The organism is Maricaulis sp. (assembly GCF_048270095.1).
GTDB lineage: Bacteria > Pseudomonadota > Alphaproteobacteria > Caulobacterales > Maricaulaceae > Maricaulis.
Genome location: NZ_JBLWTL010000020.1, coordinates 1 through 53,988, shown reverse-complemented (window position 1 = coordinate 53,988; position 53,988 = coordinate 1). Strand labels below are relative to the sequence as shown.

Sequence of the window (53,988 nt, the reverse complement as noted above, 5' to 3'; positions counted from 1 at the left end):
GGGCGATGCCCAGGCCGAGCGGGTGTGGATGCGCCTGCAGGCCGGCGCAGGGTGGCGCGGCTGTGCCAGCATGGCCGAGCGGGTCGCCTCGCCGGTCTGGCCCGAGGGCCGGGGCGTCGAGATCCTGCGCCCCCTGCTCGATGTCCGGCGAGCCGAATTGCGGGACTATCTGACCATTGCCGGAGAGCGCTGGATTGACGATCCCTCGAACCAGGACATCCACTATACGCGCATTCGAATCCGGCAACGGCTCGATGCGCTGGAAGCCGCGGGCTTCGTTCCGGAGCGCTTGAGCGGGTTGGTCCGGGATCTGGGCGCGATCGAGCGAAGCGAACGCCTGGCGGTCGCGACTGCCGCCAGGGATGTTGTCAGGTTTTGCCCCTGGGGCGGGGCGCAGCTGGATGTCGAGCGCTTGATGAAGGCGGCGCCGGTGATCCGCCGGCGCCTTGTCGAAACGCTTGCCCTGGCGATCTCCGGCCGCGGTATCGCGGCGCGTCAGTCAGGGCTTGATCGCCTGGTGGAGCGTGTGCTGACGGGTGTTTCCGGCAACGCTGCGGGTGTGCAATCGATCCGCTGGCGCGGTGGCAGCTGGATGTTCCGGGACCCCGGCGCTGTCCTCGGGCGGGTCGATCTCCCTGGGGGTAAGTCACTGGAAGTGCAGCCAGACACTGCGCAGGTCTGGGACGGTCGTTACGAGATTGAAACCTCCGTCGTGAATATCATCGCCGAACCCTTGGGCAAGGGGTATAAGGGGATTGAGGCGCGGCGCGACCTGGACGCGATCCCGGGCCCGGCGCGAACCGGTCTGCTGACGCTGCGCCGCCAGGGCGAGGTCTTGGCAATTGCCGGTGTGCGGCACCATCCGGACGTGCGGATAGTGCCATTGATGGAGCAGCGATTTGATAGCCGGTTGCAGTGTGATCCGGCCCTCGGGCCAGGACTGGATCGACCCGCTCCGGCCTGACAGGGCTCGCGGGCTGCGCCTGTGACTCGCACTTGGGGCAAGGAATGCCCATATCTGGTCCAAGATGACCGCTAGATTGAACGGATGATCCGCATGCAAATGAGAAATATCCTGATTTGGGCCGTGGTGTTCGTGCTGCTTCTCGCACTCGTGCAGCTTGTCAGCCGTTCCGGCGAAACCGTCGCCCCGACCAGCCAGGTGACCTATTCGGAATTTCTCGGCCGGGTCGAGCGCAATGAGATCTCCTCGGCAACGATCCAGGGCGATATTATCCGCGCCCAGGGCGGGACCGGTCAGGTGATCGAGGCCATGATGCCGCCCCAGGACAACCAGACGGTTGAGATCCTGCGCGAGGCTGGTGTCAATATCGATGTCGAGCCCGTTGATACCGATGGCAATTTCTTCCTCAACATGTTGATGAGCTACTTCCCCTTCCTGCTGCTGATCGGGGTGTGGATATTCTTCATGCGCCAGATGCAGGGCGGCGGGCGTGGCGGCGCGATGGGCTTTGGAAAGTCCAAGGCACGCCTGCTGACCGAGACCCATGGCCGCAAGACTTTCGACGATGTTGCCGGTGTCGATGAAGCCAAGGAAGAGCTGCAGGAAGTCGTCGAATTCCTCAAGGATCCGAGCAAATTCCAGCGCCTCGGCGGCAAGATCCCCAAAGGCGTGCTGCTCGTTGGCCCTCCGGGTACCGGCAAGACGCTGCTGGCCCGTGCGGTCGCCGGCGAAGCCAATGTGCCCTTCTTCACGATTTCCGGTTCCGACTTCGTTGAAATGTTCGTCGGCGTGGGCGCCTCTCGCGTCCGCGACATGTTCGAACAGGCCAAGAAGAATGCGCCCTGCATCATCTTCATCGACGAAATCGATGCCGTCGGCCGCTCGCGCGGCGCCGGTATTGGCGGCGGCAATGATGAGCGCGAACAGACGCTGAACCAGCTCCTGGTGGAGATGGACGGGTTCGAGGCCAATGAAGGCGTCATCCTGATCGCCGCGACCAACCGTCCTGACGTGCTTGATCCGGCGCTGATGCGTCCGGGCCGTTTCGACCGCGAAGTCGTGGTCGGCAATCCTGACATTATTGGCCGCGAAAAAATCCTCAAGGTCCACATGCGCGATGTGCCATTGTCGAGCGATGTCGACCCGCGCGTGATTGCGCGGGGCACGCCGGGCTTCTCCGGTGCCGATCTGGCCAATCTGGTCAATGAGGCCGCCCTGCTGGCCGCGCGCCGCAATAAACGCGTCGTCTCGATGGCCGAATTCGAGGATGCCAAGGACAAGGTCATGATGGGGCCCGAGCGGCGTTCCATGGTGATGACCGATGCCGAGAAAAACCTGACCGCCTATCACGAAGCCGGTCACGCCATTGTCGGTCTGAACATGCCGCAGCATGACCCGTTGCACAAAGTGACGATCATCCCGCGCGGCCGCGCCCTCGGCGTCACGTTCAGCCTGCCGGAATCCGACCGGCTGAGCTATTCGCGTCAGTACTGCATCTCCAACCTGGCCTCCCTGTTTGGTGGCCGCGAAGCGGAAATCATTGCGCTGGGACCGGAGAATGTCACCAATGGTGCGACCAGTGATATCCAGCAGGCGACCCGTATGGCGCGTGCGATGGTGATGGAATGGGGCATGTCCGAGAAACTCGGCCGCGTGCGCTATCAGAACCAGTCCTACGAGGCGCCGAACATTTCGCCCGACACGGCCGAGCTGATCGACAAGGAGGTCCGGGCCCTGATTGAGGAAGCCGAGACCACGGCGCGCCGAATCCTGACCGAAAACCGGAAGGACCTCGATGTGCTGGCCGCCGGCCTGCTGGAATTCGAGATCCTGAGTGGCCAGGAAGTGCGTGACCTGCTCGAAGGTAAGCGTCCAAGCCGACCTGACGAGCCGGATCTTCCCAGCTCGCCGCCGCCAAGCAGCGCTGTGCCGACAACAGATGATGGCCCGGCGATTGATCCGGAGCCGCAAGGCGCCTGATCAAGGCCTGAAACGGATAGATGACAAACCCCCGGTGCCGCGCGCCGGGGGTTTTTCTTTGCCTTTGTGCCATGCGACAAATCAGTCGCAAGTTGCAGCCGGTACCGGTTGGCGGCCAGGAGGCCGGTGACGCCCGGGCGGGCTTCACACTCAATCTACGGGCATCGCCGCTCCCCTAGCGTCGCAGCTTGCCAATCCCGGGCGGGCAGACTAGCAGGGGTGGATGCGCAAGACTCGATCCCGCCGCCAGCCCGGCATCCCCTTCATCATGGGCGTTCTCAACGTCACGCCGGACAGTTTTTCCGATGGTGGTGATTTCATCGACCAGGAAGCTGCGGTCGCGCGCGGGCTGGAAATGCTCGGCAATGGTGCCGATGTCATCGATATCGGTGGCGAGTCGACGCGGCCGGGTGCGGCGCCTGTCGATACCGCCGAGGAGATGCGCCGCGTCATCCCGGTCATCAAGGCCCTGCGCGAGCAGACGGCGGCGCGAATCTCGATCGACACCTGCAAACCGGAAGTCGCCCGCGCCGCGATCGGGGCGGGCGCTGATATCTGGAATGACGTCATGGCGCTGCGTGCCGAAGGCGCTATCGCGACCGCAGCCGAACTCGGTGTCCCGGTCATTCTCATGCATATGGCGGGCACACCCACGACGATGCAGGCCGCACCGCGCTATGAGGATGTCGTCAGCGAAGTGTGCGATTTCCTCACCGAGCGCGCTGATATTGCCATGGCGGGCGGTGTCGATGCCGGCAGTATCTGGCTTGATCCGGGCATTGGTTTCGGCAAGTCGCTCGATCATAATCTGGCTTTGATGCATGATCTCGACCAGGTCATTGCGCTGGGCTATCCGGTCCTGTTCGGGGCTTCGCGCAAACGCTTCATTGCGGCCATTGATGAGGGGGCAGCCGAGACCGAGCGGCTTGGCGGCTCGCTCGCCGCCGCCCTGCGCGCCGCCCAGGCGGGCGCGTCCATGGTGCGGGTCCACGATATCCGCATGACGCTGCAGGCCCTCAAGCTCCAGGCCGCCATTCGCGAGGGCAAGGCATGAGCTATACGCTCTACGGCCAGCAGGGCTTCGGCTCGACCTGTGTCGAGGCGGCGCTTGAACTGCATGGCATCCCTTACGACTTCGAGGAGGCCGACCCGCTTGATGGTGCCGCCGGGCTCGCCCGGGTGAAATCGGTCAATCCGGCGGGCCAGGTCCCGGCATTGATCCTGCCCAATGATGACGTCATGACCGAGAGCGCAGCGATCCTGATCTGGCTCGGTGATCTCGACGGCCAGTATCGCTGGGCGCCGCGCCCCGATGCCCCCGAACGCGCCGAATATCTGCGCTGGATGATTTTCATGTCATCGAGCTTCTATTCGACCCTCGCGATCACTGACGGGCCGGCCCGTTTCCATCCCGATCCTGCGACCCACAAGGTTTTGCTGCAGCAGGCGGTCGAGCGGCGCAAACAGATGTGGCGGATCATCGACATGGCCTTCAAGGGTGCAACGCGTCCCTATTTGCTCGGCGAGACGATGAGCCTGCTCGATGTCTATGTCGCGATGATGAGCCATTGGTCGCCCCGCGGTGGCTGGTTCCTCGAGCATTGCCCCAACCTGGCTGGCGCGGTGCGGGCGACCGAGAAACATCCGGTCATCCGCGAAGTCTGGCGCCGTAATTTTGATCTTGAGGTACAGGCATGATGGCGTTTCTGACGGGGCCCTGGTCGCTGCTCGTGATGGGCGGGATTTTCGAAATGGCCTGGGCGCTCGGCTTCAAATATGTCGACCGCCAGGCCCCGCTCTGGCAGCACGCCGCCGTGCTCGCCGCCCTGGCCGCCTCGATGGTGCTGCTATTTGCGGCGATGAAGCATCTGCCCGCCGGCACCGCCTATGCGGTGTGGACCGGGATCGGCACGCTCGGCGTCGCCACGATCGGCATTCTGGTGTTCAAGGAGCCGGTGACGATTGCCCGCATCCTCTTCCTCACCCTGATCATGGTCGGAATTCTCGGCCTTCGCCTCAGCGGCGACAGTTCATACTAGCCGAACGGATCCTCGATCGATTTCGAGGGCTGGGTGAACCAGCGCGGGCCATTGGCGGTCATGTAGAAATGGTCCTCGAGCCGGATGCCGAATTCGCCCGGCACACAGATCATCGGTTCATTGGAAAAACACATCCCCGTTTCGAGCGGGGTTTCATCGCCGCCGACCAGATAGGGCGCCTCGTGGATGTCGAGCCCGATGCCGTGTCCGGTGCGGTGCGGGATGCCGGGCAGTTGATAGCCTGGCCCGAAACCGCGGGCTTCAGCCTCGGCGCGCGCTGCGGCATCGACGCTGGCGCAGCTATGGCCCAGCCGGGCCGCTTCGAAAGCGGCAAGCTGGCACGCCTTTTCCGCATCCCAGACTTCGCGCTGACGCGCTGTGGGTTCGCCGAACACATAGGTGCGGGTGATGTCGGACTGATAGCCATGCATCGCGCAGCCGGTATCGATCAGCACGACATCGCCCTCATCGAGCGTCTTGGGCCGGGCGACGCCATGTGGGAAAGCGGTATCGGGGCCGAACAGGACGATACAGAAAGTCGAGCCGCCGGGCGCGCCAATCTTCTTGTGGGCGGCATGGATGAATTCGGTGACTTCGCCGGTTGAAATGCCGGGCCGCAGGATGGCACCGGCCGCCTTGTGTACTTCGATCGTCGCAGTCTTGGTTGCCTGCATAAGCGCCAGCTCGGCGGGTGATTTGCGGGCGCGGCCGGACAGGACGACATCGCCGGCATTGCGGGCGACGCCATCCAGGGCTTCGCTCAGACCCGTGACGGTGAAATAGGGTGCCGCCGGATCAATCCCCAGCGCGGCACCAGAGGGCAGCAGGGACGCGACACAGGCATAGGGGCTCTCATGCTCTTCCCAGCCGCGAAGCGGCGCCTCGATGCCCATATAGAGCTTGAGTGTGCCCTCCTCGAAGGCAGGGCCGACATAGGTGACGCCGCCGTCCGCGCCGATCAGGGCGCCGACCAGCCGCTCGGAGGCGCGCCATTTCATACCGGTATAGTAGGTGAGATTGCTGCCGGCATCGAGCCAGACCGCATCGAGCCCGGCCTTGGCCATGCGCTGCGCCAGGCCGGCCAGCCTCGCCCTGTGCTCGTCATGGCTGATCGGCTGGCAGTCGCTCAACATCGGCTTGAGGCGCGCGAGTTCCTTCTCGGCGGTCGAGCCGCCCACACCCTTGGTCATCATGGCAGTCATGGTCCGTCTCCTCAGTATGGGAGTTGCTCGAGCACGCTTTCGAGCTGTTTCATATCGTCGGGCAATTCGCTCTCGAAGCGCAGATCAACCCCGGTCACCGGGTGTTTGAAACCCAGCACGGCGGCATGCAATGCCTGGCGCCGGAAATCGCGCAGGAAGGGGTCGCAAATCTCCGAGCCGAGCAGGCGGCCGCGCTTGGAGCCATAGACCGGATCTCCGAGCATGTGGCAGCCGATATGAGCCATGTGGACGCGGATCTGGTGGGTGCGCCCGGTCTCGAGACGGCATTCCACCTTGGCTGCCAGCCCGGCGCCGACCGAGGCGTGCGGATCCTGGCCATAGCGCGCCAGGGTGACGTAATTGGTGATGGCATGCTTGCCGGCCGTGCTGTTGGGGTCGTGGGGCACTTCGAATTTCGTCCGGTCGCGTGAAGAACGCATCAATTGCGTCTCGATGCGGCCATCCTTCGGATTGGGCGAATGCCGGGTAAAGGCGATATAGGCGCGCTCGACCGTGTGGCGGGAGAACTGGATCGTCATCCCCTTGTGCGCGGCGTCGGATTTGGCGGCCACCATCACGCCTGATGTGTCCTTGTCGAGCCGGTGGACAATGCCCGGCCGCTCGACGCCGCCAATGCCCGACAGCGAGCCGGCGCAGTGATACAGCAAACCATGCACCAGCGTACCCGACCAATTGCCCGGCGCCGGGTGGACGGCGAGGCCGACCGGTTTGACCAGCACGACCAGGTCATCATCCTCATACAGGATGTCGAGATCCATCTTTTCAGGCACCGGATCGGCCGCAACCGGTGGCGGTACGGTCAGGGCATAGACCGCGCCCGGGATCACCTTGGCGGAGCAATCGGCCAGCACGGCGCCATTGCAGGTCAGCTGACCGCTATCGATCAGCGCCTTCAGGCGCGAACGCGAGAACTCCTCCAGCGCGTCGGTCAGCCAGCGATCAATGCGCTGATTGACCTGATCGTCGTCAGCGGTGAGGGTGCGGATATCGGGATTTTCAGTGCTCATTCACAAGCGAGTAGCCTTGCTGTCGCGAACACGCAACAATCGCACGCTATGGCGGATGCACAAGAGTGGCTTCGTTGATGCCGGTTTGGGCTTTGGGGAGAGCAAGATGAAGAAGATCAATCTGACACGGCGCGGGGCGCTCATGGGCGCTGCAGGCGCGTCACTGGCCGTTAGTGCCTGTGCGCCGCAGATCGAGGCCTTCCGCCCCGCCAGTGAAGACGGTCCCTTTCGGCACGGCGTCGCCTCCGGCGATCCGGACCAGACCAGTGTGATGTTGTGGACGGCCCTGACCAATGATGGTGGCGGTTATCGCGGTGTCGAGGTCGCAAGCGATGCAGCGTTCGAGAATACCGTGTTCGAGAGCGGCGAAGATATCCGCTACGTCACGATGCAGCCGCTGGGGACGCTGAAAATCCTCGCCACCGGGCTGGAGCCGGGTCGCGCCTATTTCTACCGCTTTCGCCTCGGGGAAACCTATTCACCCACCGGTGTAACCCGTACCCTGCCGGTCGGCGCGCTCGACAGTTATACCATCGGGATCATGTCGTGCTCAAACTTCCCGGCGGGGCATTTCAACGTCTACCGCGAGGCCGCGGAGAATGGCGGTCTCGACCTCGTCCTTCACCTCGGCGATTATCTCTATGAATATCCGATGGGCCAGTATGCGACCGGCAATGCCGAGGCGCTGAACCGGGTGCCCGACCCGGTGCATGAGATGGTCTCGGCAGCGGATTATGTCGCACGCCATGCCCAGTACAAAACCGATCCCGATCTGCAGGCGCTACACGCGGCTGCGCCCTGGATCATGAGCTGGGATGATCACGAGACCGCCAATGACAGCTATCGTGATGGCGCCGAAAACCATGATGCCGATGAAGGTCCATGGGAGGTCCGCCGCATCGCAGCCCTGCGCGCCTGGTATGACTGGACGCCGACGCGCGAACCGGAAGGTGATAACCGCCAGCGCTTCGGCAGTTACGAGATTGGCGACCTGGCGACCCTGGTCATGCTGGAATCGCGTCTGACCGACCGGGATCAACAAATTACGCTCGATAATTTCCCGGTTGCCTCTGATGCCGACGACACTGATCCCGAGGTGCTCGCCGCGGTCGCCGCCTGGCGGCGTGATGTCGTGGGTGATGAGAGCCGGACCTTGATCGGGGACACGCAGATCGCCGGAATTCGCGATGCCTGCGCCGCCTCGATCGCGGCGGGCAAGCCCTGGCGCATTCTTGGCAATCAGGTGATCATGGCGCGGGTCAACTTCCCCAATTTCGCCACCGAAATGCCGGCCTGGCTGCGCTGGTTTGTGACCCGCAACAGCGAGTTGGCGCGCTCGATCATCATGCGCACCCGGTTCGGCATCCCGTTCAATCTCGATATGTGGGATGGTTATCCTGCCGAGCGCGACCGGCTCTATGCCGCCCTGCGCGAAGTGGGTGCCGATGTCATCACGGTGACCGGGGACGTCCATTCCTTCTGGGCCAATGACCTGCTCGACAAGGATGGCCACCGTATTGGCACCGAGCTGGTCGGCGCGTCGGTCACCAGTCCCTCGCCCTTCTCCGGCTTTACGGCACCGGGCGTCGACTATGGCAAGATGATGCGCGAGGCCAATAGCGAGGTCGCCCAGTGCAATATGGTCGATCACGGCTATATCCGCCTGACCCTGACCCCCGAGGAAGCCCTGGCCGATTACGTCACGGTCTCCACCCTTGATAGCCGCGACTACAGCGCCGGGCTCGACAGCCAGTGGCGCATCGCCCGTGCCGAGGGTGGTGAGGTGCCAATGGCCGAACGGGTCGGCTAGGACGTCAGAAGCTGAGCCTGAATCCGGCCTGCGCCCGGGCGGCGAGGCTGTCCGGAACTGCGGCTGCTTTGGCGTGAGCGCCCCAATGTCCGGCGGCGGTGAGAATCTCGCCGAGCATGCGTTTCAGTTTCGCCGGCTTGATATCCGCATAGCGGCCGAACCGGAGCAGGTCCGCGAGGACGAAGTCCTGCGTCTTGCCGGCCAGCGACATCTGATGCTGGCTGGTCCACTGGCCGTCGGGATTGTGAGAATAGACGACATCAAACGCTGGTGAGAGCCGCCATTGGCCGGTCTTGTCCATCAGGTAGGCGATATTCTTGACGTGGTCGTCCTGGTTGCGGATCACGATGTTGAGCAGGGCGCGGCGCACCTGTTGTTCAATCGCGTCAGGACCGAGGCCGAGCAGGCGGATTGTTTCGATCGCCTGCTCATAGGAATAGGCGCGCGGCGCGTTGAAATCGAAATGGCGCATCGCGCAGAGCGATTGCATGTGCAGCTTTTCGCCGCTGGCGGTGCGGTCGAAGCGTCGGGTCATGAAATGGGCGCGGCCGCCTTCTTCGTGCAGCCGCGACGGGCTCATTTCGACCCCGGCTTCGCGTGCCAGCAGATAGCAAGCATATTCCAGCCGGCCATAGCCGAGCGGGTCGGCGACTTCCTTGTCCGCATTGCCACTGACTCCGTCGAATTTCATCAGCCAGGGGGTAAAGCCCGACCCGGCCTTGATCTGGCCAGAGTGGAAATCGCCAGTGGCCTCATTCCAGGCCAGCACCGCCTTGGCGCGGGCGCCACCGGCCGAGGTGCCGACGCGCAGGATATCGCGCAGGGCATCGCGATCATCATCGCCGTCCAGCGTGCCGCCCAGGCCGGCGCGTTCATGAATGACACGGGCAGCCAGTTCGACCAGGGGCGCGATATCGATCGCGCGTCCAGCCTGGCCCGGCGCGGCGCGTGCGGGTTCGAATTCGAGTGCGCCCATGCCGCGTGTGCCGGTATAGCAAAGCCGTTCCACCGGGTTGAAGCTGCCGGGCGTGCGCCCCTGTTCGGCCAGCCAGCGATCGATCAGCAGATTGCCGAACTTGTCCGGCAGGCTGTCGGCGAGCAGGCCGGGCAGGCCCCTGAATGTCTCACGCGGCAGGGCAGGGAAATCAAAAACGCCGCGCCGCAGCGGCATTGTCAACGGCGCGACCTCGATCCGCGAGCCGACGAATTCCGGCGTGTATTCGAACACGGCGACATCGCGCTCGCTATCCCAGACCGCGGCGCCGATCATGCGGCCCCAGAGATTGATTTTGGCGCGGGTATTGGGGGTGTCGCTCATTTCCCGGGCTCATCATCCCAGCTCCAGGGCGCATCATCGCTTTTGCGGTCGCGCACCCGCATGCGGCGCTGACCGGTCTCGCTCATCGGGTCGAGCGGTTTCAGGGCGGCGTCGGGGATGAGGTCGGTCAGGCGGTCGGTGAGATCCAGCGCCCGCAGCACCCGGATCAGCGTGTCGATCGTGCCGCCCTTGCCAGCCTCAAGCCGCATCAGGGTCGAGCGTGAAATCCCGGCGCTGGCGGCGAGATCGGCCTGTTTGATGCCGCGCGAGATCCGGTAGGCCTCAAGCCGGATGCCGAGGTTTTCGATGATGCGGGAAATGGGTTCCAGATCCGGATTCGAATGTTCCATAATTGCTACATTAAGCCAGTTTTGACCCATAATGTAGCAAATTTAGATCATTATCGCAAGTGAGGTAATGAGTGATATTTGACGCATTATGGCGCAATATGCCGATAATGCGTCAAATATCGGTCTTTATGATCGGATCGGGGCTCAGGCCTTCTCGGCCAGACGCATGAAGCGGTCACGCAGATTGGCGTCGGTCTTGAATTCGCCGGTAAAGGTCGAGGTTATGGTCGACACATTCGGGTGATGCACGCCGCGCGTTGTCATGCACTGGTGCTTGGCATCGATCAGGATCGCGACGCCGCGCGGATTCATAGCATCCATCAGCGCATCAGCGATCTGGGCGGTCATTGTTTCCTGCGTCTGCATGCGCTTGCAGAAGATCTCGACGACGCGGGCGATCTTCGAAATCCCGACGACGGCGGCCGATGGCAGATAGGCGACGTGCGCCACGCCCATGATTGGCGCGAGATGGTGTTCGCAATGGCTCTCGACATCGATATTGGTCAGCATGACCATGTCGTCATAGCCCTGCACATCCTCGAAGGTCTTGCCGAGGGCTGCGGCCGGGTCGGCGCCATAGCCGGAGAACCATTCCTCATACGCTTTCGCAACGCGCTTGGGGGTGTCGAGCAGGCCTTCGCGGGCCGGATCATCGCCGGCCCAGGCGATCAGTGTGCGCACGGCCTCCTCGGCTTCATGGCGGGAAGGGCGGGCCGGCTTGGTTTCGCTCAGGCGGGCTGCATCTGAAGTCATAGCGTCCATCTCCATGGATCCTTTCGTTGTCGGGTCGGCTCTGCCATCAGGGCAGATTCCGTAGTGCCGGTTTCCGGATCGGGGATGGACAGTTCGGCGATTTCTCCGCCAATTCCGTATACCCACCGTGTCCACGCTTGCGCGTCGGGAAGCATTTAGGCCTTCCCTGCGGCAATTCCAATGATATGACCGCATCCGAATGATACATTTTTCAGCACCGACCTATTGAGCGAACGGAAATTTCCCATGGCATCCCTCACCCTTTTCGACACGATGGCGCGTCATAAACGGCCGTTCGAACCGATCGATCCGGACCGGGTGACGATGTATGTCTGTGGTCCAACTGTTTATAATTACGCACATATAGGAAACGCCCGGCCTGTGGTCGTGTTTGATGTTCTCTATCGTATTCTACGTCGGGAATTCGGTGTGGATCACGTCACCTATGCGCGCAACATCACCGATGTCGACGACAAGATTATCGCCGCGGCGCGCGAGCTCGGCGAGCCAATGTCCGAGATCACGGAGAAATTCGCAGCGATCTACAAGGCCGACATGGCTGCGCTCGGCGCCCTGCCGCCGACCATCACGCCGAAGGCGACCGAGCATATCGGTCAGATGATCGGCATGATCCAGTCGCTGGTCTATGGTGGTCACGCCTATGAGGCCGAGGGCCATGTCCTGTTCGATGTCGATTCCTTCGAGAAGTACGGCAGGCTCTCCAATCGCGATCTCGAGGACATGATTGCCGGCGCCCGCGTCGAAGTGGCCAGCTACAAGCGCAATCCGGCCGATTTCGTGCTGTGGAAACCGGCCGGTGATGACGAGCCGGGCTGGGACAGCCAGTGGGGCCGCGGCCGTCCGGGCTGGCATCTGGAATGCTCGGCCATGACGGCGGCGCATCTCGGCGACACGATCGACATCCATGGCGGCGGCGTGGATCTGGTCTTCCCGCACCATGAAAACGAGATCGCCCAGTCGGTCTGCGCCCATGACGGTGCGCCAATGGCGAATTACTGGCTCCATAATGGCTTCCTCACCATGGGCAGTGACAAGATGTCGAAATCGCTGGGCAATGTTCAGCTCGTGCATGATCTCACGGAACATTATTCCGGCGAGGTGCTGCGCTATGCCCTGCTGACGGCGCATTATCGCGCGCCGTTGACCTGGACGACGGACCTGCTCACCAAGACCCGCCGTGCGCTCGACCGCATCTATGGCGTGCTGCGCCGGCTCGGTGCTGTCGAGGCTGCCGAAACCGAGGCACCCGAGGCCTTCCTCGAAGCCCTGTACGATGACCTCAACACCCCGAAGGCCCTGTCGGAATTGTTCCAGATCGCCGGCGCCGCCAACAAGGCGGAAACCCCTGGGGAACAGGCCCGCGCCAAGGGTGAGTTGCTGGCCGCCGGTGCCTTGCTCGGGATCGGCCAGGGTGATCCGGACGAATGGTTCGGCCTCAATGCACTCGATGCCACCGAGCGCGCCGCCATCGATGATCTGATCGTCAAGCGCCAGATTGCGCGCGAGACCAAGGACTGGGCCGCCGCCGACGCGGTACGCGCGGAACTGACTGCGCTCAATGTCCAGGTCGATGATGGCCCGGAAGGTTCGACCTGGCGCAAGCTGGAGCAGGGCTGATGGCGCTCACCGGTTTCAATGTCCTGGTCCAGGTCGAGGATGCCGTGGGCGAGGGCTTCGTCACTTATGGTGTCGTCGCCGCCGACAAGGACCAGGCCTGCAAGCTGGCCGCCGGTGCGGCACAGGCGGAAGGCTTCTGGAATGTCGAGATTGACGAGGCCTGGTGCCCCGAGGGCGTCGATCCGGCCGATCTGGGCGATATCCCCGAAGTGCTGGGCCGCACGGAGCCGACCTATCTCGATGAGGATGAACTCGACGAGGCCGATGAACTGGACCCGGATGATGACGAGGAATAGCCGGACCGGCTGAGCGGTATTGCCGCATCTGGCGCTGGCACGCAAAAACGCATACATTCATCGCGATATGACAGACGATCTTTATTCCAACGCCGTTCTGCGGCTCGCCGCGGACATCCCGCGCATCGGACGCCTGGCGCGGCCGCAAGCCTCCGTGCGCAAGGTTTCGCGTCTGTGCGGTTCGGAAATCGAGCTCGACATCACCGTTCAGTCCGGCCATGTCGCTGATCTCGCCTTGCGGGTCAAAGCCTGCGCGCTGGGGCAGGCTTCGGCCGCGATCCTGGGACGCGCGGCGATCGGGGCTTCGCTGCGCGAGCTCGAGCTGGCCCGCGATGGTCTCAAGGCGATGTTGAAGCAAAATGGCCCGGCCCCGCGCGGCCGTTTCGCCGAATTGCAATTGCTGCAAAGCGCCCGCGCCTATCCGGCGCGCCACCAGTCGATCCTGCTGGCCTTCGATGCCGCCGTCGAGGCGGTCAGCCAGGCCAGCGCGACCCGACTTGCCACCCCGCTGACCGGCTAGGGTTGTCCGCTCCTGCCCAGCCGGCAGGATGGCGCGGACAGCCCGTAAAACGAAGCAAACCCAATCCGAATTTCATGCGGCCGGCTCCGCCCGTCTCATCTCCATGGTGGACAGGGCGCAGTGCGGCGTTAAAAGGCTTGAATCCAAATGCGTTCGAGCGACGGGATAAATCAGGCCAGGGGGCCGATGGGATGGCTGATGGTGGGCGCGATCCGCGTCTATCAATACAGCCTGTCACCGGTTTTCTATGCCTTTGGCGTGCGGTGCCGCCATGAGCCGACCTGTTCGGCCTATGGTATCGAGGCGATCCGCGCCCAGGGTGGCTGGCGCGGCTTCTGGCTGACTTTTGGTCGGCTGGGACGTTGCCGTCCGGGTGGGAGCCATGGCTTCGACCCGGCCCCGACCGTTCGCACGCAAGTGCCCTGGTGGGCGGTCTGGCGTTTCAGATCCCGCCCCATCCTCGACGCTTCGGAACAGCTTCCGCCGGCAGGCCGCGCCGACGACAAGGACGAAGACCAATGATCAATATTACGCTTCCCGATGGTTCCATCCGCGAATTGCCCGATGGCGCCACGCCGATGGATCTGGCCGAGAATATCTCGAAATCCCTCGCCAAGGTGGCGATGATCGCCAAGGTGAATGGCGATGACTGGGATCTGATGCGCCCGCTTCCCGGCGATTCTTCCGTTGCCCTGGTGACGCGCAAGGATGACGAGGCCCTCGAGGTCATCCGCCACGATACGGCGCACATTCTCGCCCAGGCGGTGCAGGAGCTTTTCCCCGGCACGCAGGTCACGATCGGCCCCTCGATCGAGGACGGTTTCTATTATGATTTCGCCCGCGACGAGCCGTTCTCGACGGATGATTTCGCCGCGATAGAAAAGCGCATGGCCGAGATCGTCGATGCCGACCTGCCCTTCCAGCGCGAGGAAATGGACCGTGACGCGGCCATCGCCATGTTCGAGAAAATGGGCGAGACCTACAAGGCCGAGCTGATCCGCGATCTGCCCGAGGGCGAGACGATCACGATCTATCGCCAGGGCGAATGGTTCGATCTGTGCCGCGGGCCGCACCTGCCCTCGACGGGCAAGATCGGCAAGGCGTTCAAACTGATGAAGGTGGCCGGTGCCTATTGGCGCGGCGATCATCGCAATGCCATGCTGCAGCGGATCTACGGCACGGCCTGGGCCGATGACAAACAGCTCAAGGCGCACCTCTTCCGCCTGGAAGAAGCCGAGAAACGCGACCACCGCCGTCTCGGCCGCCAGATGGAATTGTTCCATTTCCAGGAAGAAGCCCAGGGCCAGGTCTTCTGGCACCCGGCCGGCTGGCGCCTCTATCGCACGGTGACGAGCTATATGCGCCGCCGTCTGGAAGCGAATGGCTATCAGGAAATCCGCACGCCACAGCTGATGGACCGCAAATTCTGGGAAGCCTCGGGCCATTGGGACAAGTATCGCGAGAACATGTTCATCTCCTCGATCGACCAGGAAGAGAAAATCCTGGCCGTGAAGCCGATGAATTGCCCCTGCCATGTCCAGGTCTTCAACCAGGGCCAGAAATCCTATCGCGACCTGCCGCTGCGACTGGCCGAGTTCGGCTCCTGCCACCGCTATGAGCCGTCAGGCTCCCTGCATGGCCTGATGCGCGTGCGCGGCTTCGTTCAGGATGACGCCCACATCTTCTGCACGGTCGAGCAGATCGTCGATGAGGTGAAGGCCTTCTGCGAATTGCTGAAATCGGTCTATGCCGATTTCGGCTTCGAGGAACCGCGGGTCAAATTCGCCGACCGTCCGGACCAGCGTGTCGGTTCCGACGAGGTCTGGGACAAGGCCGAGGCAGCCCTGCGTACGGCGGCCGAGGCTTCCGGTCTCGACTTCGAATACAATCCCGGCGACGGCGCCTTCTACGGTCCCAAGCTCGATTTCGTCGTCAAGGATGCGATCGGACGCGAATGGCAGACGGGCACGATCCAGTGCGATTTCAACCTGCCTGAACGCCTCGATGCCCATTATATCGGCGACGATAATGACAAGCATCGCCCGGTCATGCTTCATCGCGCCATCCTCGGCTCGCTGGAACGTTTCCTCGGCGTGCTGCTGGAAAACTATTCCGGCAAGCTGCCCTTCTGGCTGGCACCGCGCCAGGTCGTGATCGCCACGATCACCTCCGATGCCGATCCCTATGCCGAACAGGTGCTGGCCGCCATGAAGGCGGCCGGGCTGAATGCCGAGACCGATCTTCGCAATGAGAAGATCAACTACAAGGTCCGCGAACATTCGGTCGGCAAGATCCCGGTGATTGCCGTGATCGGGCGCAAGGAAGCGGAGGAGGGCACGCTCGCCCTTCGCTTCCTTGGCGAAGAAGGCAATAAGCAGGAAGTCCTGCCGCTGGCCGAGGCGATCGCACGCCTGTGCGATGACGCCCGGGCACCTGATCTGAAACGCGGCTGATCTGAAGCGGGCGGCACTGACGATGGCACAGGGGCAGGACAGGGTCGGATGGGTTGGCGTCACAACCTTTGCCTTTGCCTTGCCCTGGTGCATCGCCGGTGCCGGCCTGCTGCCGCCGATGGCGGTGCTGATGTCGCTGGCCGCCTTTCCCGTCGATGCGCGTTTCTGGCGGCCGCGCGGATTTTCGCTGCCGCTGGCACTGGGTGGCCTCTTCCTGGCGTGGGTCGGGATCAGCTATCTGTGGTCGCCCTATGACAATCCGGAACAATTGCCCAAAACGCTGATCGGCGTGCCGCTCTACCTACTGCTGGCTCTTCGGGTCGGTGGGCTGGACGGACGCTGGCGGACGCGCTGTGAGGCGGCAATGATTTTCCTCGTCGTGGCGCTGGGCCTGTATCTGTTGGCCGAGACGCTGACGGGCGGCGCGATGACCCATGCGTTCAAGATTGCTGTCGAGGGCTATGACACGGTGCCCGAGGCGGATGTGATGACCTACGTCAATCGCAATCTGGGACATGCGGCTGTGCCGCTCATTCTGCTGGCCGGTCCTGCGGCTTTGATCGCCTATCGCGCCGGAGGCCTGATCGTCGGTGCGGCCGTGATGGTGCTGGCAGCGATTGCGGCCTTCAGCTTTGGCACTGAAGTCAATGCGGTCGCCTTCACGCTGGGATTGGTCGCGGCGGTTTCAACGGCCGTCTGGCCGCGCCCGATGATTGCCGGCGTTTTTGGCATTGTCGCGGGCGGGGTGCTGGTCGTGCCGGTCGTTTTGCCGGGCCTGATCGCCATCATGCCGGAGGGGCTGCGCGACAGCCTGCCCCTGTCCTGGGTCTGGCGTCTGGAGATCTGGACCTATGTCAGCGAGCTGATCAAGGACAAGCCGCTCTTCGGCTATGGCCTGGATGCATCACGACCCTTGAATGATGAAATGGAACTGGCTGGCTACCAGATCGAAATGCTGCCGATGCACCCGCATAATGCCAGTTTGCAGATCTGGCTGGAAACCGGTCTGATCGGCGCGGCGCTGCTGAGCTGTACGCTGGTTTTCCTCGGCGGGCGGATCGCCAGCGCGTCGCGATTGACCCGGGATCAGGCCATGGCGACATCCTGGGTGCTGGTCAGTTATGTATCTCTGGTTTTGTTTTCCTATGGCGTCTGGCAAGAGTGGCATCAGGCCGCTGCGGCACTCGCGGTGACCGCTGTTCTATTCCTGGGCGCCCGAAAGCCGGCATGATGAGTGAAGTGCGTCTCAGCGTCGTAACCGTATCCTGGATGACCGGGCCGCACCTGATGGATGCGGTCGCTGCGGTGCTGGCCGCGCCCGGCGTCGATGAATTCGTCATGGTCAGTCATGAAAATCCGCCGGCGGCCGTTGCGGCATTGCGTGAACTGGCGGCCAGTCATGCCAATTTTGTCCTGATCGAGACCGACGCCAATCTCGGCTTCGCCAAAGGGTGTAATATCGGCGCGCTCGCCGCGAGTGGCGACCTGGTGCTCTTCCTCAATCCCGACGCCATTCTGGCCCCGGGGGCCGGAGAGCAGCTCAAAGCGTCCGCCCGGATGGCTCTGGCCCGCCCCTGGATCATTGGTGCGCGCATCCTCAACAGGAATGGCAGCGAACAGGCGGGCGGCCGACGCGGTGAATTGACGCCGCGCAGCGCGGCAATCAGCTTTCTGCGGCTCGACCGGTTGTTTCCGGGACTGCGCAGCCTGCATTGGGAAGCCGACGATCTCCCCGATGACATGACCGAGGTGCCCACTGTCTCGGGCGCGGCGATGATGATGCGCCGCGATGATTTTCTCGAGATTGGCGGGTTTGACGAGAGCTATTTCCTGCACGTCGAGGACATTGATATCTGCCGCAGCGTCCGCATGGCGGGCGGGCAGGTCTGGTTCGAACCGCGGGTGGAAATTCTGCATTTCGGCGGCACCAGCCAGTCCAGCCCGATGCGGGTCGAGACCCATAAGGCGGCGGGTTTCGTCAAATATTTCTGGAAATTCTATCCCGGTCCCCTGCAGCGCCTGGCGACTATCATGCTGATCGGGCCGATCTATGGCGCGATCTGGGCGCGTGTGGTCTGGCTGTGGCTGCGCGGGCGCTAGCCTGATCGCTCAGGCCTGGGATCCGGGAAAACCACCGGCGCGCTTGAGCGCCGACTCCACCGGATGTTTCAGCGCCACATCCTCAAGCCATTTCGCCGTCGCGATCATCCGGCCCAGATCAATCCCGGTCTCGAATCCGCCGCGTTCGAGCATGTAGATCACGTCTTCCGTTGCCACATTGCCGGTTGCATTGGGCGCAAACGGGCAGCCGCCAATTCCGCCGCACGAGGCATCGATCACATCGATCCCGGCATCCACCGCTGCCGCGATATTCGCCAGCGCCGTATTGCGCGTATTGTGAAAATGCATCCGCAGCCGCATATCGCCGCTCTGCGCGCGCACAATATCGAGCGCCTTGCGCACGCGCCACGGATCGGCCACGCCGATCGTGTCGCCGAGCGCGAACTCGCCCGCACCGGCCGCTTTGGCCCGCGCCGCCAGCATGCCAAGTATTTTCGGGTCCACTTCGCCGTCAAACGGGTCGCCAAACGCCACCGAGACCGTCACCGAGACCGGCACGCCCTCGTCATGGGCGAGGATGGCGATCTTGTCGAACAGGTCGGCGGTCTGCTCAGGCGTCGCATTCTGGTTTTTCAGCCCGAATCCGGGTGAGGCGACCATGACGTAATTGATCTCGTCACAGCCGGCCTCGAGCGCGCGGCGCAGACCGCGTTCATTCAGCGCCAGCCCGATATATTTCACCCCGTCCAGCCGCGGCGCCAGCGCCATTACCTCGGCACTGTCGGCCATCGCCGGCACCAGTTTGGGATGAACAAAACTCGCCGCCTCCATCCGGTTGACCCCGGCATCGATCAGACGCGAGATGAATTCGATCTTCATCTCGGTCGACAGCAGGACCGGGTCGTTCTGCAGCCCGTCACGCGGCCCGACTTCGACGATTTCAATCTTGCGGGTCATTGGGAAACTCCTGATCCAGCCATTCTTCAAATTCGGGGCCTGGCCTGAACGAGTGAGGCGTGCTCTCGTCGGGTGCCGCGCATTGGGTCCAGACGAGTGCCAGAACCGTTTCATCCCCGCGCGAATAGTTGGTGCCCGATGCCAATCCGAGATGACAAACATTGGCCCGATCTTCGAACGCGCTCCACGTATCGATGAAGTTTCGGGCAGCCTCGTCGCCTCGTACCACTTCGAACCAGGCGAGCATGCCGTGGCGCAAATCAGCATCCCGCGACAAATCCAGCACTACAAGGGTCGGCTCCTCGCGCCCCTCCGCAAACGCCATCACCTCTTCCGCCGTGCCCAGCAGCGTGTCGGTGCCGAGCGAAAAGACCAGGCTCGGCTCGGTGTAGCTGGATGCCGTGACGATATCCTCCGGCGCAATGCCGGCAATCGTCTGCGAATAGCTGCGTGCCGCGCGGACCTGATCGGCCAGCCTGACAGCATAGGCGTTGGGCGCCGCCGCGCCGCGTGCCATCACTTGCCAGCCGAGCCCGGCAGCGACCGCGAGGCACAGCACCAACACCGCAGAGCGCCCCCGCGCGGCCATCAATGCCGCACCGGTCAGGATCGCGAAGATTGCGGCGGTCAGGAAAACGATTGTCGCAACCGCCGGGTCCAGCCCGAGCTCGAAACCCCCTTCGAATCCCGCCAGTGACAGCCGCACGGCATCCCAGCTGGCATTATTGCCATAGACGACAAACAGCACCGGCATCAAAATCGCGAACACCAGACCGGCGACAGCGAACAGGGCCCAGCTGGTCCATTTCTGCCAGGCCGCAGCCTTGTTCAATTGCATCAGCCCCCAGCCGGCAATCAGGGCCAGGGCGGGATAGGCGGGCAGGACATAATGGGGAAGTTTGGTCGGCAGGAGCTCAAACACGATCCAGACCGGAATCGCCCAGGCGAGGAGAAAACGCGCCGCGTTGGCCGTTTTTTCGTCGGTTCGGCCACGCAGGGCTGACGTCACATAGGCCAGCCCGGGTATAACGGTAAGGGTGGCAGGGAATAACAATAAGGGAGCCAGTAGCAAGTGGTAGCCAAACAGACCACCATGCCGCTCGGCTGCGCCGGCCAGTTTCGGGGCCAGATCATCGCCGATCGCCTGGCGCAGAAAACCGCCATCGGTGGCGATCTGGATCGAGATCAGCCAGGGCAGAACCATCGCGATGGCTAGCAGTGGACCGGGCCAGAAACCCAGTGGTTTCAACCAGTTCGCCTTGCGCTCCCAGATCACCAGCACCAGCACGGCCAGGCCCGCAACCATCGGCGTCACCGGCCCCTTGATCAGTGCGCCCAGCCCGATCGCGAACCAGAAGAGCAGGGCGGTCTTCTTGCCCTTCCCGGCCCGCAACTGCGCCAGGGCCGCCATCGCCAATGTCGTGCAACCTACTAACATCGCGTCGGTTTTCGCGATGCCGCCTTCAATGCCGAGCAGGATCGTCACCGCAAACAGCGCCGCTCCGGCAAACGCCGCCTTGCGCCCGACCAGTCTTTGCCCACCCCAGAAACAGGCCAGCGCCGCCAGCATGGCCCCGAACATGGAGGGCAGGCGGTAGGCCCAGATTTCGCGCGCGTCAGCGCTCGAGAAAGCGGCGACGCTGACGGCCTGAAGCCAATGAATTCCTACAGGTTTTTTGTTACGGGCTTCGTCGAGGAAATTGATCGAGACGAAGTCGCCGGTCTCCAGCATTTGCGCCGTCGCCTGGGCAAAACGGCTCTCGTCGCGGTCAAGCGGGGGCAAGGTGAAAATCCCCGCGAGGGCTGCCAGAGCAGCCAGCAAGCCTATGATAATATAGGCGCGAATTCCCTTGGCTAGCTCGGCCATGAAAGTCTCCAATGGTCGCAGGGCTGTGAAACCCCTCGCGTCATGTGCTAGACGCGGTATGTAAAGCAGACCCCGTTTTCCGCAAGCGCAAGCAGAACCCCTTATGAGTCAGACCCCTGATATCTCCGTCGTTGTGCCCGCCTATAATGAGGCTGGCAATGTTGTGCCGCTGGCGCGCGAAATCGCTGCCGCACTCGATGGCCGCAATTTCGAAATCCTGTTCGTCGATGATTGCTCGACCGACGGCACCCGCGCCGAACTGATTGCCGCAAAAGACGAATTGCCGATGCTGCGCGTCATCGGGCATCGCAATAATGCTGGTCAGTCGCGCTCGGTGCGGACCGGTGTGATGCAGGCCCGCGGCGCCATTGTCGCGACGCTGGACGGCGACGGCCAGAACCCGCCGGACGGTCTGCCGATCGTGATCGAAGCCCTGATGCGCGTTGATGCACCGGAAAATCTCGGTCTGGTCGGCGGCGACCGCAGTCAGAACCGGCAGGATTCAGCCTGGAAGAAATTCGCCTCGCGTTTCGGCAATGGTATCCGCAAGCGCATGCTCAATGATAATTGCAATGATACAGGCTGCGGCCTCAAGGCCTTCAAACGACATGTTTATTTGCAGCTTCCCTTTTTCGATCATCAGCACCGCTTCCTGCCGGCGCTGATGAATCGCGAGGGATATTTGTGCGAATTCCGCCCCGTCAGCCACCGTCACCGCACCATTGGCGCGTCGAAATATACGAATTTTGGTCGTCTTTTCGCCTCTTTGACAGACATGATGGGAATGATGTGGTTAAATTCACGAGCGCGGAACCCGCGGGGTTCAGACGAGTTATAGTGAGGATCTGATTATGTCAGGTGGCGGGGATAATGGTGTAATGTTGGGTATGATGGCTGCCAATCGCGCACAGCGAGGCGGCCCTGCCAAGGGGAAGAGTTCAATGTTCAATGTATTTCCACTGATGATCATTCCGGTCATCATCTATGTCGTTATCGCCTTTGTTTTTGGCGGTGCCGACCAGGCTTCGATGGCACTGGCCCTTGACTGGACCGTGTTCCGGATTCCGATGGTCTCAGGCCCCTGGAGCTTGCCTCTGGGCGACTTTCTCGTGATCGTCGGGATGTTTTTCCTGTTCATCGAACAGATCAAGGCGGCCGGTTCCGGCACAGCGACGATCATCAATCACGGTCTGTCCATGGCCGTTTTCGTCGTCGCGATGGCGCTCTTCCTGCTGGTCGGGAAATTCGGCACATCGGCCTTCTTCCTGCTCACCCTGATGACGCTGATGGATACGGTTGGCGGCTTTGTTGTCACGGTCGTCGCAGCCCGTCGCGACCTCGCGGTTGGCGGCGAAGGCTAGAACAGTACGAAGACCAGGCCGGCGCCAAAGGCGGCGTCGCACCAGAAGCCAAGGCGGCGCAGGATTGCGTCGGTCACCATCAGGCGCGTCGCTCCCATTGCGGGGGCGGCGCGCTTTTTTGTGTCGCCTGATGATAGGCGCGGCGATAGCGGGCCTGCTCGCTGTTTTCGGCGCGTATGCCGCGGCGCGGCGTTCCGGCGATGATCTGGACAATAAGCTCAGCCGGGGCGACCTGCGCCCTCACAGACGACTGCGGCTGGGCCGGAGTGGAATGCGGGGTCGGGACAGGAGCATGGGCGCGGTCTTGCCGCGGCTGGCGATCATTCGACCCGCATGCCGAACCCGCTGGCTCAATACGCCGGCTGGTCAGGGTCGGGACAGGATATGGGCTGCGGATCGTGATCATATCAATACCCTCGCAAGGGGGATGCCAGACTTTAACGCCTCATTAACCATGATTCTGGTCGCAAAAGCGAACCGGACGGCGGTTTCCCGTCCGGATTGGGGTCATCTGGCCCGTGCGCTGATCTGAAATGATACGAAAGTCTTAACGCGACCCGGCGGCGGCCGGACTGTTTCCGGCGGGTGTGGCGTCAGGTGGAAGGCGCGCTTGCCTAGTCCTTGGCCTTGAGAATCTGGTCGAGCTTGGCGCGCATATCGTCGAGCTCGTCGCGCATCCGTGCGATATCGTCCTCGTCGTCCCGGGCCGCCGCCGGGGCATCAGCCTCATGCGCTTCCGGCCCCGTGGTCGGGACAAAGGGCGTGAACATGCGCATGGTCTTGCCGAAGGCTTCCATATTGCGCCGGGTCTGTTCCTCTATCAGCGCCATGGTGGCTTGCGGCGACATCATCGCCTCGCCGACCTTGGTGCGGTATTCTTCCTGTTGCTGCGTGAAATTATTCATCGACATCTGCAGATAGCCCGGCACGACGCTCTGCAGGCTGTCGCCATAAAACCCGATCAGCTGTCGCAGAAAGTCGACAGGCAGAAGATTGGCGCCGCGCGATTCTTCTTCGAAGATGATCTGGGCCAGCACGCCATGCGTCAGGTCTTCGCCGCTCTTCGCGTCGATCACCTGGAAATGGACGCCCTTCTTCACGAGGTCCCGCAAATGGTCGAGGGTCACGTATTGGCTGGTCGAGGTGTCATACAAGCGCCGGTTGGCGTATTTCTTGATGATGATTTCCGACTTGCTGCCTTTGGTTTTACTCACAGCGTTTCCCCTATTCGTGTAGAATGCGCGCTCCGTTCTCGATATTCGCTCGACACGGACGCGCACCTATTTCATTAGGGTTTACGCTCAGCAAGTGGTCTGCTGCAAGCGCGAAGACTTAATGCTCAACTCAAGAACAAGAATTTGGGGATTGAATATGACACGCACAGCGCTGGTTACAGGCGGAACCCGGGGTATCGGGGCGGCCATTTGTCTTGAGCTCAAGGCGGCAGGATATACGGTTGTTGCGAACTATGCCGGCAATGAAGAGGCAGCAAAATCCTTCACTGCGGAAACCGGAATCGGCGCCGTGAAATGGGATGTCGGCGACTACCAGTCCTGTGTTGACGGTATCGCTGCGGCCGAGGCCAAGGCCGGCGCCCCCTTTGACATTCTGGTCAATAATGCCGGCATCACGCGCGATGGCATGTTCCACAAGATGACGCCGGACGACTGGAATGACGTCATCCGGATCGATCTGAACTCGATGTTCAACATGACGCGACCAGTCATCGATGGCATGCGCGAGCGTGGTTTCGGACGCATTATCAATATTTCCTCGATCAACGGCCAGAAGGGCCAGATGGGCCAGGTCAATTACTCGGCCGCAAAGGCTGGCGTGATCGGGTTCACCAAGGCCCTTGCGCAGGAAACCGCTCGCAAGGGTATCACGGTCAATTGCATCGCCCCGGGCTATATCAATACCGAAATGGTCGCCGCGGTGCCGGCCAATGTCCTGCAATCGATCATCGCCGGTATTCCGGTCAACCGGCTCGGTGAAGCCGCGGAAATCGGTGGCCTGGTGACCTATCTGGCTTCCGACGCCGCCGGATTCATGACTGGATCGGTGCTGACGATTAACGGCGGGCAGTACATGGCATGACCATTGGCCGGGCGTCTGCCCAAAAATTGCCGTCTTGCCAGTGTCAATGCTGTCCTCGATGATCCGTTTTCTGATTGTAATCCTGACCGCGGCCTTGTGCGCGGGTGCCGCCATCGGGTTTCAAAACCCGTTGCGCGACCGCCTGCTTCGCAATGAGCGGGCCCAGGAAGTCGTGGGCTGGTATCAGCGCGCTGATACCGGCGAGTTCTTTCTGTTCGACCGGTCGAACACGGTTGCCCTGCTGAGCGAACGCGACGATCCGACGGGCGAGGTTCTGGTCCTGTTCGCCAATCGTGCGCCGGGCGGGGGAACGGCCTATGTGACCGATACCGGCCGCGAAGTTGTTCGTCTGACGGGGCTGGGTGGCGCGACCTATTTTCCGACCGATGCCCCCAATGGCGTGATCGCCGATTTCGCCAGCGAGGCTGGCGGGCTCGCCCCGGCGCCGCGCTCGACCGAAGAAGTGCGGTTGCGGGCGGAGGATCTGGCCAATGAGCTGACGGCCGAGCTGGACCGCAGTATTTCGGTTGGCTACGCCCCCGCACCGCGCGCCGGGCTGGGCGTCCAGCACGACAGCCTGCATATGGTGGCCCTGGCCTTTCGCTCGGTGCGCAATGAGCGCCGGCGTCTGCGCGGTATCGACCGGGTCGAAATCTCGATCGGTGAACAGCCCGCAGCCTATCGGCGCGGCGAAAGTCTTGTCGTCGTGATCGCTCCGGAATACGGCTTCGCTGGCCGTTCTTCTTCGGCTTTCATTGCCCGCGCCTTGCTGGCAGAAGACTGGCCGACCTGATCAGGACCGCGACTTGCCGGGTTGCCAGCCTGGTTCCGCCATTTCAAACCCCGAGAACTCGAAGCCTGGCGTGACTGTGCAACCGGCTAGGGTCCATGGGCCCAGTGAGTGCGCGCTCTGCCAGACATGCGGGCTCACCAGCGCCTGTGGCCGCTGACCCGTTTCAATTTCCGGCCCGAGTGTGACACCGGTCTGCTGCCGGCCATCCGCGCTGAGATCCAGCTGCAGCGCCGCTCCGGCATGCCAGTGCCAGATTTCGGTCGCATCGACGCGGTGCCAGTGTGAGCGATCACCGGCTTCCAGCAGATAGTAGATCGCCGTCCCGCGCGAGCGCCCGTCGGGGCCTTCTGCATCGCGCCAGGTTTCCACATACCAGCCACCCTCCGGATGCGGTTGCATGCCGAGGGCCTGGATGATGGCGCCGGCCGTGGCCATCAGAATGCATCCTTGCGGCGGCGGATTTCGGCAAATACCTCGGCATCGCTGGCATCGGCCCGGCCAAGCCGGCTGCGGATGGCGCGGTCAGCGGGCCGCAGGAAGGGATTGGCGGCCTTCTCGGCTGCGATCGTCGTCGGGATGGTCGCTTCGCCGCGCGCGCGCCGGGCATCGACATTGGCGGCATAGGCCCGCAGTGCGGGATTATCCGGATCGACGCTCAGCGCGAAGCGGGCATTGGCCTGGGTGTATTCATGGGCGCAATAGATGACCGTGTCGTCCGGCAGCGCCGACAGTCGCGACAGGCTTGTCCACATTTGCTCCGGCGTGCCCTCGAACAGACGACCGCAACCCAGCGCGAACAGGGTGTCGCCGACGAAGGCGACTCCTTCGTCCGGAAGGCTGTAGACAATATGCCCGCTGGTATGGCCGGGCGTGAAGATCACTTTCGCGTCGATCTTCCCGAGCCAGACGCTGTCCCCATCATGGACCGGCTGGTCGATGCCGGGGATGCGATCGGCTTCATAGCCGGGTGCCACGATGCGCGCGCCGGTCGCCGCCCTGATCGCGGCATTGCCGCCAGCATGATCGAAATGATGATGCGTGTTCCAGATCTGCGTAATTGTCCAGCCAGCCGCTTTCGCCTCGGCCAGGATTCGTTCCGGATCCGGCGTGTCGATCGTGGCGGTTTCACCGCTTGCCGCATCGTGGATGAGAAAGCCGTAATTGTCGGACAGGCAGGGAAATTGCCGGATGCTCAGTTCGCTCATTGTCGATTTCGCCGCTATGGTTAGTGTTGCGCTGGAAACCCCATGATCGGGGTAAAACCGTGGAGTGTGAAGGGTGCGTCGCGAAGCTCTTGAACTGGACCGTTTCTATCGCAGCCGCCAGGGCCTGGTGGCGCGCGAGATGATCGGCCGCCGTCTGGCTGCAATCTGGCCGGACGCCAAGGATCTCGATCTGCTCGGTCTCGGTTTCGCTACGCCCTATCTGGAACCTTATCGCGAAACCGCCCGGCGCAGTGTCTGCTTCATGCCAGCGTCCCAGGGCGCTGTAATTTCCGGCACGGCCTGTTCCGGTATTGCGATGGGTGACGAGACGCATCTCCCCTTTTCCGAGGCCGTGTTCGACCGCGTACTACTGGTTCACGCGTTGGAAGAGGCCGATTCGCTACAGGCGACGTTGCGGGAAATCTGGCGAGTGCTGGCGCCGGAAGGCCGCGTGGTGATTGTCACCGCTGCGAGATCTGGCATCTGGGCCTGGCTGGACTCAACGCCCTTCGGTCATGGTCGGCCTTTCTCCCGGGCCCAACTGTCACAATTGCTCAATGATGCACTCTTCGAGCCGACCGCCTGGTCGCGTGCCCTCTATGCGCCGCCCTGGAAGTGGAGCACCCATACGCGTATCGCGCGGATGTGGGAGGAGACGGGTGAAAGGGCCTGGCCGGCGCTCGGTGGTGTGGTGCTGGTCGAAGCCGTGAAGCGCACCATGGCACTGCGTCCACGCCCGGCAACTGCGCGCGTCCGCGCCAAACCCCTTGAAGCGCAAACCCGCCCCGCGTTATCCCGTCACGACAATCCTTCCGACCTTTCGGACAGCTGAGGAAATCCCATGGCCATCGAACCGCGCGCCGGCATTCTCGACATTCAGCCCTATAAGCCGGGCGCTGCTGATGCGCCGGGGGTGGCCAATCCAGCCAAGCTCTCCTCGAACGAGAATGCGCTCGGCTGTTCGCTCAAGGCCGTGAAGGCCTTCGAGACTGCCGCCTCACGCCTGCATCGCTATCCCGATGGTGGCGCGAGCCGTCTGCGCGATGCCATTGCCCGGGAAGAGGGGATTGATGCCGACCATATCGTCTGCGGCACGGGCTCCGATGAAATCCTGCAATTGCTCGGTCGCGCCTATCTCAATCCGGGCGACAAGGTCGTCCAGTCGCAATACGGCTTCCTGGTCTACCGCCTGGTCGCGATGCAGAGCTGTGCCCGCCTCGTCTCGGCTCCCGAGCGTGGCTATACGACCGACGTCGATGCCGTCATCGCCGCGGCCGGGGACGACACCCGGATCGTCTTCATCGCCAACCCCAATAACCCGACCGGCACCTATATCCCCGACGCCGAGATCCGCCGTCTGCGGGACGCGTTGCCGCCGACCACCCTGCTGGTGATCGACGCCGCCTACACCGAATTCGTCGACGCCGAGGATTATGATTCCGGCATGGCGCTGGCGCGCGAGCGTGATGATGTCATCGTGACGCGAACCTTCTCCAAGATCCATGGTCTGGCCGGTCTGCGCCTGGGCTGGGGTTATGGCTCCAAGGCCATTATCGACGTGCTCAACCGGGTGCGTGGGCCGTTCAATGTCAATCTGCCGGCGATCGAAGCCGGGGCCGCGGCGATTGCCGATCGCGATTTCATGCAGCGTTCGGCGCAGCACAATGCGAGCTGGGTTGATTTCCTGCGCCAGCAGATTGGCGGGCTCGGTCTGGAGGTGACGCCGAGCGTGTGTAATTTCGTGTTGGTGCATTTCCCGCAAACGGCCGGAAAAACGGCCGCGGATGCCGATGCCTTCCTGACCCGGAACGGGCTGATCGTCCGCGGAGTCGCGCCTTATGGCTTGCCCGATGCGTTGCGCATCACGGTCGGCAAGGAAGCGGAAAACCGGCGGCTGGTGGATGCGCTGACCGAGTTCATGGGGCATTGATCGCGACCGGCGGCCAGGCCGCCCGTCGTCAATTCTCCAGATCGCCGAGCCTGACAGGCCCGAGATAAACGCCGCCGTCGCGAATGCGGAAGGGCAGGGCGACGCCATCGGGGCCGCGCGGGGCCATCATCGCCGCCAGGCGCAGCGCCTGTTCGTTCTCGGCCGGAACCAGTCGGGCCTGAACCAGGGCGTCGGCGAGCGCGTCCGGGTCTGTGATGTGCAATGACAGACGGCCATCGGGCTCGGCGCTGGCGTCCAGGGTGAATTCGCCGACACCTGACAATTGCGCCGGACCCCATTCCAGAGCCGATTCGGCGATCAGTAATTGCCCACCGGCGCGGCTCCATGCGGCCGCATCAGCATCAATGGCGAGCGTCGCCCATCGGGTCACAGTCAGGTCCATCCGTGCCAGCTCGGCCGAACTGCCGAATGCGCGCTCGATTTCGGGCGAGATGACGGCGGCGCTGGCAGAGAGACCGGTGGCCTCAAGCCGGAGGCGCAATGTGTCATCCTCGGCGACGGCACCGGAAAACAACAGGCTTTCGATGGCTTCAAGGCCGGGGGCCTGGCCCGAGCGGGTTGCAATCCGCACATCGCTGAATTCGCCCCCGATCCGGATCGTCTCGCCGCGATCATTGCTGGCCAGGCTGACCAGCGCCAGTGACGCGTCAAGTTCCAGCAATGTCGGTGTTTCGGCATCGTATTCCAGCCAGAGCGGTCCATCGAACTCGATGATCCAGTGGCGGAAGTCGTAGAAGAGGGCATGTGCCTTGAGCATTTCCAGTCGCGCATTCCAGCCGCCATCGCTTTGCGGCGCCTGCATTCGCGGTGCCGTCAGTTCGACCTGGAAACGATAGGGGAAGCCGGTCACGCGGACCCGCTCCTGCTCGATGAGATAGCCGGCGCTTTCCTGGCGCGCGATCCAGACGCCGACTTCGCGCTCTATCGTGCTCTTGGCGTGCAGCCAGTAGGCCGTATAGAGGACCAGAACAACGAGAATACCGAGAACCGGAAACAAAAAACGCTTTGGAATACTCACGCAAGGCTCTCCCGGTCGGCAGTCTCGGCTGGCTGTTCGTCGAGCAGGGCATCGGCAGCCAGATTGATACGCTCATGCAGGGTTTGCATGAATTGGGCCTTGGGCAGGCCGGGGGCGATCGGTTCGAGGAATTCGACCACGATCAGGCCCGGTTTCTTCAGCCCGCAATAGGGCTGGAGATGGACGCCGGAATTAAGCGCCACAGGGACGCAGGGCAGGTTCATCGACTGATAGAGGCCGGCAATGCCGGGCTTGAAATCCGGGTGCTCGCCGGGCTCGACCCGCGTGCCTTCGGGGAAGATCAGCACCTGGCGGCCCTCGCTGCCGCGGGTCGCGGCATCGCGCAGCATTTTGCGCAGGGCTTTTGAGCCGGCCGTGCGCTCGACACTGATATTGCCCAGCTTGACGGCAAACCAGCCGAAGAAGGGCATATAGACGAGCGATTTCTTCAGAATGATCGCCGGATCATCGAGAATGCCCCAGAAGGCCAGCGTCTCCCACATGCTCTGATGCTTCGAGGCAATCAGCGCGCCGCCCTCGGGCAGGTGTTCGCGGCCGCGAACCTCGAAACGGACACCGCAGATCCAGCGCAGACCGAACCAGATGATGGCGAGGTAGAGCCTCAGATAATTACGCGCCCAGCGCCGCGGGCCGAGCAGAAGCGGTGTGCCCGCCAACCCCATGATCGCCATCAGCCCATACATATAGACCTGGAAAATGATTGATCGGATAGCGGTCATGACGGGGTGTCCTGTGCCGGCAGCAAGACGCGGCCAAGCCGGACCGTCGCGTATTTGGCGTATTCCTGGAGCCAGAGCCGGGCCGAGCGGGGATTGCGCCAGGGCGGGGTTGTGCGGACCGGATAGGCGATGAATTCAACGTCAGGCATGGCCATGTCCATCTCGATCAAACTGCGGGGCAGATGATAGTCTGAGGTCACGATGATCAAGCGGCGATAGCCGTTGCTGCGCACCCATTGTGCAGTTTCGCGGGCATTGCCAACCGTGTCGCCGGCCTGGCGCCCGAGCTCGACGCAGCAGGTGAATTGTTCGTTTGAGAGTGTGGTGTGGGCCCGCAATTGTTCGGTCGTCACCGAGGCGTGAACGCCTGAAATCAGCAAGTGCCGCGATCGCCCGTCTTGCAGCAATTGCGCACCGGCCGTCAGCCGACCCTGATCCCCGGTCAGGACAACAATGCCATCGGCGCTGAGATCGTCATCGGGCAGGGCATAGCTGGAAACGAGTCCGGCATAGGCTGCGAAGCCGATCAGGCCTGCGGCCAGGATCACAAAGGCCAAGGCCCGCAAGATACCAATGCCCTGTTTCATGCGTCTACCCGCTCTGGCGTGAGGGCATGAGGTGACAAGCCCGCCCCGTCGTAAATATCGACAGACCATTTATTGCTGCGATTGAGGCCGATTTTGGCCATTACCACCGCCCCCGCAAGTCCGAGGCAACAGCGAGACGGGCTGAAATAGCGGCTGTTGTTCCGGCCAGCACCGGTGCGAGCAGCAGCAGGGCGAGCTCAAACGGGTCCATCGCCCAGTGCGGCAGGAAGAATGCCATGTCGGCGGGACCCTGGCCGAAACTCGCCAGGACCGCGACCAGTCCGGCGCAGGCCGCCCCGGCGATGCCGGCCTTCAGTCCGAGCATGAAGAAGCGACGCTCAAACAGACCAGCCACGAACCGGTCTTCGGCGCCACAAATATGCAGGGCATCGATCACATTGATCCGGGCGGCCAGACTCGCTCGGGCGGCAAAGGCGACCACCGCTGCTGCTGCGCCGGCCAACAGGAACATCATGGCGAGGCCGAGCGTCTGTGCCGTTCGCGCGGCACGCCGGACCGCGCCGGCCCAGCGGCTGTTATCGTCCACTGTTGCGGTCAGGCCGGCCGCGTCCAGGGCCGCCTGAAGGGCGCCTCCCGGCGGCGGCAATTGCGGGTCCAGCTGGACCTCGACCATAAGCGGCAGGGGCAGGTCGTCGGGCAGGTTGCCCGCGCCCAGCCAGGGCGCCAGCAGCGCCTCGGCATGAGCCCGATCATGCGCTGTCGCGCCGAGAATCCCGGGCACGGTCAGGGCGATGCGGGCCGCCTCTTCAGCGTCGAGCTGGGCGTCGCGCAGCTCGATCGGCCGGATCTGGATGGTGATGCTGCTCTCCAGGTCCGAGGTCCAGTTTTGTGCCTGCAGCCAGGCGCCGCGTGCGCCCAGGGCCGCAATACAGGCGAGGAAGACCAGGATGGCCGCGACCACGAAGAGCGGTCGGTCTCGCCCGGAATCGGGTGGCAGCAAGGCGCCGGCGCCGCCGGCCGGCGGTGGTGGAACCCGGTTACTCATCGGGCGCCTCCGTGGCCGTGGTATCGGTTGCGGCCTCTTCCTGCTCGGCATTGGCCTGTGCCTGGCGCTGGCTGCGTGGCGCGCGGATATGCAGATGTCCGTTCGACAATGACATCACTGGCGCGTCGAGCATGCGCACCAGGGAGAGGTCATGCGTCGCGATGATGATGGTGGTGCCCAGCTTGTTCAGCTCGGCGAACAGCCGCAACAGCCGCATGCCCATTTCAGGGTCGACATTGCCGGTTGGTTCGTCCGCGATGAGGATTTCCGGCTGTCCGACGACCGCACGGGCGATGGCGACGCGCTGTTGTTCTCCGCCGGACAATGTGGCCGGCACGACATCCATTTTCTCGCCCAGGCCGACCCAGGCGAGTAGTTCGGCGACGTCTTCAGCATAGTCCTGCCGCCGCCGCCCGGCGATGCGCAAGGGCAGGGCGACATTGTCGAACACACTGAGATGATTGAGTAAACGGAATTCCTGAAAAACCACGCCAATGCGCCGGCGCAGGAGCGGCATCTCCTTGCGGGTCAGCTCCGCGGCGTCGCGTCCGAAATAGGAAATCTGCCCGCTCGACGGCTTGGCGGCGAGATAGATCAGCCGCAAGAGCGATGTCTTGCCGGCACCGGACGGTCCGGTGAGGAATTGGAAAGAACCACGTGGTAAATCAAATGAGAGATCACGCAGCACTTCGGGACCGTGCCCGTACCGCATTCCGACATTGTCGAAGCGGATCACCGGTTCTGCGGCGCTGTTTGGCGATTGTGCAAGGCTCGGGTCGATGGAATTTCTCCATGGGCGCGGATGAACCGGATAAGGCGTAAGCGACTCAGATGAGCATAGTACTCAGCTGCCCTTCATGTTCTACGCGGTATCGCGCCGATCCGCATGCGATTGGCCTGAATGGCCGCCGCGTGCGCTGCGCGTCCTGCGCCCATGTCTGGACCGCCGAAGCCGAGGATCCCTCGGATCTGCCGACACTGCAACCGGCACCCCCAGAAGCCGATTCCGCAGCCGAGAGCAAACCGCATACCGCTTTCCGTGAGCGCCAGGCCAAGAAACGCCGGACCATGTCGGCCGCCGTTGCAGGCGGTGCCTGGGGCGGGCTGGCCATTGCCTGTGCCTTGCTGCTCACCGCGTCCTGGATCTTCCGGGTTGATATTGTCACCCTGTGGCCACGGGCCAGCTCGGCCTATGCCGCGATGGGGGCCGAAGTGAATCCCTACGGCTTCACGGTTGGCGAGTTGACCGTCACCCGCGACAATGCCCATGGCGTGCCGCTGCTGGTCATCGAGGGCACGATCAGCAATCTCGACCGCCGCTCGCGGGCCCTGCCTGCCCTGCGTGCCATCCTGCGCGACGAAAACAGCGAGTCCCTGCTGGAATGGAGTGTCGGCCTGCAAGGTGCTGCGGTTCCAGCCGGTCAGGTTCGCGATTTCCGCACTGTCGTCAGCGATCCACCACCGGCCTCGGCTGAGGTCGAGGTTGTGTTGGTCGCGGATGCGACACCGGTCCACAGTGTGACCCCGGAGCCCGCACACACAGCTGAGCACGCACCGGAACAGGCCGTCGCCACTGACAGCCACACCGCTCCTGCCGCCGATCACGCGCCGCAACCCGACGCCGGACACCACTGATTTCACTGTGAACAGACGCGGTCGCCGCTAGAAGCGGTCGAGCAGGCGTTCGATATAGTCGAGCTCGTCTTGCGGGCGCCCGGCTTCGGCTGCTCGGCGGCGTAATTCCTCAAGGATGCTGCGCGCACGGGCCCGCGACATTTCCTCAGGGACTTCGACCCCACTGCCATCGGCAAAGGCGCCTTCCGAGGGACGGCCGAGTGGATCGCGTTCCTGCTCGCCTTCGCCGGCCTCGCCCTGGGCGTCCTGCATGCGCTCGAGCAATTCCTCGGCCAATTGTTCAGCGCCGGCACGCAAGTCTGCCAGCGCGTCATCCTGGGCTTCCAGAGCGGCTGCCGCGTCACCTTCGCCAAGCGCATCGGCTGCCGCGCGCATCGCATCGCCAGCCTGGGCGAGCGATTCGCTGCCGCCTCCGGGCAGCGCCTGCTGCGCCTCGGCGAGCTGCTGGGCGAGTGCGTCCTGCATGGCGCCTAGCGACTGCGCACCGGCACCGCCACCATTCTGGTTCTCTGCCAGGCTTTGCGGCATGTTTCCGTCCTGCTGGCCGGTCTGGCCACCCGATTGAGGCTGTGAGGCACCACCGGATTCCTGCTCCTGGTCGAGCCCGAACGTCTGGTCCTGCAGATCGCGCTGGCTGCCGATCACATCGCCAAGTTCTTCGAGTGCGTCCTGGATGGCTTCGGAGATCGGATCGCTTTGCTCGCCCTCGCCGGAACCCTGTCCCATCTGCATCTGCATATTGCGCAGCAATTCGCTCAATTGTTGCAGGGCCTGGCGGGCATCTGCGGTGTCGCCGAGCTCGGCAGCTTCACGCAGGGCATCGAGCATTTCCTGTAGCGCAGCGCCGTCGAGCGACTGGGCCTGGGCATCGGCCATCTCGCCGCTGCGTGCGGCCTCGGCGGCCATCGCGGCCATGTAATTGTCCATCGCCTCCTGGAAGGCGTCGAACAGGGCGGCCAGCTCGGTCTCGTCGGCACCGCGCGCGAGGGCTTCCATCAGCGCCCGCTCGGCGGCGCGCAGTGCGGCCTCGGCATCCGCCAGCGAGCCCAGTTCGGCGCGCAGGGCGATTTGCCACAAATCGGCTTCCAGCCCGGCCAGGTCCGCCTGCTGGCGCGAACGCCGCAAACGTTGAACGCTGGCGCGCAGGCCGAGATAGACGACAGCATCGTCGAAAAAGTGCGTCGGCGCATCGGTGATGGCATCAAGCGCACGGGCGGCGAATTGCAGGCCTTCCGGCGCGCGCTCAATGCGGCGCTCCGGCTCGTCGGCGAGATAGGCCATGCCCGGCGCGACATCCTCGGCATAGAGGACGGGCCGGACCGGTAATGGTGCGTAGGCCTGGTTGGCATTGAGGACATTGCGGCGCTGTTCGGCGACGGCGCGGGCCAGTGCATCGAGGAAAATCCGTGAGGGCAAGGTGATGCCCAGCTCTGGCGAGCGTCCGGTATTGCCACCGGCATCATCGGCGGCGATACGGATCGTGACCCGGCTGCCGGCCAGCTTGTGCTGCGCAGTTTCGAGCAGGGTGCGTACACCGTCTTCCGTGTCGAGATTGGTGATGCCGGCCGGGGTGATCTCGATGCGTTCCCATGGCGCGCCGGGATCAGTCTCGGGCCGCAATTCCAGCGCATAGGCGGTGGCGCCATAATCATCGACGACGGAGAATTGCAGGTCGATCTCGCCGCTGGAATTGGCATCGGGCACGGCGAGCAGACGCACAACGGGCGCGCGGTCGGGGATAACGGTCAGGGTCCAGTTCTGGCGCGTCGGGCCAGCGGCCAGCCGGATAGTCGCATCATCGGCAATCGCCAGGCGGCTATCCCACACGCTGTCACCGATCGCGGTGGACGTTGCGCGCTCTGAGCCGGCGCCGTCGCGGCGCGTCAGCACCGGGGCGCGGCGGCTGCCGGCGGTACGGGCGATGAAGCTTGATCCGGCCGGGACCTCGATTGTGCGAGTCTCGGCAGACAGAAAGATCGGAGCCCGGCCGGTATAGGCGGGCGGGTCAATCCAGGCATCAACGCTGACATCGAGCCCGCCGACCTGGATCGGCGCGAGACTGAAGGCTTCGCCGAGACGGTCCTGTGCGGCCGGTCCGGCCATGAACCAGGAGACCAGCAGGGCCAGGGTCAGGCTTCCGCGCAGCGCCCAGCGATCCTGTCGGGCCCAGGCGGCCTTGGGCCGGCGGGCCCGGGCCAGGTCGAGCCGCCGGGCCATGCGAGCCTGGTGCTCATGCCAGACCTGGAGCGCGGCGGGATCATCGGTGGGCGGGGTATCAAGCAGGGCTTCGTGCGGCCGGGCGCTGATGCCGGAATCTTCTTCAACGCGGCGGGCGAGGTCTTCGACCTGAGGCCAGGCAAAACCGGTCAGGCCCCTGCGGGTCAACCAGACCGCGCCGGCCAAGGTGGAGAGGGCATAAATGCCGCGCCAGGGGTCGCCGATACTTTCCCACAGACCCAGCAGGGCAAGCACGGCAAAGCTCGCTGCCCAGGCAAGACCTGGCCAGACCACAGGCACAGCGCGCTCCCACATCAGAGCGCACCATGCGACGATCAGGGACCGACGGTGCATGGGGCAAATCTAGCACGCTGCGGCGCGCCGGATAGCGCGGTAAGCATTACGTTTTGTTGAAGTGTGACGTCTGCGGGCAATGCGTTATCGACCGGCACTGTCATCCGCCGCGTCGGCCGCTGCTTCCGCGTCCTGCGGATGGCCCCACATCGGATCGGGCCGCTCGAGATCGCCGCGCAGGCCGCAGGCCGCCAGCGATGTGGTGCCAAGGAGGATCAGGATCAGGCTATACAGGCGTTTCATCATGCTTTCCTTTATGCCGACAGGCGGGCTTTCCAGGCTTCGACCTGCTCGCCTACCCGTAACGGCGAGGTGCCGCCAAAGCTGGTCCGGCTCTGCATCGAGGCGCGTGCACTCAACACTGAATAGATGCGTTCGTCGAGGCCGGGCTCGACCGATTGCATGGTCTCAAGCGGCAGTTGAGCCAGCGGCACGCCGGCCGCTTCGGCAAGGCGGACAATCGATCCGGAAATGTGATGCGCATCGCGGAAGGGCTTGCCCAGTTCGCGCACAACGAAATCAGCCAGATCAGTCGCGTCGGAATAGGCTTCGCCGGCGGCTGCCTCCATTGCCTCGCCATAGAAGGTGAGATCGGCGGCCATGCCGGCCATCGCCGCGAGGGCCAGTTCCAGGTCATCGACGGCCTGGAAGGCGGGCGCCTTGTCTTCCTGCAGGTCTTTGGAATAGGCCAGCGGCAGGCCCTTTACCACGACCAGCAGCCCGGTCAACGAACCGATAATCCGGCCCGGCTTGGCGCGGACGAGTTCGGCGGCGTCGGGATTGCGCTTTTGCGGCATGATGGACGACCCGGTCGACCAGGCATCCGACAGGGTGGCGAAGCCAAATCGGCGCGTGCACCAGAGCACGATCTCTTCGGCAAAGCGCGAGAGGTTGACGGCACAGATCGCGGCGGCGGCCATCACTTCAAGCGCAAAATCGCGCGCGGCAACGCCGTCGAGCGAATTGGCCATGGGCCGGTCAAAGCCGAGCGCCTTGGCGGTCATGTCGCGGTCGATCGGAAAGGCCGTCCCAGCCAGGGCAGCGCAGCCGAGCGGGCTTTCATTGAGACGTTTGCGCGCGTCGGCAAAGCGGCCGCGATCACGCTCAGCCAATTCGACATAGCTCAGTAGATGGTGCGCCAGCGAGACCGGCTGGGCGGTCTGCAAATGGGTAAAGCCGGGCATGACCTGGTCGATATGCTTTGAAGCCTGTTCGACCAGGGCGCGTTGATAGGCCTCGAGCCCGGCATCGATACCGTCACAGGCGGCGCGTAGCCAGAGGCGGAAATCGGTCGCGACCTGGTCATTGCGCGAGCGCGCCGTGTGCAGCCGTCCGGCCGGTTCGCCGATGATATCCTTCAGACGGGATTCGACATTCATGTGCACGTCTTCAAGCGCGGCCGACCAGGGGAAGTTGCCGGCGCGGATCTCTTCACGCACTTGTGTCAGTCCGCGGGTGATTTCTGCGGCGTCAGCACTTGATATCACCCCGGTCGCCGCCAACATCGCGGCATGAGCCAGCGATCCGGCGATATCTTCTTCGGCCATGCGTTGATCGATATCGATCGAGGCATTGATCGCTTCCATCACCGCCGAGGGGCCGGCCGCAAAACGGCCGCCCCACATGGCGCTGGCACTGGATGTTGGTGTCGATTTGGTGTCGTCTGCCATGAGCGCCCCGCCGATCAGGAGAATGAAATGCAAATATCGCCCGTCAAAGCCGGTATCACGGCCATGCTCGTCATCGGACTGGTCGGGTTTCTATACGTGTTCATATCCGGCACGGGCAAGAGCGAAACCGGGTCTCTGGACAGCTATGCGCGCGGCGAAATGGGCGGATTCGTCACCCTGAGCGATGCGCCGGCCCAACCGGCGATGGTCTATACCGACCCGGATGGCGGCGAGCACTTGCTCTCCGACTATCGCGGCAAGGTGATCCTTCTCAATCTCTGGGCCACCTGGTGCGGCCCCTGCGTCGAGGAAATGCCGGCGCTCAACCGGCTGCAACAGCAAATGGGGGGCGATGATTTTGATGTCGTCACCATCAGCTTTGACCGCTCCTTCGACCCGATCACCGAATTCTTCGAGCGGGAGGGGATTGATGCCCTGCCGGCCCTGCGTGATGCCAGCTTCACCAGCCATAACCTGGTCGGCGCGCTCGGCCTTCCCATGTCCATCCTCTACGACTCCCGTGGCCGCGAGATTGGCCGCATGCCGGCACCGGCCGACTGGGATAGTGAGGACGCGCATCGCCTGGTGCAGGCGGCGATCAACCGCGGGTAAAAAAACGGGCCGCCCCGACGGGCGGCCCGAGTCGTGTGTTTCGCTCGGAGGGATACCAAGCTTTGAGACAAATCCGGGGAGGACAAGTTTCGAGCCTCTGCCTACGGATGGTGCACGACGGTTTGATGACGGCAGTGCGACGCTTTTGCGGCGAATTGAGAACGGGCGGGTCAAGGAGATCGGGCCGACATCCATGGTCGTGAATGCGCGCACCGTGGTGGCTGGATGGCGGCTGAGGCTTTCGTCGCACAGCGTGGCACTCTAGAGTCGAGTCATGACGCTGCATCCAGTCAATCTCATCCAGATCGCATTGATGACGATCGCCCTTCTGGGCGTGGTGTTGACACTGCTCCGTGCCAGGTTGCACGCGGTTACCGCGCTGCTCGCGATGTCGGCAGCCTGGATGGTGTTCAACTTTCTCGAGGAGACCGCCGGCTTCCGGCAGATCTGGCTGGTCACGCCGGCCTTTCGATTGGCCTATCCGCCGCTGGTCTATCTGCTGGTGCGCGGCGTGATGATCGCCGGACCGGCCCTGCGCTGGCGCGACTGGCCACACGCCCTGCCGTTTCTGGCTGCGCTCGCGCTGACACCGCAGATAGAGCTGGTCGAACACGCGGCCCGGATCAGCCTGTTTGCCTATTCCGCCGCAGCACTCCTGCTGGTCCGTCGTTTTCACAACGCGACCCGGGACATGCGCTCCGATGCGCGGACTATCCAGCTGAATTGGATGGTCGCGATGATCGCCTTCTACGTTCTCGACGGTGTGTTTGACATTTTGCGCATGGATGCGCACTGGCTGCACCCCTACTGGCCATGGCTGGACACCCCGTCGGCCTATGCTTTCCAGATCGCGGTGTCGCTGGTATTCGTGGGTGTTCTGATCGTTCTGGCCGTCCGGCATACCCGCTTGTTTTCGGGCCTCGATGAACGGGTCCTGGAGGCTTGGGCAGAAGGGCGCGCCGCGCCACATTCGCCCGATGACACGGCCGTGGCCAGCGCGGCTGCGAGCGTCGATTTCAAACGTGTCGAGACCGCTGTCTGCGATGGGGCGCTCTACACCGAACCCCGGCTGACACGGCAGGAGGTCGCGGCCGCCTCCGGCCTCACCGAACGCGCCGTGACGCTGGCCATCAAGTCGGCGACAGGGCGGAATTTCAATGACTATATCAATTCGCTTCGGATCGAGGATGTTTGCGCGATGATGCGGGAGGACGCCCGGACGGGCAGGCGCCAGCGTGTGATTGACCTCGCCTTCACGGCCGGCTTCAGTTCCAAGTCCGTTTTCAACGCGGTCTTCAAGCGCGAGACCGGACAGACGCCGTCGGCCTTCGCCGCTGCCAAGGATGCCACGCCAGCCGGTGCGAAATCCGGTTCGGCCGACACCTGACGCATTCCGCACGTCCGGAATCCGGATATCGGGCGATCCGTCCGGACGCCCGTGATCCTGTCGCCCCGTCATCAATCGGGAGACAGACATGCTTCGACTTTTCATGGCCCTCGGGCTTCTCGCCAGTATCGCCGCCGCGTCCCTCGTCACCTGGGCACATCAATTGCCCGGGGTGATGCGCCCGGATCGTGAGTCGCCGCGATCCTATCTGATTACCAATGCCAGCCTGCTCGATCCCGCGACCGGGAGCGTGCAGGAGAATGGTCATGTCATGGTGATTGACGGGCGGATCGAGCGCGTCGGGACCGGGCCTCTGCCGGCACGCCCCGACGGTGTCGAGCCAATCGATGCAGGCGGGCGCGTGCTGATGCCGGGCCTGATTGATGTGCATGTCCATGTCTTCGACGAGACGGATCTGGCCGCGGGCCTGGCTCATGGCGTCACGACGGTGCGCAATATGGGTGGCTTTCCCTTTCACCTGCCGCTTGCCGCGCGTATTGAGCGGGGCGAGATCCTCGGGCCACGCCTGTTGACGACCGGTCCGATCCTCAATGAGGTTGGAGGACGCAATGGCAATGCCCTGCACGAAACGGTCGATGGTGCGAACGAGGCGCGGGCCAGCGTGCGCCGGCAATACGCGGCCGGCTTTCGCCATCTCAAACTCTACTCGAACCTGTCCCGGGAAAGCTTCGCGGCAATCCGCGACGAGGCAGCCGTTCTGGGCATGACGATGAGCGGACACCCGGTCGAAGGCACGCCGGCCGATCCGGTCGACTTTGCGGCCTCGCTGGGTGCGGGCTTCCAGACGCTCGAACACACTGAGTCGATCGTCTGGCATGCGTTGAATGACGAGACTGACCCGGATGGCGTTCGCGAGCTTGCCCAACAGATCGCTGCATCCGGCACGATGATCGACCCGACGTTGGTGGTGCACGAGAATCTGGCGCGGATCGTCGAGACCCGAGGGGCTCATATCACCCGCCCCGCCATGGCGAGCTACAATCCGGTGATCGCCGGGCATGAGCAGGAGAATTTCGAATTCTGGTCGCAATACCAGCATGATGACCGTTCCCGCATGCAGGCCTTCTATGTTGAGGTCACCGGTGCCCTGCATGCCGCCGGTGTACGCCTGACAGTCGGGACGGATTCCGGCGTCATGGTCACGCCGCACGGGATTTCGACTGTGCGCGAAATGGAGATACTGGTTGATGCCGGCCTGACCCCGCCTGAGGCGATCCGCGCCGCGACGCTGAACGGGGCGGAGGCGCTGGGGCTGGACGGGGAGATCGGTTGCCTGGCGCCGGGCTGTGCCGCCGACCTTATCCTGGTCGCTGGCGATCCGACGCAGGACATCGCGTGGCTCTACGAGATCGACGCCGTGATGCGCGATGGGCGTTGGCTTGATTTTGACACGCTGACGGCCCTCGAAGAGGCGGGGCATCATCCCTCATCGCTGCGCACCTGGTGGCGCCTGGCGCAGCACACCCGGTCGATACACTGAGGGTAAACTGCCAAGAAAAAGGCCCGGCTGGAACAGCCGGGCCTTGATCGTTTCGATGCGAAGTCGGTCTATCCAAGCGCGGCGTCGAGCTCGGGCAGGGCCACGAACAGGTCTGCGACGAGGCCGTAATCGGCGACCTGGAAGATCGGGGCTTCCTCATCCTTGTTGATGGCAACAATGATCTTGGAATCCTTCATGCCGGCGAGATGCTGGATCGCTCCGGAAATGCCGACGGCGATATACAGGTCAGGCGCGACGATCTTGCCGGTCTGGCCGACCTGGTAATCATTCGGCACGAAGCCGGCATCGACGGCAGCGCGCGACGCGCCGACGGCGGCACCGAGCTTGTCGGCGATGGAATCGAGCAGGTGGAAATTATCGCCCGATTGCATGCCGCGTCCGCCGGAGATGACGATCTTGGCCGCGGTCAGTTCCGGACGGTCCGACTTGGACATTTCCTCGGAGACATATTCCGATTTGAACGGGCCGGAGGAGGCCGCCATATTGTCCTGGGTGGCCGCACCGCCATCGCCAGCCTTGGCGAAATTTGTCGGGCGCACCGTAATGACTTTCTTGGCGTCCGAGGATTTGACCGTCATCAGCGCATTGCCGGCATAGACCGGGCGCACGAATGTATCCGGGCTGACGACTTCGACGATTTCGGAAATCTGCATCACATCGAGATGGGCGGCGATGCGGGGCATGAAATTCTTGCCCGTTGTCGTCGCCGCGGCGAGCACGGCGTCATAATCGCCCATCATCGGGGTGATCAGGGCATCGAGCGCTTCCGCGGTCGGTTTGGCGAAGACATCGGCTTCGGCATGGATCACCTTGGTGACACCATCGAGCTTGGCAGCCGCATCGGCGACGCCTTGCGCGCCGGAACCGGCCACGAGGACATGGATGTCCCCGCCCAGGGCCGCGGCGGCGGTGACGACAGCACGGGTGGCGTCATTGAGCTCTTGATTGTCATGCTCGGCAAAAACGAGAACAGCCATATCAGATCACTCCCGCTTCGTTTTTCAGCTTGTCGACCAGTTGAGCGACGGATTCGACCTTGATGCCGGCTTCGCGCTTCTTGGGTTCGGTCACCTTGACCACTTCCAGGCGCGGCGCGAAATCGACGCCGTAATCGGCCGGGGTTTTCATGTCGATCGGCTTGCGCTTGGCCTTCATGATGTTCGGCAGGGAGGCATAGCGTGGCTCATTGAGGCGCAGGTCGGTGGTGACGATGGCCGGCAATTGCAGCTTCACCGTCTGCAGACCGCCATCAATCTCGCGCGTGACGCTGGCAGCACCGTCGCTAATCGCGACTTCCGAAGCGAATGTGCCTTGTGGCCAGTCGAGCAGGGCGGCGAGCATCTGGCCGGTCTGATTGCTGTCATCATCAATCGCCTGCTTGCCGAGGATCACCAGTTCCGGCGATTCTTCCGCGACAACGGCTTTCAGCGCCTTGGCGACGCCGAGTGGTTCGACCAGATCATCGGTCTGGATCAGGATGCCGCGATCGGCACCCATGGCGAGCGCGGTGCGGATTGTTTCCTGCGCCTGGGCCGGTCCGACCGAGACGACGATGATTTCCGTCGCGACACCCTTTTCCTTGAGCCGGATCGCTTCTTCGACCGCAATCTCGCAGAACGGGTTCATGGACATTTTGACGTTGGCGAGGTCGACACCTGACTGATCAGGCTTCACGCGGACCTTCACGTTGTAATCAACGACCCGTTTGATGGGGACGAGAATCTTCATGCCGGAGCTCCGAATTTGGACGCGCACGGGGAGGGGCGCACCTTGAAAGGACAGGCGTCGAACCTGCCTATGCCTGCGCTCTAAGTCAATGTGACGCGCGCGCTGACGTGCGCGTCAAATCACAGCAGGCCTCAATCCTTCATCCAGGTCGAGACGGGGCCGCCGGGGGCGACGGCAAAACGCCAAAGCGCGTAGAGCAGGGCCGCAATGACTGCGCTGAGCGTCAACATGGCCGGGATGAACCAGCCGCCAAGCACTTCCGTCGCGCCGACCTGTGCTTCATAGGACAAGGACCAGTCGCCCTGGCCGTAGTGCCACAGGCCGACACCTTGCGGGTTGAACACCTCCATCACTGTCATATGGAGAAAGATGAGCACGAAGATCCCGGCGATCCCGAGCGCGAGGATGGATCCATAGTGCAGCACGACCGCCGCAGGCTGCCGCCAGGCCGGCGGCGCGGCCGGCAGATCGCCATAGCTGCTGATCGCCGCATGCAGGCGCGTCAGCTCATCGCCTTCGTCCAGGGCTTCCATCGCATCGCGGATATGACTCGCGGCTTCGGCACTGATGTCTGCGCGGTCGGCAGCGTCGAGCTCGCGATTGGCCCGGTCGAGGCGGCGTTGGAAATCCTGCCACAGGCGGCGGGCCTCAGGCGTCGAGAATGTGAGAACACCGGTCATGAATTCACCTCCTGCGCATCCAGCGCCTCGCCCATAGCCGTCCAGATCGACTTCATGTCCTTGAGAACCTCGGCGCCGAATGGTGTTGTTGTGTAGTATTTTCGCGGCGCACCGCTGTCCTCGGCCACCCATTCGGCGGTGACCAGACCGTCATTCCGCATCCGCGTCAGCACCGGGTAGACCGTGCCCTCGGCGAGACCTTCAAAGCCGGGCACCTGTTTCAGGCTGGCGACGATTTGATAGCCATAGGCGCGCCCGGCCTGCAGGCGGGCCAGGAGCAGCATCTCGAAATATCCCTTGCGGGCCTGGGAAATCCAGCGCTCCAGAACGCCTGCCTTGTCCGTTATATCCGCCATCAATGCCTCGCCCGTCTCGACTTTCTATTGGTATCCCTTGTATTGCCTCATAGCAAGATGTATAGCAATGCATAGTAGTTGCTATAACCAAGGAATTTTCCCATGCGAATGCTCAAGCTCGTCCGCCTTGCCGCCGCTCTGGCAGCGCTGGGCTGGATCGCCTTCATTGCGGCAGACCTGCGCCCTTTCACCGGCATTGATCCGGACGCCTCGCCGGCAGAGATGGCGGATGAGCTGGACGGGGTGCTCGATCGGGCGATGCGGCGATATTCGATCGCCGGCGTTGCCGCCGGTGCCCTGCGCGATGGGGAGGTCATCTGGTCGGCCCGTCGCGGCGCGGCGCGGGCAGATGGCACGCCCGTCACCGGGCAAACGGCCTTCAATCTCGGCTCGGTTTCCAAACCGGTCACGGTCTGGGCGGTTCTCACCCTGGCCCGCGACGGACGCATCGACCTGGATGCGCCGGTCCAGTCCTACCTGACCCGCTTCACCCTGCCCGAGAGCGAATTTGATGCCTCCGGTGTCACCGTGCGTCGGCTGCTGCAGCATGTCGGCGGCATCAATATTCATGGCTATGGCGGCTACAGCCCCGAGGAGGACCAGCCCGCCGATATCGTCGAGCTGTCACAGACCTATGAGCCGCTCCAGCTGGTGCGCGAACCGGGGCGTGCGTCGAGCTATTCCGGCGGTGGTTATGTCTTGTTGCAGATGATGATCGAGGATGTCAGCGGGCAGGGCTTTGATGCCTATGTGCGCGAACAGGTCTTCACGCCGCTGGGCATGGAGCATAGCGGATTCATCGAGGCCGACCTTCCCACCCGATCGGCGGCGTTCAATTACTATCGCCGGGAAATCGAGGATTTGCGTGACGTCGCGCTTGCTGCGGCCGGCGTTTACATGTCCGGCGATGATATGGAAGCCTTCCTGCGTGCCCATCTCGGTGGTGGCGGTGTGTTGCCGCTGTCATGGCTCGACCAGGCTTTCCTTCCGTCTGAAGGCACGCCCAATATCGGCATGAGCTACACCCGCCTGGAGACGCCGGGCGGACTGCTGATCGGTCATGGCGGCAATAATTCCAGCTGGAATGCCCAGATCTATATCCGTCCGGAAACCGGCGACGGCTTCTATTTCATGACCAATGCGACCTCGGGCGCGCAGCTCGATTTCGACCTCAGTTGCACCTGGTTGTCGGCGGTGAGGGAAAGGCCCGTTGAGCAGGTGTGCGATGAAGCCTTCGAGCTGACTCACCAGATCAGTCTGGGGGCTGGCCTCGTCGGCGTGCTGGCCGTGCTGGTTGGCTATTGGTTGTTCGCCGGTCTCGCGGCAGGGCGCCGACGCCTGTGCGTGCTACCCAAGGGGCGCGGCCCATTGCGCCTGATCGGGCGGATGGTTCTCTTCGTCCTGACCCTGGTCCTGACGCTTGGCTGTGCCTGGTTCTTCTACACCAATTCGGTGATGTGGCGCACGCAGGTCATCTTTATTGACGAGATACCCGTCGACGAGTTTGAGCGGCTCTTGCCAGCGGTCCTCGCCTTGCTGACTGGCCTGGCACTCAGCCTGTGGTCGAGCCCGGGCGATCGGGCCAAAAGCTCTGCCGAGCTGTCCCGCCAGGACTAGCGTTGAGGCTATACTGCAGGCACGCGCGCCGTGCCTGCAGCAAAGGGATGGTCAGCTATTCGGCCGGCGCCGGGACGGCCATTTCGGTCGAGATGAAGAGCTCGATTTCGTCGGAGACGTAAGGCACGGCATAGCCCATGTCCCACTCAGAGCGCAGCAGTGATCCGGTCGCGGTAAAGCCTAGCTTGGAGCGGCCATCGCGGGTCTCGCCGGCATTGTTGAGGGTGACATCCAGCGACACTGGATGGGTCTGGCCATTCATGGTCAGGTCGCCGCTCATCACGCCGGTTTCGCCATCTTCGGTCTCAAAGCTGGTGCCGACGAAATGAGCGGTCGGGGTGAGGGCCGTGTCGAAGAAGTCACCGGAATTGAGATGGCCGATGAATGCGTCCTGCCCGGCACCGGCCCACAGACCGCTGATCAGGTTGAAGGTGATGTCGATGGTCGAATTGGCCGGGGTTTCCAGGTCGAGCTCGACCGTGCCCTCATAGTCGGTGAATTGCAGCGATTGGCGCGAATAGCCCTGATGGTCCCAGCTGGCACTGATGACGGTGTGGCTATGGTCAAACTCATAGGCGACGGGCTCAGCCGACGCGCTGGAGAAGGCCAGCAGCGCAGCCGGGGCAGCGGCGAGAAAAAAGCGAAACATGCGGTCACTCCCAGGTGATTTGAAAACGGTCTGCGTTGAAAATTGTTCGCAAAACATAATGCGTCTGACCGGGAAATCGAGCCCACTCGCGCGAAGTTGATGTTTCCGTGCCGGAAAGAATGCGCGGTCTCAGCGTTCGCCGCCGGGCACCCAGAGGACATCGCTGCGCCCTTCATCATTGGTGATGCGGGCCATCACGAAGATCAGGTCGGACAGGCGGTTGAGGTATTTCAGTGCCGCCGGATTGATGCGGATACCCCCGGCGATCAGCGCGGAAAGCTTGCGCTCGGCACGGCGGCAAATGGTCCGCGAAAGGTGCAGGCGCGCGGCGGCCTCACTCCCGCCGGGCAGGATAAAGGAGTTCAGCCGTGACAGGCGTGCATTGAGCGCATCGATCTCGGTCTCCAGCCGTGTCACCTGACCCTCGGTCATTCGCAGCGGCTCGAAGCCGAGCGGTTCATCGCTCTCGGGCACGCACAGATCGCCGCCCAGATCGAACAGGTCATTCTGGATCCGTTGCAGCGCTGCATCGAGCTCATGGCCGCCGCCCAGTGCGGCGCGGGCGAGGCCGAGGGAGGAATTTGTCTCGTCCACATCCCCGTAGGCATCCACCCTCGGGTCGTGCTTCACTGTCAGCGACATGTCGCCGAGACGGGTTTGACCGGCGTCGCCGGTACGAGTGTAGATTTTATTGAGCTTGACCATGAAGCCTGTCTAGCGCTTCGGCGCGCGCGGCGCGAGCCCCGCATCAGATTCAGGCTGCGTGGCCGGGCGTCACGAGAGCAGGCCAAGAGGTCAGGGAGAAAAGATGATGATCCGCAATTTCGCAATCGCACTGACAGTGGCGGTCAGCCCCGCAGCCCTCGCACAGTCCGTGACCAATGATGCAGAGCTCGCTGTGTTCGCCGAACAGGCGCGCGAATCGAGCGGGGCGCCGGCCGCTGCGGTGTTGTTCTGGCAGGCTGGTGAGACGCGCATCGGTGTTGCCGGAGTGCGCGAGGCCGGCAGTGATGCCGCCGTGACGCCGGATGACCTCTGGCATATCGGCTCTGACACCAAGGCGATGACGGCAATGCTGGCGGCGCGGCTGGTGGAGGCGGGTGTCATCAGCTGGGACGACACGATTGGCGAGCGCCTTGGCGGTGTGATCGAGGGGATGGATCCGGCCTATCCGGCGCTGACCTTCCGGCATCTCTTCAGCCATCGCGCCGGCCTTCCGGCCAATATCGGCATGGCCGACATGATCCGCTTCCAGATGGAAGGCACCAGTGGCCGCCCCATGCCCGAGCAGCGGCTCGACTATGCGCTCCGGATGTTGCGGACGGCACCGGCGGCCGAGGCGGAGACCGAATTCCTCTACTCCAATGCCGGCTATGTCATTGCCGGGGCCATGCTCGAACAGGCGACCGGGCAAAGCTGGGAAAGCCTGATGGCGAGCGAGGTCTTCGAACCGCTCGGTCTGGATTCAGCCGGTTTCGGGCCTCCGGGCAGCGTTGATGCAATCGACCAGCCGCGCGGTCACCGCTCCGGCATGCTCGGAGGTTTGACGGCAGTGCCGCCGGGACCACGCGCCGATAACCCGCCCGTGCTCGGACCGGCCGGAACCGTCCATATTTCGCTCAGCGATCTTGGCCGATATCTGGGCGCGCAGATGGCGGGTGATCGCGGCGAGGCGAGCGACTATCTGACCGCAGACAGTTGGCAGACCCTGCACACACCGCCCTTCGGCGGCGATTATGCGCTCGGCTGGGCGCTACAGAATGGCCGCCTGATCCATGCCGGATCGAATACGATGTGGTTTGTCCAGATCGTGATGGACCCGCAAAGCGACCGCGCTGTGGTCATCGCCTTCAATGATGGCCGCGTGGACCGGGTTGCGCCAACGATGGGACCGGTCTTCGGGGCCTTGCTGACCCCGTCCGACTAGCGTGCCGGTCAGGCGCCCCAATGTTCCTTGGCGAAATAGATCAGTACGATCAGCGCAATAGCCGAGAATTGCAGCACGATCCGCAGACGCATCAGCTTGTTGGAGCGCGACCGCGCCTCATCGCCGGAACGATAAAGGTTGAAAATCCCGAAACCGAGCACGATCACCACGCCAAGCATGGCGATGTAGAGCAGTCCGGTAAGAAGATCGACGGTCATCAGCTTCTCCAGCGCAGGGTGGCGGGTTTGACAGGATTGACGAAGGGCTCGCCGGTTTCGCGATGCTTCGTCCAGGCGCGTTTGAGCGCAAAATACCATTTCGCCTGCACGTCGCTATCATGGATCAGCATCAGGTCGGGATCATAGGCGAGCCCGATCTGCTGCGCGTTCACGGCCTCGCGGTCCTGGCCGACGAAGGTCTCGATCCCCTTGCGGATCAGGAAATTCGGCGTGATGTGCAAGAGCGGGTGATCCCAGTAGACGACGATGGTGATGGCGGTGGAATTCTCGTTCGTCGGTGTCACCGCGGTGAAACCGGTGAAATGCTTGCCGCCCGCCTTGACGTATTCTGTGCGCAGGCCGGGGATTTCAAACCGGATCTCGGTCTGGGGCTCGCCGAGCAGGGCGTAGAGATAGGAATTCTTCGACGGCACATGCGGCAGCATGGAGAAGCCGCGCCCGACCGGTCCGAATTGCTTGGCTTTCTCGTGCACGGATTTGCCGGACCGCCACCACCATTGCCGGTGGATGAAAGGGATATGCGCCGGGTCCATCAGCCCGATCACGGCATGGTCGACATGGCAGTTGAAGACGTCATGGATCACCATGCGTGGGCGTTCGCCCTCGGGCAGATCCAGCTTGGGCGGTGCGATGGTGGGCTCGGGATTCTCCTCGGACCCGTAATAGATCCAGACCAGGCCCTGGTCCTCGTGCAGCGGGAAGGTGCGGGTGCGGATCTTCGAGAGGTCCATCGCTTCGGCCTGGTCTGCCGTCAGCGAGGGAATGGCAGCGCAGGAGCCATCAGTGCGGAAACGCCAGCCATGATAGGGGCATTCCACCTGGCTCTCGCCCTCATGGCACTGCATCTTGCCACCGGACAGCAAGATGCCGCGGTGCGGGCAGACATCCTTCATCGCGAAGGCGCGGCCCTCATGGTCGCGTCCGAACAATATCGCCTGGCCCAGCAGCTCGCGATGGAGATGCTGGCCCGGTTTGAGCTCGCTCGAAAGCGCCCCGAAATACCAAAGATCGCGCAAAAACATGTCTGCCTGATAGCGGCTCAGACGGCGCTTGCCTAGTTCGAGGGGCCGGAGCTGGCTGCGACATGATCGCGGGCCCGGCGTCAGCGGCCGAGAAAGGCTGAGACCACGGCGTCCGATGCGATCAGGATTTCCGGCTTGTCGGTCCGCAGAGCAATCCGTTCGCCGGGGAAGAATTCCAGTCCGGGCGGGATGGCGGCAGCCGGCTCGCCATACTGCCCCGTCAAGAGCTGGCGCAGCCGCGCTTCATCGCCAACGCCGGTGAGGATCCAGGCCAGGGCCAGCTGGCCATCGGCAAAGACGAATTCGATTTTCCGGTCGAAACCGGCGATTTCATAGCCGAAACAGTCAATCTGCGTCTGTGTCGTATTGCCGGTCGGCAGGCCGGGCTCGTCGTCAAAGGTGCGCGTAAAGGCGCAGGCCGCCTCGATTTCCGGGGCCAGCACCTCGATCGTTTCGCCGAGACGGATTTCCTGCGGCACCGCAAAGCTCAGCGCTTCAGTCTCGGGCAGGGCGGCGCCGTCGAGGGCGGGATGACGCCACATGAAGAGATTGGTGTGCAGCCCGTCGGGATTGAGAACCCAGACCGTGTCGCGCGCGGTATCAATCAGCACACCCGCGGCCGGCCAGACCGTGAAGTCGCGAAAGTTCTGCGCCTCGCCGGCCTGGGCCAACGCCTCGGCACCGCCTGTGGCATTGACATGAACCAGGGCACCATCGCCGAGGATGAAGACGGCCCGGTCGAGGCGGGCGCCCGAGGCCAGATCGAGCCCGTCGCAGATCAAATGCGCCTCGCTTTCAGCCGCGAGTGGAAAGCGCGGTGTGGCGACATCGATCCGCTCCACATCCTCGCAGCGCTGTTCCAGCAGGCTTTCTAGCGCCGCATCGCCGGTGCCCATGGCGAGGACCGGATCAATCGCGGCCAGCGGGTCGGCCAGAGCTGGGCCAGCGGCCAGGGCAAGGCTGAGTGCGGCGGCGGTGAGAAGGCGTTGGCGGACGGTCTGTTTCATCGCATCGGGTCCCGAATTTGTGTGGCTTCAAGACCTTGGATGCGCGGGATGGCGCGTCTGGATGCATGACAAATCGGTAAACTCAGCGCCGGAAGATTGAGCGCAACCCTTCCGAGGTCTCGCCGCTCATCCGCATCGCCTGCAAGGTCGCTGCCTGGTCGCGCTTGGCGAAGCGCTTGCCGTTTTCATCCAGCAGAAGCCGGTGATGGCGATAGATGGGAGTTGGCAGGCCGAGCAGGGTCTGCAGCAGCACGTGCAGCGGCGTCAGCTCGAACAAGTCCTCGCCGCGGATCACATGGCTGATGCCCTGTAGCGCATCATCATGCACCACGGCGATATGATAGCTGGTGCCGACATCCTTGCGCGCCAGCACAACATCGCCGAGCGGGGCTGGATCGGCCGCCACTTCGCGCGCGCCTTCGCGCTTGGTGGCGCTTACCCCTTCCTCGACAAAACACATCGCGCCAAACCGCGGCCCGAGATGATCGCGGCAGCGATCCAGCGAGAGCCGCCAGGCATAGGCCTCGCCGGCCGCCACCCGCGCCGCTTCCTCATCTGCCGACAGGGGCGTGTCGGGCCCGCGATAAACTTCGCCGACGCCATGCGGGGCGCGGGCGATATCCTCGAGGATTTCCGTGCGGGTCTTGAAGCAGCGATAAACGAGGCCGAGCGCCTTGAGCCGCTCCAGCACGCCAGCATACTCATCGAAATGCTCGCTCTGGCGCCGCACCGGTTCTTCCCAGTCGAGCCCGAGCCAGATCAGATCATCAAACAGGGGCGCCTCGAATTCATGTCTGCACCGAAGCGTGTCGATATCTTCCAGCCGCAGCAGGAAACGCCCCTCATGGTCACAGGCCGCACGCCAGGCGGTCCAGGCCGAGAAGGCATGGCCAAGATGGAGGTAGCCCGAAGGCGAGGGGGCGAAACGTGTGACGAAATTCATGGCGCTATCGCAAAGCCAATTCGCACCACTTGTCAAAACCATCGCTGCCCGCAGCCCTCACGCGTTGACAGCACCGGCGCGAATGCTGACTTTCCGCCCGATACCGAGCAGGAGACACGCATGACCCCCATCGACGGACCCCGCCTCGCGCCTCGCGATGGACAGCCGCCGCGCAAGCTGGTGATTTTCCTGCATGGCTATGGCTCCAATGGCGATGATCTGATCGGGCTCGGCCAGCATTGGGCGCCGGCGCTGCCGCATGTGCAATGGGTGTCGCCGAATGCGCCCGAGGCGGTGCCCGGTGCGCCCAATGGCTATCAATGGTTCCCGATCTCCAATCTCGATCCCGACCGGATCGAGGCCGGTGCCGCTATCGCCGGGCCGATCATTGACCGTTTCATTGACCAGGAATTGGCGCGTTACCGCCTGACCGAGGCCGATCTGGTGCTGTGTGGATTCTCTCAGGGCACCATGCTCTCCCTGCAGGCGGGTCTGCGCCGTGAGCGGCCTTTGGCCGGCATTCTCGGCTTTTCCGGCGCCTTGCCGGGCGGGCCGAAACTGAAGCAGGAAATGCGCTCCAAACCGCCGGTGATGTTGATCCATGGCGATCAGGACCCGGTCCTGCCGCTCGGCTTCATGTTCGATGCGCTGGAAAACCTGGCCGCCGCCGGTCATGGCGCGCAATGGCATATCTCCCAGGGCCTGCCGCATTCCATCGGCCAGGACGGGCTGGAGATCGGCGCGCATTTCCTCAAGACGGCCCTGTCCGGCGGTTATCGCTGAGCGCAAGTCCTGCTGCCCCGTGTCGCAGCGTGTGTGGCCTTGATGTCATAGGCGCGTCACCGAAACAGGCGTAAACTTGCCTGCAAGGACACGTGATCCGATTCGCCTGTCGGGCGGCCGGGCAGTCCAAGGAGGTGCGTTTTCAGGACGAATGTCCGGGATACATCCTTCCCTCGCGGCCCCAGGGCCCGGATGCAAAGGGGAGGCGGCCATGCAGGTGCTTGCTAAAGCCCCGCAGGGATGGCCCTGTCTGGTGCTGAATGCGGATTTCCAGCCGCTCAGCTATTGGCCGCTCTCGACCTGGCCGTGGCAGGAAGCGGTCAAGAATGTCTTCCTCGAACGCGTCGCCATCGTCTCCAACTACGAGGACGTGGTGCATTCCCCGACCTTCGAAATGCACGTCCCGTCAGTCGTCGCCCTGCGCGACTATGTCGCCCTCGACCGCACGCCCGCCTTCACCCGCTATAATGTCTGGCTGCGCGACGGCTTCAAATGCGCCTATTGCGGCGCCGGTGGCAGCGGCAGCACGGAAAAACTCACCTTCGACCATGTCATCCCGCGCCGCGCCGGCGGCAAGACAAGCTGGGACAATATCGTCGCCGCCTGCAGTCCGTGTAATCTGAAAAAGGGTGGCCGCAATCCGCGCGAAGCCCGCATGCCCCTCAAACGCCCGCCGCAACGCCCCACCATGTATGAGCTCCAGGCCCAGGGCCGGAGATTCCCGCCGAAATTCCTGCATGAGAGCTGGCTGGACTATCTGTATTGGGATGTGGAGCTGGAGCGGTAGGGCGACACGCTCCAGTGTCGCGTTGGCCCGCCTCATCCGGCCTTCGGCCACCTTCTCCTCACGGAGAAGGAAAGTGCGCGCCTTCCCTCTCCGTGAGGAGAGGGTGCCCCGCAGGGGCGGGTGAGGCGGGCAGCTGTGACGCTGGCGGACGTCGCAATGGGAGACCTCGATATCACGAGCTCCGCGCCTGTCGCGTCGAGGTCCTGACTGTCGTCAGGATGACGAGGTTGAGAGACTACGCCCGCCGCAGGATCCGCACCACCCGATCGTAAACCGCTTCCGTCGCCGTCCAGGTATGGCCGCCGCTGGTGTTCACAAACTGGATCACCACGGCGTCGATATCGCTGTGATAGCGGGCGATGCTCGAATAGCCGGCGAGCAGACCGGTATGGCCATACTCATAGACTTCGGAATAGATCGCTTGCGCCTCACCGGTGAGGAGGGTGCCGTCATTGAGGGCGCGCAGGAAGATGCCGGTGTCTTCGGCGGTCGCGACCATGCTTCCGCCGGGGACGTGGTGGACGCGGGGCCGGAAATTCTCTTCGGGCCAGCCTGGATCATAACCGCCGGGGATGCGCTCGAGATCGACATCATCCACCGAGGCGAAGGTGTTTCGCAGTCCGAGCGGGTCGAGGATGTCACTGCGGATGAATTGCTGGTGCGGATAGCCCAGGGCCTGATCGAGGATATTGCCGATCAGCAGGAAATTGGTGTTGGAATATTGATAGCGCGCATCGGGCTCGAATTCGGCAGGATCATCGAACACCAGCGCCAGATAATCATTCACCTCGCCTGAGGTGATCGCCCAGCGGTCGGGATCCTCGACCCAGTTGGGAATGCCGCTGCGGTGCTGCAGCAG

Annotated in this window: 56 protein-coding genes; 27 read left to right on the top strand and 29 right to left on the bottom strand. The window is 63.2% G+C overall.

Annotated features, from left to right (window positions below; genetic code table 11):
- The 5 genes from ACN0YJ_RS11385 to ACN0YJ_RS11365 form a co-directional block, all read left to right on the top strand.
- Nucleotides 1-964, top strand: a 964-nt coding sequence (locus ACN0YJ_RS11385; protein WP_417496260.1) for an ATP-binding protein, incomplete at its 5' end; no start/stop codon positions are given.
- Between the two features lie 93 nt (nucleotides 965-1,057).
- A complete protein-coding gene (gene ftsH / locus ACN0YJ_RS11380) occupies nucleotides 1,058-2,944 on the top strand; it encodes an ATP-dependent zinc metalloprotease FtsH (protein WP_417476908.1) in 1,887 nt (628 codons plus the stop codon).
- 223 nt (nucleotides 2,945-3,167) lie between these two features.
- Complete coding sequence (gene folP, locus ACN0YJ_RS11375) at nucleotides 3,168-3,998, top strand: dihydropteroate synthase (protein WP_417496259.1); 831 nt, start codon at nucleotides 3,168-3,170, stop codon at nucleotides 3,996-3,998.
- Nucleotides 3,995-4,642 carry a glutathione S-transferase family protein gene (locus ACN0YJ_RS11370; protein ID WP_417476910.1) on the top strand — a complete coding sequence of 216 codons (648 nt, stop codon included), beginning with the start codon at nucleotides 3,995-3,997 and terminating at the stop codon, nucleotides 4,640-4,642. Before folP ends, ACN0YJ_RS11370 begins: the two co-directional genes overlap by 4 nt.
- Complete coding sequence (locus ACN0YJ_RS11365; RefSeq protein ID WP_417496258.1) at nucleotides 4,639-4,983, top strand: DMT family transporter; 345 nt, start codon at nucleotides 4,639-4,641, stop codon at nucleotides 4,981-4,983. Before ACN0YJ_RS11370 ends, ACN0YJ_RS11365 begins: the two co-directional genes overlap by 4 nt.
- Here ACN0YJ_RS11365 and ACN0YJ_RS11360 read toward each other — a convergent pair.
- Nucleotides 4,980-6,173 (bottom strand): M24 family metallopeptidase, encoded by a 1,194-nt coding sequence (locus tag ACN0YJ_RS11360; RefSeq protein WP_417496261.1) that lies wholly within the window; start codon nucleotides 6,171-6,173, stop codon nucleotides 4,980-4,982. The two genes, ACN0YJ_RS11365 and ACN0YJ_RS11360, sit on opposite strands and share 4 nt — an antisense overlap.
- A 23-nt stretch (nucleotides 6,174-6,196) precedes the next feature.
- Nucleotides 6,197-7,213: an RluA family pseudouridine synthase gene (locus ACN0YJ_RS11355; protein WP_417488611.1), complete on the bottom strand. Its 1,017-nt coding sequence runs from the start codon at nucleotides 7,211-7,213 to the stop codon at nucleotides 6,197-6,199.
- A gap of 106 nt (nucleotides 7,214-7,319) precedes the next feature.
- Between ACN0YJ_RS11355 and ACN0YJ_RS11350 the strand changes: the two genes are divergently transcribed.
- Nucleotides 7,320-9,023 carry an alkaline phosphatase D family protein gene (locus ACN0YJ_RS11350; protein ID WP_417496257.1) on the top strand — a complete coding sequence of 568 codons (1,704 nt, stop codon included), beginning with the start codon at nucleotides 7,320-7,322 and terminating at the stop codon, nucleotides 9,021-9,023.
- A 4-nt stretch (nucleotides 9,024-9,027) separates the two neighbouring features.
- Here the strand turns inward: ACN0YJ_RS11350 and ACN0YJ_RS11345 are convergent, their stop codons facing one another.
- The 3 genes from ACN0YJ_RS11345 to folE all read right to left on the bottom strand — a co-directional run bounded on the left by ACN0YJ_RS11345 (nucleotide 9,028) and on the right by folE (nucleotide 11,453).
- Nucleotides 9,028-10,341: a type II toxin-antitoxin system HipA family toxin gene (locus tag ACN0YJ_RS11345; protein WP_417496256.1), complete on the bottom strand. Its 1,314-nt coding sequence runs from the start codon at nucleotides 10,339-10,341 to the stop codon at nucleotides 9,028-9,030.
- The gene (locus ACN0YJ_RS11340; protein ID WP_417496255.1) at nucleotides 10,338-10,691 is read right to left on the bottom strand and encodes a helix-turn-helix transcriptional regulator; all 354 of its coding nucleotides are present in this window, start codon (nucleotides 10,689-10,691) and stop codon (nucleotides 10,338-10,340) included. Before ACN0YJ_RS11340 ends, ACN0YJ_RS11345 begins: the two co-directional genes overlap by 4 nt.
- A 144-nt stretch (nucleotides 10,692-10,835) precedes the next feature.
- A complete protein-coding gene (folE, locus tag ACN0YJ_RS11335) occupies nucleotides 10,836-11,453 on the bottom strand; it encodes a GTP cyclohydrolase I FolE (RefSeq protein ID WP_417476916.1) in 618 nt (205 codons plus the stop codon).
- Nucleotides 11,454-11,690: 237 nt separating this feature from the next.
- On the opposite strand from folE, the gene cysS reads away from it, so the two are divergent.
- The 7 genes from cysS (at nucleotide 11,691) to ACN0YJ_RS11300 (ending at nucleotide 18,451) form a co-directional block, all read left to right on the top strand.
- Nucleotides 11,691-13,082, top strand: a complete 1,392-nt coding sequence (cysS, locus tag ACN0YJ_RS11330; protein WP_417496254.1) for a cysteine--tRNA ligase — start codon at nucleotides 11,691-11,693, stop codon at nucleotides 13,080-13,082.
- Entirely contained in the window at nucleotides 13,082-13,378 is a 297-nt protein-coding gene (locus tag ACN0YJ_RS11325; protein WP_417476918.1) for a hypothetical protein, read from the top strand. Before cysS ends, ACN0YJ_RS11325 begins: the two co-directional genes overlap by 1 nt.
- A gap of 67 nt (nucleotides 13,379-13,445) precedes the next feature.
- Nucleotides 13,446-13,898 (top strand): iron-sulfur cluster assembly scaffold protein, encoded by a 453-nt coding sequence (locus ACN0YJ_RS11320; protein ID WP_417496253.1) that lies wholly within the window; start codon nucleotides 13,446-13,448, stop codon nucleotides 13,896-13,898.
- A gap of 198 nt (nucleotides 13,899-14,096) precedes the next feature.
- Nucleotides 14,097-14,420, top strand: a complete 324-nt coding sequence (gene yidD, locus ACN0YJ_RS11315) for a membrane protein insertion efficiency factor YidD (protein WP_417476920.1) — start codon at nucleotides 14,097-14,099, stop codon at nucleotides 14,418-14,420.
- On the top strand, nucleotides 14,417-16,351 hold the full coding sequence (thrS, locus tag ACN0YJ_RS11310; protein ID WP_417476921.1) for a threonine--tRNA ligase: 1,935 nt from the start codon (nucleotides 14,417-14,419) through the stop codon (nucleotides 16,349-16,351). Before yidD ends, thrS begins: the two co-directional genes overlap by 4 nt.
- A gap of 22 nt (nucleotides 16,352-16,373) precedes the next feature.
- Nucleotides 16,374-17,582, top strand: a complete 1,209-nt coding sequence (locus tag ACN0YJ_RS11305; RefSeq protein WP_417488614.1) for an O-antigen ligase family protein — start codon at nucleotides 16,374-16,376, stop codon at nucleotides 17,580-17,582.
- The gene (locus ACN0YJ_RS11300; protein ID WP_417476923.1) at nucleotides 17,579-18,451 is read left to right on the top strand and encodes a glycosyltransferase family 2 protein; all 873 of its coding nucleotides are present in this window, start codon (nucleotides 17,579-17,581) and stop codon (nucleotides 18,449-18,451) included. Before ACN0YJ_RS11305 ends, ACN0YJ_RS11300 begins: the two co-directional genes overlap by 4 nt.
- Nucleotides 18,452-18,460: 9 nt before the next feature.
- On the opposite strand, the gene ACN0YJ_RS11295 is transcribed toward ACN0YJ_RS11300, so the two are convergent.
- The gene (locus ACN0YJ_RS11295) at nucleotides 18,461-19,369 is read right to left on the bottom strand and encodes a hydroxymethylglutaryl-CoA lyase (RefSeq protein WP_417476924.1); all 909 of its coding nucleotides are present in this window, start codon (nucleotides 19,367-19,369) and stop codon (nucleotides 18,461-18,463) included.
- Nucleotides 19,353-21,236 carry an ArnT family glycosyltransferase gene (locus ACN0YJ_RS11290; protein ID WP_417496252.1) on the bottom strand — a complete coding sequence of 628 codons (1,884 nt, stop codon included), beginning with the start codon at nucleotides 21,234-21,236 and terminating at the stop codon, nucleotides 19,353-19,355. Before ACN0YJ_RS11290 ends, ACN0YJ_RS11295 begins: the two co-directional genes overlap by 17 nt.
- Before the next feature lie 103 nt (nucleotides 21,237-21,339).
- On the opposite strand from ACN0YJ_RS11290, the gene ACN0YJ_RS11285 reads away from it, so the two are divergent.
- Both ACN0YJ_RS11285 and ACN0YJ_RS11280 read left to right on the top strand, forming a co-directional pair.
- Nucleotides 21,340-22,074: a glycosyltransferase family 2 protein gene (locus ACN0YJ_RS11285; protein ID WP_417496251.1), complete on the top strand. Its 735-nt coding sequence runs from the start codon at nucleotides 21,340-21,342 to the stop codon at nucleotides 22,072-22,074.
- Nucleotides 22,075-22,177: 103 nt separating this feature from the next.
- Entirely contained in the window at nucleotides 22,178-22,597 is a 420-nt protein-coding gene (locus ACN0YJ_RS11280) for a hypothetical protein (RefSeq protein ID WP_417476927.1), read from the top strand.
- Nucleotides 22,598-23,211: 614 nt separating this feature from the next.
- Here ACN0YJ_RS11280 and phaR read toward each other — a convergent pair.
- Nucleotides 23,212-23,811 (bottom strand): polyhydroxyalkanoate synthesis repressor PhaR, encoded by a 600-nt coding sequence (gene phaR / locus ACN0YJ_RS11275; RefSeq protein ID WP_417476928.1) that lies wholly within the window; start codon nucleotides 23,809-23,811, stop codon nucleotides 23,212-23,214.
- Between the two features lie 157 nt (nucleotides 23,812-23,968).
- Between phaR and phbB the strand changes: the two genes are divergently transcribed.
- Nucleotides 23,969-24,694, top strand: coding sequence for an acetoacetyl-CoA reductase (phbB, locus tag ACN0YJ_RS11270; protein WP_417476929.1), 726 nt, complete (start codon nucleotides 23,969-23,971; stop codon nucleotides 24,692-24,694).
- Between the two features lie 58 nt (nucleotides 24,695-24,752).
- A complete protein-coding gene (locus ACN0YJ_RS11265) occupies nucleotides 24,753-25,487 on the top strand; it encodes a DUF4908 domain-containing protein (RefSeq protein ID WP_417496250.1) in 735 nt (244 codons plus the stop codon).
- Here the strand turns inward: ACN0YJ_RS11265 and ACN0YJ_RS11260 are convergent, their stop codons facing one another.
- Both ACN0YJ_RS11260 and gloB read right to left on the bottom strand, forming a co-directional pair.
- Nucleotides 25,488-25,922: a cupin domain-containing protein gene (locus ACN0YJ_RS11260; RefSeq protein WP_417476931.1), complete on the bottom strand. Its 435-nt coding sequence runs from the start codon at nucleotides 25,920-25,922 to the stop codon at nucleotides 25,488-25,490.
- Nucleotides 25,922-26,692 carry a hydroxyacylglutathione hydrolase gene (gene gloB, locus ACN0YJ_RS11255; protein WP_417496249.1) on the bottom strand — a complete coding sequence of 257 codons (771 nt, stop codon included), beginning with the start codon at nucleotides 26,690-26,692 and terminating at the stop codon, nucleotides 25,922-25,924. Before gloB ends, ACN0YJ_RS11260 begins: the two co-directional genes overlap by 1 nt.
- A gap of 73 nt (nucleotides 26,693-26,765) precedes the next feature.
- On the opposite strand from gloB, the gene ACN0YJ_RS11250 reads away from it, so the two are divergent.
- Together ACN0YJ_RS11250 and hisC are read left to right on the top strand one after the other, a co-directional pair.
- The gene (locus tag ACN0YJ_RS11250; RefSeq protein WP_417476933.1) at nucleotides 26,766-27,524 is read left to right on the top strand and encodes a class I SAM-dependent methyltransferase; all 759 of its coding nucleotides are present in this window, start codon (nucleotides 26,766-26,768) and stop codon (nucleotides 27,522-27,524) included.
- A 9-nt stretch (nucleotides 27,525-27,533) separates the two neighbouring features.
- Nucleotides 27,534-28,622, top strand: coding sequence for a histidinol-phosphate transaminase (gene hisC / locus ACN0YJ_RS11245; protein ID WP_417476934.1), 1,089 nt, complete (start codon nucleotides 27,534-27,536; stop codon nucleotides 28,620-28,622).
- A gap of 28 nt (nucleotides 28,623-28,650) precedes the next feature.
- Here hisC and ACN0YJ_RS11240 read toward each other — a convergent pair whose 3' ends face one another.
- The 5 genes from ACN0YJ_RS11240 to ftsE form a co-directional block, all read right to left on the bottom strand.
- Complete coding sequence (locus ACN0YJ_RS11240; RefSeq protein WP_417476935.1) at nucleotides 28,651-29,661, bottom strand: DUF2125 domain-containing protein; 1,011 nt, start codon at nucleotides 29,659-29,661, stop codon at nucleotides 28,651-28,653.
- Nucleotides 29,658-30,401 carry a lysophospholipid acyltransferase family protein gene (locus ACN0YJ_RS11235; RefSeq protein ID WP_417476936.1) on the bottom strand — a complete coding sequence of 248 codons (744 nt, stop codon included), beginning with the start codon at nucleotides 30,399-30,401 and terminating at the stop codon, nucleotides 29,658-29,660. The genes ACN0YJ_RS11240 and ACN0YJ_RS11235 overlap by 4 nt, the downstream gene beginning before the upstream one ends.
- Nucleotides 30,398-30,988: a YdcF family protein gene (locus ACN0YJ_RS11230; RefSeq protein WP_417476937.1), complete on the bottom strand. Its 591-nt coding sequence runs from the start codon at nucleotides 30,986-30,988 to the stop codon at nucleotides 30,398-30,400. The genes ACN0YJ_RS11235 and ACN0YJ_RS11230 overlap by 4 nt, the downstream gene beginning before the upstream one ends.
- Before the next feature lie 100 nt (nucleotides 30,989-31,088).
- Complete coding sequence (locus ACN0YJ_RS11225) at nucleotides 31,089-31,994, bottom strand: cell division protein FtsX (RefSeq protein ID WP_417496248.1); 906 nt, start codon at nucleotides 31,992-31,994, stop codon at nucleotides 31,089-31,091.
- Nucleotides 31,987-32,730 carry a cell division ATP-binding protein FtsE gene (gene ftsE / locus ACN0YJ_RS11220; protein ID WP_417489698.1) on the bottom strand — a complete coding sequence of 248 codons (744 nt, stop codon included), beginning with the start codon at nucleotides 32,728-32,730 and terminating at the stop codon, nucleotides 31,987-31,989. Before ftsE ends, ACN0YJ_RS11225 begins: the two co-directional genes overlap by 8 nt.
- Nucleotides 32,731-32,825: 95 nt before the next feature.
- Between ftsE and ACN0YJ_RS11215 the strand changes: the two genes are divergently transcribed.
- The gene (locus ACN0YJ_RS11215) at nucleotides 32,826-33,629 is read left to right on the top strand and encodes an MJ0042-type zinc finger domain-containing protein (protein WP_417496247.1); all 804 of its coding nucleotides are present in this window, start codon (nucleotides 32,826-32,828) and stop codon (nucleotides 33,627-33,629) included.
- Nucleotides 33,630-33,656: 27 nt separating this feature from the next.
- On the opposite strand, the gene ACN0YJ_RS11210 is transcribed toward ACN0YJ_RS11215, so the two are convergent.
- From ACN0YJ_RS11210 to argH, 3 genes are all read right to left on the bottom strand, one after another.
- Complete coding sequence (locus ACN0YJ_RS11210; protein WP_417496246.1) at nucleotides 33,657-36,200, bottom strand: DUF4175 domain-containing protein; 2,544 nt, start codon at nucleotides 36,198-36,200, stop codon at nucleotides 33,657-33,659.
- Nucleotides 36,201-36,284: 84 nt separating this feature from the next.
- The gene (gene lptM / locus ACN0YJ_RS11205) at nucleotides 36,285-36,446 is read right to left on the bottom strand and encodes an LPS translocon maturation chaperone LptM (protein WP_417496245.1); all 162 of its coding nucleotides are present in this window, start codon (nucleotides 36,444-36,446) and stop codon (nucleotides 36,285-36,287) included.
- 8 nt (nucleotides 36,447-36,454) lie between these two features.
- Nucleotides 36,455-37,870, bottom strand: coding sequence for an argininosuccinate lyase (gene argH / locus ACN0YJ_RS11200; protein WP_417496244.1), 1,416 nt, complete (start codon nucleotides 37,868-37,870; stop codon nucleotides 36,455-36,457).
- Between the two features lie 27 nt (nucleotides 37,871-37,897).
- Between argH and ACN0YJ_RS11195 the strand changes: the two genes are divergently transcribed.
- From ACN0YJ_RS11195 to ACN0YJ_RS11185, 3 genes are all read left to right on the top strand, one after another.
- On the top strand, nucleotides 37,898-38,482 hold the full coding sequence (locus tag ACN0YJ_RS11195; protein ID WP_417496243.1) for a TlpA family protein disulfide reductase: 585 nt from the start codon (nucleotides 37,898-37,900) through the stop codon (nucleotides 38,480-38,482).
- 274 nt (nucleotides 38,483-38,756) lie between these two features.
- The gene (locus tag ACN0YJ_RS11190; protein ID WP_417496242.1) at nucleotides 38,757-39,869 is read left to right on the top strand and encodes a helix-turn-helix transcriptional regulator; all 1,113 of its coding nucleotides are present in this window, start codon (nucleotides 38,757-38,759) and stop codon (nucleotides 39,867-39,869) included.
- A gap of 88 nt (nucleotides 39,870-39,957) precedes the next feature.
- A complete protein-coding gene (locus ACN0YJ_RS11185) occupies nucleotides 39,958-41,370 on the top strand; it encodes an amidohydrolase family protein (RefSeq protein WP_417496241.1) in 1,413 nt (470 codons plus the stop codon).
- 68 nt (nucleotides 41,371-41,438) lie between these two features.
- On the opposite strand, the gene ACN0YJ_RS11180 is transcribed toward ACN0YJ_RS11185, so the two are convergent.
- The 4 genes from ACN0YJ_RS11180 to ACN0YJ_RS11165 form a co-directional block, all read right to left on the bottom strand.
- Nucleotides 41,439-42,368: an electron transfer flavoprotein subunit alpha/FixB family protein gene (locus ACN0YJ_RS11180; RefSeq protein WP_417496240.1), complete on the bottom strand. Its 930-nt coding sequence runs from the start codon at nucleotides 42,366-42,368 to the stop codon at nucleotides 41,439-41,441.
- 1 nt (nucleotide 42,369) lies between these two features.
- Nucleotides 42,370-43,119 (bottom strand): electron transfer flavoprotein subunit beta/FixA family protein, encoded by a 750-nt coding sequence (locus ACN0YJ_RS11175; RefSeq protein ID WP_417476948.1) that lies wholly within the window; start codon nucleotides 43,117-43,119, stop codon nucleotides 42,370-42,372.
- Between the two features lie 131 nt (nucleotides 43,120-43,250).
- Complete coding sequence (locus tag ACN0YJ_RS11170) at nucleotides 43,251-43,799, bottom strand: hypothetical protein (protein ID WP_417496239.1); 549 nt, start codon at nucleotides 43,797-43,799, stop codon at nucleotides 43,251-43,253.
- On the bottom strand, nucleotides 43,796-44,155 hold the full coding sequence (locus tag ACN0YJ_RS11165) for a PadR family transcriptional regulator (protein WP_417476950.1): 360 nt from the start codon (nucleotides 44,153-44,155) through the stop codon (nucleotides 43,796-43,798). The genes ACN0YJ_RS11170 and ACN0YJ_RS11165 overlap by 4 nt, the downstream gene beginning before the upstream one ends.
- A 102-nt stretch (nucleotides 44,156-44,257) precedes the next feature.
- Between ACN0YJ_RS11165 and ACN0YJ_RS11160 the strand changes: the two genes are divergently transcribed.
- Nucleotides 44,258-45,772: a serine hydrolase domain-containing protein gene (locus ACN0YJ_RS11160; RefSeq protein WP_417496238.1), complete on the top strand. Its 1,515-nt coding sequence runs from the start codon at nucleotides 44,258-44,260 to the stop codon at nucleotides 45,770-45,772.
- A 55-nt stretch (nucleotides 45,773-45,827) separates the two neighbouring features.
- Here the strand turns inward: ACN0YJ_RS11160 and ACN0YJ_RS11155 are convergent, their stop codons facing one another.
- Together ACN0YJ_RS11155 and ACN0YJ_RS11150 are read right to left on the bottom strand one after the other, a co-directional pair.
- Nucleotides 45,828-46,421 (bottom strand): YceI family protein, encoded by a 594-nt coding sequence (locus ACN0YJ_RS11155; RefSeq protein WP_417476952.1) that lies wholly within the window; start codon nucleotides 46,419-46,421, stop codon nucleotides 45,828-45,830.
- A gap of 129 nt (nucleotides 46,422-46,550) precedes the next feature.
- Nucleotides 46,551-47,126 (bottom strand): cob(I)yrinic acid a,c-diamide adenosyltransferase, encoded by a 576-nt coding sequence (locus ACN0YJ_RS11150; protein ID WP_417496237.1) that lies wholly within the window; start codon nucleotides 47,124-47,126, stop codon nucleotides 46,551-46,553.
- 103 nt (nucleotides 47,127-47,229) lie between these two features.
- Between ACN0YJ_RS11150 and ACN0YJ_RS11145 the strand changes: the two genes are divergently transcribed.
- On the top strand, nucleotides 47,230-48,348 hold the full coding sequence (locus ACN0YJ_RS11145) for a serine hydrolase domain-containing protein (protein ID WP_417496236.1): 1,119 nt from the start codon (nucleotides 47,230-47,232) through the stop codon (nucleotides 48,346-48,348).
- 8 nt (nucleotides 48,349-48,356) lie between these two features.
- Here ACN0YJ_RS11145 and ACN0YJ_RS11140 read toward each other — a convergent pair whose 3' ends face one another.
- From ACN0YJ_RS11140 to gluQRS, 4 genes are all read right to left on the bottom strand, one after another.
- Nucleotides 48,357-48,566, bottom strand: a complete 210-nt coding sequence (locus ACN0YJ_RS11140) for a twin transmembrane helix small protein (protein WP_417476955.1) — start codon at nucleotides 48,564-48,566, stop codon at nucleotides 48,357-48,359.
- Nucleotides 48,566-49,609, bottom strand: coding sequence for a Rieske 2Fe-2S domain-containing protein (locus ACN0YJ_RS11135; protein ID WP_417476956.1), 1,044 nt, complete (start codon nucleotides 49,607-49,609; stop codon nucleotides 48,566-48,568). Before ACN0YJ_RS11135 ends, ACN0YJ_RS11140 begins: the two co-directional genes overlap by 1 nt.
- An 80-nt stretch (nucleotides 49,610-49,689) precedes the next feature.
- The gene (locus ACN0YJ_RS11130; RefSeq protein ID WP_417496235.1) at nucleotides 49,690-50,616 is read right to left on the bottom strand and encodes a hypothetical protein; all 927 of its coding nucleotides are present in this window, start codon (nucleotides 50,614-50,616) and stop codon (nucleotides 49,690-49,692) included.
- Nucleotides 50,617-50,698: 82 nt separating this feature from the next.
- Nucleotides 50,699-51,559: a tRNA glutamyl-Q(34) synthetase GluQRS gene (gene gluQRS, locus ACN0YJ_RS11125; protein WP_417489711.1), complete on the bottom strand. Its 861-nt coding sequence runs from the start codon at nucleotides 51,557-51,559 to the stop codon at nucleotides 50,699-50,701.
- 120 nt (nucleotides 51,560-51,679) lie between these two features.
- Between gluQRS and ACN0YJ_RS11120 the strand changes: the two genes are divergently transcribed.
- Both ACN0YJ_RS11120 and ACN0YJ_RS11115 read left to right on the top strand, forming a co-directional pair.
- Complete coding sequence (locus ACN0YJ_RS11120) at nucleotides 51,680-52,342, top strand: alpha/beta hydrolase (RefSeq protein ID WP_417476960.1); 663 nt, start codon at nucleotides 51,680-51,682, stop codon at nucleotides 52,340-52,342.
- A gap of 211 nt (nucleotides 52,343-52,553) precedes the next feature.
- Nucleotides 52,554-53,129: an HNH endonuclease gene (locus ACN0YJ_RS11115; protein WP_417489712.1), complete on the top strand. Its 576-nt coding sequence runs from the start codon at nucleotides 52,554-52,556 to the stop codon at nucleotides 53,127-53,129.
- Between the two features lie 235 nt (nucleotides 53,130-53,364).
- Here the strand turns inward: ACN0YJ_RS11115 and ACN0YJ_RS11110 are convergent.
- A partial coding sequence (locus ACN0YJ_RS11110; protein WP_417496234.1) for a serine hydrolase domain-containing protein occupies nucleotides 53,365-53,988 on the bottom strand: 624 nt, incomplete at its 5' end.

What these genes read in the sequence shown, in the direction of transcription:
- ACN0YJ_RS11120 (WP_417476960.1), top strand. Translation starts at nt 51,680, where the DNA reads ATGACCCCCATCGACGGACCCCGCCTCGCGCCTCGCGATGGACAGCCG.
- ACN0YJ_RS11295 (WP_417476924.1), bottom strand. Translation starts at nt 19,369, where the DNA reads ATGACCCGCAAGATTGAAATCGTCGAAGTCGGGCCGCGTGACGGGCTG.
- ACN0YJ_RS11350 (WP_417496257.1), top strand. Translation starts at nt 7,320, where the DNA reads ATGAAGAAGATCAATCTGACACGGCGCGGGGCGCTCATGGGCGCTGCA.
- ACN0YJ_RS11185 (WP_417496241.1), top strand. Translation starts at nt 39,958, where the DNA reads ATGCTTCGACTTTTCATGGCCCTCGGGCTTCTCGCCAGTATCGCCGCC.
- gluQRS (WP_417489711.1), bottom strand. Translation starts at nt 51,559, where the DNA reads ATGAATTTCGTCACACGTTTCGCCCCCTCGCCTTCGGGCTACCTCCAT.
- ACN0YJ_RS11265 (WP_417496250.1), top strand. Translation starts at nt 24,753, where the DNA reads ATGATCCGTTTTCTGATTGTAATCCTGACCGCGGCCTTGTGCGCGGGT.
- ACN0YJ_RS11260 (WP_417476931.1), bottom strand. Translation starts at nt 25,922, where the DNA reads ATGGCCACGGCCGGCGCCATCATCCAGGCCCTCGGCATGCAACCGCAT.
- ACN0YJ_RS11355 (WP_417488611.1), bottom strand. Translation starts at nt 7,213, where the DNA reads ATGAGCACTGAAAATCCCGATATCCGCACCCTCACCGCTGACGACGAT.
- ACN0YJ_RS11165 (WP_417476950.1), bottom strand. Translation starts at nt 44,155, where the DNA reads ATGGCGGATATAACGGACAAGGCAGGCGTTCTGGAGCGCTGGATTTCC.
- ACN0YJ_RS11235 (WP_417476936.1), bottom strand. Translation starts at nt 30,401, where the DNA reads ATGACCGCTATCCGATCAATCATTTTCCAGGTCTATATGTATGGGCTG.
- ACN0YJ_RS11150 (WP_417496237.1), bottom strand. Translation starts at nt 47,126, where the DNA reads ATGGTCAAGCTCAATAAAATCTACACTCGTACCGGCGACGCCGGTCAA.
- yidD (WP_417476920.1), top strand. Translation starts at nt 14,097, where the DNA reads ATGGTGGGCGCGATCCGCGTCTATCAATACAGCCTGTCACCGGTTTTC.
- ACN0YJ_RS11320 (WP_417496253.1), top strand. Translation starts at nt 13,446, where the DNA reads ATGACAGACGATCTTTATTCCAACGCCGTTCTGCGGCTCGCCGCGGAC.
- phbB (WP_417476929.1), top strand. Translation starts at nt 23,969, where the DNA reads ATGACACGCACAGCGCTGGTTACAGGCGGAACCCGGGGTATCGGGGCG.
- cysS (WP_417496254.1), top strand. Translation starts at nt 11,691, where the DNA reads ATGGCATCCCTCACCCTTTTCGACACGATGGCGCGTCATAAACGGCCG.
- ACN0YJ_RS11325 (WP_417476918.1), top strand. Translation starts at nt 13,082, where the DNA reads ATGGCGCTCACCGGTTTCAATGTCCTGGTCCAGGTCGAGGATGCCGTG.
- thrS (WP_417476921.1), top strand. Translation starts at nt 14,417, where the DNA reads ATGATCAATATTACGCTTCCCGATGGTTCCATCCGCGAATTGCCCGAT.
- ACN0YJ_RS11305 (WP_417488614.1), top strand. Translation starts at nt 16,374, where the DNA reads ATGGCACAGGGGCAGGACAGGGTCGGATGGGTTGGCGTCACAACCTTT.
- folP (WP_417496259.1), top strand. Translation starts at nt 3,168, where the DNA reads ATGCGCAAGACTCGATCCCGCCGCCAGCCCGGCATCCCCTTCATCATG.
- hisC (WP_417476934.1), top strand. Translation starts at nt 27,534, where the DNA reads ATGGCCATCGAACCGCGCGCCGGCATTCTCGACATTCAGCCCTATAAG.
- ACN0YJ_RS11195 (WP_417496243.1), top strand. Translation starts at nt 37,898, where the DNA reads ATGCAAATATCGCCCGTCAAAGCCGGTATCACGGCCATGCTCGTCATC.
- ACN0YJ_RS11300 (WP_417476923.1), top strand. Translation starts at nt 17,579, where the DNA reads ATGATGAGTGAAGTGCGTCTCAGCGTCGTAACCGTATCCTGGATGACC.
- ACN0YJ_RS11210 (WP_417496246.1), bottom strand. Translation starts at nt 36,200, where the DNA reads ATGCACCGTCGGTCCCTGATCGTCGCATGGTGCGCTCTGATGTGGGAG.
- ACN0YJ_RS11370 (WP_417476910.1), top strand. Translation starts at nt 3,995, where the DNA reads ATGAGCTATACGCTCTACGGCCAGCAGGGCTTCGGCTCGACCTGTGTC.
- ACN0YJ_RS11160 (WP_417496238.1), top strand. Translation starts at nt 44,258, where the DNA reads ATGCGAATGCTCAAGCTCGTCCGCCTTGCCGCCGCTCTGGCAGCGCTG.
- ACN0YJ_RS11130 (WP_417496235.1), bottom strand. Translation starts at nt 50,616, where the DNA reads ATGAAACAGACCGTCCGCCAACGCCTTCTCACCGCCGCCGCACTCAGC.
- gloB (WP_417496249.1), bottom strand. Translation starts at nt 26,692, where the DNA reads ATGAGCGAACTGAGCATCCGGCAATTTCCCTGCCTGTCCGACAATTAC.
- argH (WP_417496244.1), bottom strand. Translation starts at nt 37,870, where the DNA reads ATGGCAGACGACACCAAATCGACACCAACATCCAGTGCCAGCGCCATG.
- ACN0YJ_RS11190 (WP_417496242.1), top strand. Translation starts at nt 38,757, where the DNA reads ATGACGCTGCATCCAGTCAATCTCATCCAGATCGCATTGATGACGATC.
- ACN0YJ_RS11155 (WP_417476952.1), bottom strand. Translation starts at nt 46,421, where the DNA reads ATGTTTCGCTTTTTTCTCGCCGCTGCCCCGGCTGCGCTGCTGGCCTTC.
- ftsH (WP_417476908.1), top strand. Translation starts at nt 1,058, where the DNA reads ATGCAAATGAGAAATATCCTGATTTGGGCCGTGGTGTTCGTGCTGCTT.
- ACN0YJ_RS11140 (WP_417476955.1), bottom strand. Translation starts at nt 48,566, where the DNA reads ATGACCGTCGATCTTCTTACCGGACTGCTCTACATCGCCATGCTTGGC.
- ACN0YJ_RS11360 (WP_417496261.1), bottom strand. Translation starts at nt 6,173, where the DNA reads ATGACCAAGGGTGTGGGCGGCTCGACCGCCGAGAAGGAACTCGCGCGC.
- ACN0YJ_RS11145 (WP_417496236.1), top strand. Translation starts at nt 47,230, where the DNA reads ATGATGATCCGCAATTTCGCAATCGCACTGACAGTGGCGGTCAGCCCC.
- ACN0YJ_RS11180 (WP_417496240.1), bottom strand. Translation starts at nt 42,368, where the DNA reads ATGGCTGTTCTCGTTTTTGCCGAGCATGACAATCAAGAGCTCAATGAC.
- ACN0YJ_RS11170 (WP_417496239.1), bottom strand. Translation starts at nt 43,799, where the DNA reads ATGACCGGTGTTCTCACATTCTCGACGCCTGAGGCCCGCCGCCTGTGG.
- ACN0YJ_RS11115 (WP_417489712.1), top strand. Translation starts at nt 52,554, where the DNA reads ATGCAGGTGCTTGCTAAAGCCCCGCAGGGATGGCCCTGTCTGGTGCTG.
- ACN0YJ_RS11345 (WP_417496256.1), bottom strand. Translation starts at nt 10,341, where the DNA reads ATGAGCGACACCCCCAATACCCGCGCCAAAATCAATCTCTGGGGCCGC.
- lptM (WP_417496245.1), bottom strand. Translation starts at nt 36,446, where the DNA reads ATGATGAAACGCCTGTATAGCCTGATCCTGATCCTCCTTGGCACCACA.
- ACN0YJ_RS11215 (WP_417496247.1), top strand. Translation starts at nt 32,826, where the DNA reads ATGAGCATAGTACTCAGCTGCCCTTCATGTTCTACGCGGTATCGCGCC.
- ACN0YJ_RS11365 (WP_417496258.1), top strand. Translation starts at nt 4,639, where the DNA reads ATGATGGCGTTTCTGACGGGGCCCTGGTCGCTGCTCGTGATGGGCGGG.
- ACN0YJ_RS11135 (WP_417476956.1), bottom strand. Translation starts at nt 49,609, where the DNA reads ATGTTTTTGCGCGATCTTTGGTATTTCGGGGCGCTTTCGAGCGAGCTC.
- ACN0YJ_RS11285 (WP_417496251.1), top strand. Translation starts at nt 21,340, where the DNA reads ATGAGTCAGACCCCTGATATCTCCGTCGTTGTGCCCGCCTATAATGAG.
- ACN0YJ_RS11175 (WP_417476948.1), bottom strand. Translation starts at nt 43,119, where the DNA reads ATGAAGATTCTCGTCCCCATCAAACGGGTCGTTGATTACAACGTGAAG.
- ACN0YJ_RS11230 (WP_417476937.1), bottom strand. Translation starts at nt 30,988, where the DNA reads ATGAAACAGGGCATTGGTATCTTGCGGGCCTTGGCCTTTGTGATCCTG.
- ACN0YJ_RS11290 (WP_417496252.1), bottom strand. Translation starts at nt 21,236, where the DNA reads ATGGCCGAGCTAGCCAAGGGAATTCGCGCCTATATTATCATAGGCTTG.
- ACN0YJ_RS11225 (WP_417496248.1), bottom strand. Translation starts at nt 31,994, where the DNA reads ATGAGTAACCGGGTTCCACCACCGCCGGCCGGCGGCGCCGGCGCCTTG.
- ACN0YJ_RS11280 (WP_417476927.1), top strand. Translation starts at nt 22,178, where the DNA reads ATGTTCAATGTATTTCCACTGATGATCATTCCGGTCATCATCTATGTC.
- ACN0YJ_RS11340 (WP_417496255.1), bottom strand. Translation starts at nt 10,691, where the DNA reads ATGGAACATTCGAATCCGGATCTGGAACCCATTTCCCGCATCATCGAA.
- folE (WP_417476916.1), bottom strand. Translation starts at nt 11,453, where the DNA reads ATGGACGCTATGACTTCAGATGCAGCCCGCCTGAGCGAAACCAAGCCG.